General features: G+C 42.5%; 52 protein-coding genes. 16 read left to right on the top strand and 36 right to left on the bottom strand.

The features are described from left to right. On the top strand, nucleotides 1-103 hold a 103-nt coding region (locus FM019_RS02200; RefSeq protein ID WP_143834274.1), incomplete at its 5' end, for an integrase core domain-containing protein. Nucleotides 104-212: 109 nt separating this feature from the next. Here FM019_RS02200 and FM019_RS02205 read toward each other — a convergent pair. The 3 genes from FM019_RS02205 to FM019_RS02215 all read right to left on the bottom strand — a co-directional run bounded on the left by FM019_RS02205 (nucleotide 213) and on the right by FM019_RS02215 (nucleotide 5,974). Next, on the bottom strand, nucleotides 213-3,929 hold the full coding sequence (locus tag FM019_RS02205; RefSeq protein ID WP_143834275.1) for a S8 family serine peptidase: 3,717 nt from the start codon (nucleotides 3,927-3,929) through the stop codon (nucleotides 213-215). A 234-nt stretch (nucleotides 3,930-4,163) separates the two neighbouring features. Continuing rightward, the gene (locus tag FM019_RS02210; RefSeq protein ID WP_143834276.1) at nucleotides 4,164-5,603 is read right to left on the bottom strand and encodes a YfcC family protein; all 1,440 of its coding nucleotides are present in this window, start codon (nucleotides 5,601-5,603) and stop codon (nucleotides 4,164-4,166) included. Between the two features lie 191 nt (nucleotides 5,604-5,794). Next, nucleotides 5,795-5,974, bottom strand: coding sequence for a hypothetical protein (locus FM019_RS02215; protein WP_143834277.1), 180 nt, complete (start codon nucleotides 5,972-5,974; stop codon nucleotides 5,795-5,797). A 298-nt stretch (nucleotides 5,975-6,272) separates the two neighbouring features. Here FM019_RS02215 and FM019_RS02220 point away from each other — a divergent pair, with 298 nt between their 5' ends. Together FM019_RS02220 and FM019_RS02225 are read left to right on the top strand one after the other, a co-directional pair. Then, nucleotides 6,273-7,070, top strand: a complete 798-nt coding sequence (locus FM019_RS02220; RefSeq protein WP_143834278.1) for a DUF2884 family protein — start codon at nucleotides 6,273-6,275, stop codon at nucleotides 7,068-7,070. A gap of 1 nt (nucleotide 7,071) precedes the next feature. After that, nucleotides 7,072-7,884, top strand: coding sequence for an SDR family oxidoreductase (locus FM019_RS02225; protein WP_143834279.1), 813 nt, complete (start codon nucleotides 7,072-7,074; stop codon nucleotides 7,882-7,884). A 66-nt stretch (nucleotides 7,885-7,950) separates the two neighbouring features. Here the strand turns inward: FM019_RS02225 and FM019_RS02230 are convergent, their stop codons facing one another. The 3 genes from FM019_RS02230 to FM019_RS02240 all read right to left on the bottom strand — a co-directional run bounded on the left by FM019_RS02230 (nucleotide 7,951) and on the right by FM019_RS02240 (nucleotide 10,667). After that, the gene (locus FM019_RS02230; protein ID WP_143834280.1) at nucleotides 7,951-9,372 is read right to left on the bottom strand and encodes a sodium-dependent transporter; all 1,422 of its coding nucleotides are present in this window, start codon (nucleotides 9,370-9,372) and stop codon (nucleotides 7,951-7,953) included. A gap of 104 nt (nucleotides 9,373-9,476) precedes the next feature. Beyond that, nucleotides 9,477-10,223 (bottom strand): SDR family NAD(P)-dependent oxidoreductase, encoded by a 747-nt coding sequence (locus tag FM019_RS02235; RefSeq protein WP_143834281.1) that lies wholly within the window; start codon nucleotides 10,221-10,223, stop codon nucleotides 9,477-9,479. After that, nucleotides 10,224-10,667, bottom strand: a complete 444-nt coding sequence (locus tag FM019_RS02240) for a thiol-disulfide oxidoreductase DCC family protein (RefSeq protein WP_143834282.1) — start codon at nucleotides 10,665-10,667, stop codon at nucleotides 10,224-10,226. Nucleotides 10,668-10,864: 197 nt separating this feature from the next. On the opposite strand from FM019_RS02240, the gene msrA reads away from it, so the two are divergent. Further along, nucleotides 10,865-11,404, top strand: coding sequence for a peptide-methionine (S)-S-oxide reductase MsrA (gene msrA, locus FM019_RS02245; RefSeq protein WP_143834283.1), 540 nt, complete (start codon nucleotides 10,865-10,867; stop codon nucleotides 11,402-11,404). 36 nt (nucleotides 11,405-11,440) lie between these two features. Here msrA and FM019_RS02250 read toward each other — a convergent pair whose 3' ends face one another. Next, complete coding sequence (locus FM019_RS02250; protein WP_143834284.1) at nucleotides 11,441-12,556, bottom strand: esterase-like activity of phytase family protein; 1,116 nt, start codon at nucleotides 12,554-12,556, stop codon at nucleotides 11,441-11,443. A 215-nt stretch (nucleotides 12,557-12,771) separates the two neighbouring features. On the opposite strand from FM019_RS02250, the gene FM019_RS02255 reads away from it, so the two are divergent. Continuing rightward, nucleotides 12,772-14,652, top strand: coding sequence for an alkaline phosphatase family protein (locus FM019_RS02255; protein ID WP_143834917.1), 1,881 nt, complete (start codon nucleotides 12,772-12,774; stop codon nucleotides 14,650-14,652). A gap of 92 nt (nucleotides 14,653-14,744) precedes the next feature. Here FM019_RS02255 and FM019_RS02260 read toward each other — a convergent pair whose 3' ends face one another. The 12 genes from FM019_RS02260 to FM019_RS02315 all read right to left on the bottom strand — a co-directional run bounded on the left by FM019_RS02260 (nucleotide 14,745) and on the right by FM019_RS02315 (nucleotide 25,741). Further along, nucleotides 14,745-15,731: an O-antigen ligase family protein gene (locus tag FM019_RS02260; protein WP_185969159.1), complete on the bottom strand. Its 987-nt coding sequence runs from the start codon at nucleotides 15,729-15,731 to the stop codon at nucleotides 14,745-14,747. Between the two features lie 277 nt (nucleotides 15,732-16,008). Further along, on the bottom strand, nucleotides 16,009-16,719 hold the full coding sequence (locus FM019_RS02265) for a WecB/TagA/CpsF family glycosyltransferase (RefSeq protein ID WP_143834286.1): 711 nt from the start codon (nucleotides 16,717-16,719) through the stop codon (nucleotides 16,009-16,011). Further along, a complete protein-coding gene (locus FM019_RS02270) occupies nucleotides 16,716-17,648 on the bottom strand; it encodes a glycosyltransferase family 2 protein (protein WP_143834287.1) in 933 nt (310 codons plus the stop codon). Before FM019_RS02270 ends, FM019_RS02265 begins: the two co-directional genes overlap by 4 nt. Then, nucleotides 17,620-18,357 (bottom strand): GDSL-type esterase/lipase family protein, encoded by a 738-nt coding sequence (locus FM019_RS02275; RefSeq protein WP_143834288.1) that lies wholly within the window; start codon nucleotides 18,355-18,357, stop codon nucleotides 17,620-17,622. The genes FM019_RS02270 and FM019_RS02275 overlap by 29 nt, the downstream gene beginning before the upstream one ends. Continuing rightward, the gene (locus FM019_RS02280; RefSeq protein ID WP_143834289.1) at nucleotides 18,327-19,379 is read right to left on the bottom strand and encodes a glycosyltransferase family 4 protein; all 1,053 of its coding nucleotides are present in this window, start codon (nucleotides 19,377-19,379) and stop codon (nucleotides 18,327-18,329) included. The genes FM019_RS02275 and FM019_RS02280 overlap by 31 nt, the downstream gene beginning before the upstream one ends. After that, complete coding sequence (locus tag FM019_RS02285; RefSeq protein ID WP_143834290.1) at nucleotides 19,376-20,119, bottom strand: sulfotransferase; 744 nt, start codon at nucleotides 20,117-20,119, stop codon at nucleotides 19,376-19,378. Before FM019_RS02285 ends, FM019_RS02280 begins: the two co-directional genes overlap by 4 nt. Next, nucleotides 20,116-20,961 carry a sulfotransferase domain-containing protein gene (locus tag FM019_RS02290; protein WP_185969160.1) on the bottom strand — a complete coding sequence of 282 codons (846 nt, stop codon included), beginning with the start codon at nucleotides 20,959-20,961 and terminating at the stop codon, nucleotides 20,116-20,118. The genes FM019_RS02285 and FM019_RS02290 overlap by 4 nt, the downstream gene beginning before the upstream one ends. Further along, nucleotides 20,958-22,172 carry a hypothetical protein gene (locus FM019_RS02295; RefSeq protein WP_143834292.1) on the bottom strand — a complete coding sequence of 405 codons (1,215 nt, stop codon included), beginning with the start codon at nucleotides 22,170-22,172 and terminating at the stop codon, nucleotides 20,958-20,960. The genes FM019_RS02290 and FM019_RS02295 overlap by 4 nt, the downstream gene beginning before the upstream one ends. Beyond that, nucleotides 22,169-23,254: an endo-1,4-beta-xylanase gene (locus FM019_RS02300; protein ID WP_143834293.1), complete on the bottom strand. Its 1,086-nt coding sequence runs from the start codon at nucleotides 23,252-23,254 to the stop codon at nucleotides 22,169-22,171. The genes FM019_RS02295 and FM019_RS02300 overlap by 4 nt, the downstream gene beginning before the upstream one ends. After that, nucleotides 23,251-23,628 carry an acyltransferase gene (locus FM019_RS20775; RefSeq protein WP_185969161.1) on the bottom strand — a complete coding sequence of 126 codons (378 nt, stop codon included), beginning with the start codon at nucleotides 23,626-23,628 and terminating at the stop codon, nucleotides 23,251-23,253. Before FM019_RS20775 ends, FM019_RS02300 begins: the two co-directional genes overlap by 4 nt. 212 nt (nucleotides 23,629-23,840) lie before the next feature. Next, complete coding sequence (locus FM019_RS02310) at nucleotides 23,841-24,605, bottom strand: sulfotransferase domain-containing protein (RefSeq protein WP_143834295.1); 765 nt, start codon at nucleotides 24,603-24,605, stop codon at nucleotides 23,841-23,843. Between the two features lie 485 nt (nucleotides 24,606-25,090). Further along, nucleotides 25,091-25,741 (bottom strand): PEP-CTERM sorting domain-containing protein, encoded by a 651-nt coding sequence (locus tag FM019_RS02315; protein ID WP_143834296.1) that lies wholly within the window; start codon nucleotides 25,739-25,741, stop codon nucleotides 25,091-25,093. 533 nt (nucleotides 25,742-26,274) lie between these two features. On the opposite strand from FM019_RS02315, the gene FM019_RS02320 reads away from it, so the two are divergent. From FM019_RS02320 to FM019_RS02340, 5 genes are all read left to right on the top strand, one after another. After that, nucleotides 26,275-26,886 carry a transglutaminase-like cysteine peptidase gene (locus FM019_RS02320; protein ID WP_143834297.1) on the top strand — a complete coding sequence of 204 codons (612 nt, stop codon included), beginning with the start codon at nucleotides 26,275-26,277 and terminating at the stop codon, nucleotides 26,884-26,886. Between the two features lie 19 nt (nucleotides 26,887-26,905). Further along, a complete protein-coding gene (locus tag FM019_RS02325) occupies nucleotides 26,906-28,834 on the top strand; it encodes an EAL domain-containing protein (RefSeq protein WP_143834298.1) in 1,929 nt (642 codons plus the stop codon). Between the two features lie 110 nt (nucleotides 28,835-28,944). After that, on the top strand, nucleotides 28,945-30,009 hold the full coding sequence (locus FM019_RS02330) for a hypothetical protein (RefSeq protein ID WP_143834299.1): 1,065 nt from the start codon (nucleotides 28,945-28,947) through the stop codon (nucleotides 30,007-30,009). A 134-nt stretch (nucleotides 30,010-30,143) separates the two neighbouring features. After that, a complete protein-coding gene (locus FM019_RS02335) occupies nucleotides 30,144-30,749 on the top strand; it encodes a hypothetical protein (protein ID WP_143834300.1) in 606 nt (201 codons plus the stop codon). 34 nt (nucleotides 30,750-30,783) lie between these two features. Then, nucleotides 30,784-32,172: an O-antigen ligase family protein gene (locus FM019_RS02340; RefSeq protein WP_260681505.1), complete on the top strand. Its 1,389-nt coding sequence runs from the start codon at nucleotides 30,784-30,786 to the stop codon at nucleotides 32,170-32,172. 67 nt (nucleotides 32,173-32,239) lie between these two features. Here FM019_RS02340 and FM019_RS02345 read toward each other — a convergent pair whose 3' ends face one another. The 5 genes from FM019_RS02345 to FM019_RS02365 are packed head-to-tail and all read right to left on the bottom strand — an operon-like array spanning nucleotide 32,240 to nucleotide 37,707. Next, the gene (locus tag FM019_RS02345; RefSeq protein ID WP_260681506.1) at nucleotides 32,240-32,956 is read right to left on the bottom strand and encodes a VpsP family polysaccharide biosynthesis protein; all 717 of its coding nucleotides are present in this window, start codon (nucleotides 32,954-32,956) and stop codon (nucleotides 32,240-32,242) included. Continuing rightward, complete coding sequence (locus FM019_RS02350) at nucleotides 32,953-33,681, bottom strand: tyrosine-protein phosphatase (protein ID WP_143834302.1); 729 nt, start codon at nucleotides 33,679-33,681, stop codon at nucleotides 32,953-32,955. The genes FM019_RS02345 and FM019_RS02350 overlap by 4 nt, the downstream gene beginning before the upstream one ends. Next, complete coding sequence (locus FM019_RS02355; RefSeq protein WP_143834303.1) at nucleotides 33,678-35,930, bottom strand: polysaccharide biosynthesis tyrosine autokinase; 2,253 nt, start codon at nucleotides 35,928-35,930, stop codon at nucleotides 33,678-33,680. Before FM019_RS02355 ends, FM019_RS02350 begins: the two co-directional genes overlap by 4 nt. Nucleotides 35,931-35,955: 25 nt before the next feature. Further along, nucleotides 35,956-36,489 carry a polysaccharide biosynthesis/export family protein gene (locus FM019_RS02360; protein WP_143834304.1) on the bottom strand — a complete coding sequence of 178 codons (534 nt, stop codon included), beginning with the start codon at nucleotides 36,487-36,489 and terminating at the stop codon, nucleotides 35,956-35,958. 15 nt (nucleotides 36,490-36,504) lie between these two features. Then, nucleotides 36,505-37,707 (bottom strand): outer membrane beta-barrel protein, encoded by a 1,203-nt coding sequence (locus tag FM019_RS02365; protein WP_143834305.1) that lies wholly within the window; start codon nucleotides 37,705-37,707, stop codon nucleotides 36,505-36,507. 689 nt (nucleotides 37,708-38,396) lie between these two features. Between FM019_RS02365 and FM019_RS02370 the strand changes: the two genes are divergently transcribed. After that, on the top strand, nucleotides 38,397-39,821 hold the full coding sequence (locus FM019_RS02370) for an undecaprenyl-phosphate glucose phosphotransferase (RefSeq protein ID WP_143834306.1): 1,425 nt from the start codon (nucleotides 38,397-38,399) through the stop codon (nucleotides 39,819-39,821). 107 nt (nucleotides 39,822-39,928) lie between these two features. On the opposite strand, the gene FM019_RS02375 is transcribed toward FM019_RS02370, so the two are convergent. The 4 genes from FM019_RS02375 to FM019_RS02390 form a co-directional block, all read right to left on the bottom strand. After that, on the bottom strand, nucleotides 39,929-40,657 hold the full coding sequence (locus FM019_RS02375; protein WP_143834307.1) for a sulfite exporter TauE/SafE family protein: 729 nt from the start codon (nucleotides 40,655-40,657) through the stop codon (nucleotides 39,929-39,931). Nucleotides 40,658-40,669: 12 nt separating this feature from the next. After that, entirely contained in the window at nucleotides 40,670-40,951 is a 282-nt protein-coding gene (locus FM019_RS02380) for a DUF1905 domain-containing protein (RefSeq protein ID WP_143834308.1), read from the bottom strand. Between the two features lie 14 nt (nucleotides 40,952-40,965). Next, entirely contained in the window at nucleotides 40,966-42,363 is a 1,398-nt protein-coding gene (locus FM019_RS02385; RefSeq protein ID WP_143834309.1) for a hypothetical protein, read from the bottom strand. A gap of 80 nt (nucleotides 42,364-42,443) precedes the next feature. After that, entirely contained in the window at nucleotides 42,444-45,623 is a 3,180-nt protein-coding gene (locus FM019_RS02390; protein ID WP_143834310.1) for a glycoside hydrolase family 2 TIM barrel-domain containing protein, read from the bottom strand. A 209-nt stretch (nucleotides 45,624-45,832) separates the two neighbouring features. On the opposite strand from FM019_RS02390, the gene fldB reads away from it, so the two are divergent. From fldB to FM019_RS02405, 3 genes are all read left to right on the top strand, one after another. Further along, nucleotides 45,833-46,375, top strand: coding sequence for a flavodoxin FldB (gene fldB, locus FM019_RS02395; RefSeq protein WP_143834311.1), 543 nt, complete (start codon nucleotides 45,833-45,835; stop codon nucleotides 46,373-46,375). 8 nt (nucleotides 46,376-46,383) lie between these two features. Continuing rightward, on the top strand, nucleotides 46,384-47,175 hold the full coding sequence (locus FM019_RS02400) for a CLCA_X family protein (RefSeq protein ID WP_143834312.1): 792 nt from the start codon (nucleotides 46,384-46,386) through the stop codon (nucleotides 47,173-47,175). Between the two features lie 176 nt (nucleotides 47,176-47,351). Then, nucleotides 47,352-47,762 carry an ExbD/TolR family protein gene (locus tag FM019_RS02405; protein ID WP_143834313.1) on the top strand — a complete coding sequence of 137 codons (411 nt, stop codon included), beginning with the start codon at nucleotides 47,352-47,354 and terminating at the stop codon, nucleotides 47,760-47,762. A gap of 80 nt (nucleotides 47,763-47,842) precedes the next feature. Here the strand turns inward: FM019_RS02405 and FM019_RS02410 are convergent, their stop codons facing one another. The 5 genes from FM019_RS02410 to FM019_RS02430 all read right to left on the bottom strand — a co-directional run bounded on the left by FM019_RS02410 (nucleotide 47,843) and on the right by FM019_RS02430 (nucleotide 51,269). Next, nucleotides 47,843-48,220 carry a hypothetical protein gene (locus FM019_RS02410; protein ID WP_143834314.1) on the bottom strand — a complete coding sequence of 126 codons (378 nt, stop codon included), beginning with the start codon at nucleotides 48,218-48,220 and terminating at the stop codon, nucleotides 47,843-47,845. A gap of 134 nt (nucleotides 48,221-48,354) precedes the next feature. Further along, entirely contained in the window at nucleotides 48,355-49,092 is a 738-nt protein-coding gene (locus tag FM019_RS02415; RefSeq protein WP_260681532.1) for a tRNA1(Val) (adenine(37)-N6)-methyltransferase, read from the bottom strand. 5 nt (nucleotides 49,093-49,097) lie between these two features. Further along, entirely contained in the window at nucleotides 49,098-49,724 is a 627-nt protein-coding gene (locus FM019_RS02420; protein ID WP_143834316.1) for an NAD(P)H-binding protein, read from the bottom strand. A gap of 416 nt (nucleotides 49,725-50,140) precedes the next feature. Beyond that, complete coding sequence (locus FM019_RS02425) at nucleotides 50,141-50,587, bottom strand: DUF2383 domain-containing protein (protein WP_143834317.1); 447 nt, start codon at nucleotides 50,585-50,587, stop codon at nucleotides 50,141-50,143. A gap of 310 nt (nucleotides 50,588-50,897) precedes the next feature. After that, on the bottom strand, nucleotides 50,898-51,269 hold the full coding sequence (locus tag FM019_RS02430; protein WP_143834318.1) for a PH domain-containing protein: 372 nt from the start codon (nucleotides 51,267-51,269) through the stop codon (nucleotides 50,898-50,900). Between the two features lie 122 nt (nucleotides 51,270-51,391). Between FM019_RS02430 and FM019_RS02435 the strand changes: the two genes are divergently transcribed. Next, nucleotides 51,392-52,375, top strand: a complete 984-nt coding sequence (locus tag FM019_RS02435) for a serine/threonine dehydratase (protein WP_143834319.1) — start codon at nucleotides 51,392-51,394, stop codon at nucleotides 52,373-52,375. A gap of 64 nt (nucleotides 52,376-52,439) precedes the next feature. Further along, nucleotides 52,440-54,092, top strand: coding sequence for an amidohydrolase (locus FM019_RS02440; RefSeq protein WP_143834320.1), 1,653 nt, complete (start codon nucleotides 52,440-52,442; stop codon nucleotides 54,090-54,092). A gap of 60 nt (nucleotides 54,093-54,152) precedes the next feature. Here the strand turns inward: FM019_RS02440 and FM019_RS02445 are convergent, their stop codons facing one another. The 3 genes from FM019_RS02445 to FM019_RS02455 form a co-directional block, all read right to left on the bottom strand. After that, nucleotides 54,153-55,007 (bottom strand): ABC transporter ATP-binding protein, encoded by an 855-nt coding sequence (locus FM019_RS02445; RefSeq protein WP_143834321.1) that lies wholly within the window; start codon nucleotides 55,005-55,007, stop codon nucleotides 54,153-54,155. 32 nt (nucleotides 55,008-55,039) lie between these two features. Continuing rightward, the gene (locus FM019_RS02450; RefSeq protein ID WP_143834322.1) at nucleotides 55,040-56,032 is read right to left on the bottom strand and encodes an ABC transporter permease; all 993 of its coding nucleotides are present in this window, start codon (nucleotides 56,030-56,032) and stop codon (nucleotides 55,040-55,042) included. A 69-nt stretch (nucleotides 56,033-56,101) separates the two neighbouring features. Continuing rightward, the gene (locus FM019_RS02455) at nucleotides 56,102-57,499 is read right to left on the bottom strand and encodes a CmpA/NrtA family ABC transporter substrate-binding protein (RefSeq protein WP_143834323.1); all 1,398 of its coding nucleotides are present in this window, start codon (nucleotides 57,497-57,499) and stop codon (nucleotides 56,102-56,104) included. Nucleotides 57,500-57,671 lie beyond the last annotated feature (172 nt).

Genomic DNA, 57,671 nt, shown 5'->3' on the forward strand with positions numbered 1-57,671 from the left:
TGCTAAGAAGATGGTGGAAGAATCAATACAGATATATAATCAAAGAAGGCCGCATCTGGCCTTAAAATACAAAACGCCCGATGAAGTTCATCGAGCGCTTTAATGTGAAATAAGTGTCAACCTATTTCAGGACTAGTCACTAACAACTTTAGCTTGAGCCAGCCCATACCAAAATAAATTATAATTGATATTAATCAGCAAAAATTTGCAACTTAATATTTAGCCGACATTTCCTTTTTAATGTAATAAGAACGTCTATATACCAACAAGAAGATAATTAAAATTACATATAAAGGAGCTAATACTCCTCCGCTCTCACTCTGATTTTGAACGGGGGCTTGTGAAGACGCCCTAGAACTATCTAGTGGAAACGCGTCTTGAACGTCTGGAGTTCCATCACCATCGTCATCTTCATCTTTATTATTTCCAATACCATCTCTATCGGTATCTGTTGTTTCAGTTGGATCCAATGGAAAAGCGTCTACTGAATCTTCTGATCCGTCTCCATCATCATCCGTATCCGTGTTATTCCCTGTACCATCCCCATCTGTATCCGTCGTTTCTGTTGGATCTAAAGGAAAAGCGTCGACTGAATCCTCTGCCCCATCACCATCATCGTCTGCATCCGAGTTATTACCTATACCATCACCATCTGTATCCGCTGATTCTCTTGAATCTAATGGATAAGCGTCGACGGAATCCTCAGTACCATCACCATCATCGTCTGCATCCGAATTATTACCAATACCGTCCCCATCCGTATCCGTTGCTTCTGATGGATCATATGGAAAGTCATCTACCAAATCTTCCGTTCCGTCACCATCATCATCAGTATCGTTACGATTATCCATTCCATCATTATCGGTATCTAATGGGAAAAGGTCTTCGGCATCTAAAATGCCATCACTATCGTCGTCAATATCAGCATGGTTGCCTATTCCATCGGCATCAGAATCTAAACTCTCACTAGGGTTAAATGGAAAACTATCTTCTTCGTCTTCAACACCATCGTTATCATCGTCACGGTCAGCATTGTCCCCAACACCATCACCATCAAAGTCGGCGCTTTCCGATGGATCTAGTGGAAACAAATCCGAATCATCGTTAATACCGTCATTATCATCATCATTGTCTGTGTCGTTGTTAAAACCATCGTTGTCAGTATCAAAGGGAAACGCATCTTCTGCATCTAAAACGCCATCGTTGTCGTCGTCAGAATCTGCATTATCGCCTAAACCGTCACGATCAAAGTCTCTACTTTCGTCAGCTAAATAAGGAAAAATATCATTATTGTCATCAACGCCGTCATTGTCGTTGTCATGATCATTGCTATCTAATAAACCATCACCATCTGAATCCAGATCCATAAAATAGGAAGTGTTTGACGTCAAAGTAATGCTACGTTTTTGCCTATATTGAAGACCAACCTCGATACCAATTTCGTAAACTTCACCTTCAAGATCTGCTGGAAGACTACCAAAATTAAATTGAATAGAGCCCTCATTCTCCTGGAGTACAATTTGAATGAAATCGCCAAATGCAACGATGATGTTTCGGTTGGGAGCTTCCCCTTTTATCCATTCGCGTTTCGATGCGTATGAGTCAAGTTTGACTGGAGCAGCATAAATGCGCACCGAATTGAGGTGTTTGTCTACGAATACACTATCGTCATAGTGACTATTTGAATGCTCTACTATCACTGGGTTAGAGTTTGCGAGGTCCTTAGCTGCGTTATTTGTTGCTTCTGGTTGTTTAGTTTGTTGCTTTAACCTAGCGTCTTTCTGTTTTAAAGAATCTACAAGTAAGAAAGGGCTTTCAGATGTCACTAGCCCGTAACGTTGTGTGCCGCTGCTGAAACTGAACGATTTACTGATATCGGTAGTCACCCCACCTAACCTTAATTCAACGGGGCTATTTTCCCACTGACCTAATTGTTCATCTACGTTTCTATCAATAACCACCCATTCAGCTGTTATTTCTGAGACAGGTTGATACTCATTTAAAACAATGAGGTTTAAATCGTAATCAAGAGGATTAGTTAGAGTGATGTCTCTGGGAGTGCTTGAAGAAAAAGTTAGAATTCCCATGCCATCATTCGCGTGTACGTCAAATTCCAAACCGTCGTCGCGCGATTGGAAAGTATCACCAGTTATAGAATCGGTATAGGTGTACTGCTCCCCTGGTTGCTCACAATTTATACTTTTCGTTTTGACTTTAAAAGCCTCGTTCACAACAGCATAGTTAGTATGGTTATTTGATGGCAGTAACCTTCTTTGAATCACTTTATTTTCACAATCAAGGGCGCCCTGATTGTTTCCGGATAGCGTCAAGAGATCCTTCCCGGCTATATTTATTGGATATCTGTAATTTGGGAAAAATTCTTCGTATGATCCACCAGAAGCCAATGCATTGGCAATTTTCCAGGCAGGCCAATCATTGTTGTGTGACTTTATCACCGCAGCCATTGCGGTGAGAATTCCTTCTCCCGGATTACCGGGCGCTACATAATCATAACCATCAACCCAGAGCCCATTGTCCTCTTCCCAAACATGAAATCTATCTACATAGGTCTCGTCGCCTGAAATCACTAATTTTAATTCGATAACTGAGTCACTTAAAATTGGGGGAAAATAATAATTACTTAGATCGAGCTCGGCGGTATATAGGTCCCAAATCCCGCGCGCTTTGGCAAAACCATTAGTAAAAATTTGCCATTCTTCAGTACCAACGACCCGGAATTCCAGATTGACAAAACCTACGCTATCGGTATAAATGGGATGTCTGTTAGGGTTTAGGCTATTCACCCGCTTAATTCGTTTGAGACTGACATCAATGAGTAGCTTAGATGTATTCAGTTCAGCAAGATTAATAGCAGGGAGAACGATTTCAGAGCGCCCTCCGTTATTTGCCAATGGTTCAATGTGCCAAGTCATTGCCTCTGAGTCGTCGGGATGTTCTATTATATTTATCCAATCAGAAACCGTGACATTGGAACTAGCTGGGGTAACTTCTAAAACATAGTCTCCATTAGAAACATACTTTTCAAAAGGTACTGTTGATATCGTGTCTTCAACAACGATGGAAGTCGTAGCAGATCGGCCGTAGTTGCCATATGTAGACAATCCTCTTTTGAGTCTAGATGCTGATACTATGTTAGGGCTATGCAATGAAAAGGGGAAGATAGGCATGAAATCCAAGTGTTCCCCGTCGTAGTCAGGTGTATTTGTCATTCCGCTTATGAATAAAAGGTCATTCGATTCTATTTTGTCCGATAAGCTGAGTAGAAGTTTGACAGCATCTTCTGTTTCTGGCGTGTAAAAGCCTGGCCCAATGGAAAACGAAATTGAGATTGCAAATAAATTGACGCCGTTGTTTTTTAATTGAATGGCATAATCAACGCACTCTTCAATAACAGCGACATTGTCAATTATCGGCTGCGCATTAAAATTATCAGGTACTTTACAGGAAACTATTTTTGTTGCAGGGGAAATACCGCGAATCCCCAAGCCATTATTTGATTGAGCGGCAATAATACCCGCCAAGCTTGTTCCCCAACCATCATTGTCGGTCAAGTCTCCATTTTGATCTGCTATATTAATGCCGCTAACATCATCTATATAGCCATTTGAGTCATTATCAACGCCATCATTTGGTACTTCATTAGCATTGTTCCAAAAGGCTTGCTGTAGGTCTTCGTGACTAGTTTGAGACCCAAAGGATATAATCATTACAACGTTTTCTTCCCCTTGGCCAAGTGCATTCTCTGTTTCCAAAACACCAAACCTGTAACCACCTGGATCTGAGTCAACACTATTTCCTTCGAATTGCCATTGACGAAAATGCAATGGATCGTCCGATGCTACTAGTGAAGCGGAAACAATTGAAAGGGAAAGCACGAATGAGATAAGAGGAAATTTAATACAGCTCAAAATTAAGTCCTTTTAACGATTGTAAACAACAGCTTTAAGCACATCGACTTAAAAGAAGGAAATGGTAACACAAACCGCTTGATTCTGGTAAAAGTAAACAAGCTAAAACAGAGCTAAAATCGACGCTTTGACTGACGTTGTTGCTAAGCTAGCTGCTAAAAAAGCCTAAGTTAACGTTTTAATATTGAAAGGGTGCCCATTGGCACCCTTTTTTGTTGTTATCCCACGAAAACATCAGCTAGTTATCAGTTGCATCGGTAAATCTACAGCGGTAATAACAGGCTGCACATCAGCACCGTAATCGAAGACAACAGCCAGTACTAACACCAAAGACGCGGCCAGCATCAGCTTGATAATTAATGGGAAGCAGAACTTAAACCATAAGTGATAAGGCACCCCTGCCATCCCGATGATCCCCATAAGTACTGCATTGGTCGGAATGATCATGTTTGAGAAGCCGTCACCAAATTGATAGGCAAGTACCGCAATTTGACGATTAACCCCAATCAGATCCCCTACTGGCGCCATCAATGGCATGGTGACATAGGCTTGGCCACTTCCAGATGGAATAAACAGGTTAAGAATGGTTTGCATGATAAACATTCCCACAGCCGCCAATTCTGCACCAAGGTGAGACAGTGGCGCTGACATTCCGTAGACCAGCGTGTGCAGTATTTGTCCATCTTCCATGATTAACGCAATCCCTCGCGCCACACCAATCAAAATCGCGGTAGTAGCGAGATCTTGCACCCCTTCGATAAATTTATTCGCAGCAGTATCTGCTGCAAGTTGACCGACAATGGCAGTAAACATGCCCCACAAAATGAACATCGCTCCCAGCTCATAGAGATACCAACCTTTTTGCGAAATGCCCCAAACCGCAGTAGCAATGGTCGCAACCAGACCAAACAAGATTAATTTATGGCGCGTATTGAGAACAGGATAATCCTCTGTTTCTGCTGTGCCTAACGGACAAGGAAGATTGGCAGTCATTGAATTGGCCGGGTCTTGCTGCACTTTTTTTGCATAACGCCAAACGTGGTGAAAGCCAATCAAGACAAAAGGAACAAATATCGCCAGTCGCAATTCGATGCCTGAATACAAGGGTACGTCAGCGACTTGCTGGGCCACCATCACTGTAAAAGGACTAAATGCCGATACGCCGTATCCAAAGCCATACCCTGTAACAACCATGCCAACGGCTGTCATCGCATCGAGCCGCATGGCTTTGCACAGGCCAACCAAGATCAACACAAAGGGTATGTACTCCCCTGCAGTACCAATCGCACCTGATGCCATTGCAAAGGTAAAAACCACCATAAAGATAAGCAATTGAGGCTTGTGACCAAAACGTTCCAATAAGCTACCAATGAGCGCATCAATGGTTCCGGTTGAACGTGCGATTGCAAGCACGCCGCCTACGATAAATACAAAAAATATCACATCTTGTGCTGCGGCTAATGCTCTTGGTATCGCCACCAAAAAGTCCATGGGTGAGAGGCGGATCTGATCGTCTGAAAGTGCATAGGTACCCGCAACGACCGCCTGGCGGCCATTTTCTAAAGTAACCGTCTCAAAAAAACCTTGTGGAACAAGCCAGGTGGCCAGATAGGCAACTAACATCATCGAAAGTAATAAGATAAGGGTATGGGGAACTTTAAATTTTTCGGTCATTTTTGTGCAGATTCCAAAGAGATTTAAAATATCTTACTCGATAAGACTAAGATATAAAGTGAAATAGAGAGTCGAAAGCTCAGTTGTATAAAGAACATACGAAATTTGCACAAATGCCAGGAAGCCGTAAAAAAGAAAAACGCGGTGCCGTTCAACCGTCCACCGCGTTCGAATATTTGAAGTAAAGGTATTTACCACATGAGCGCTATTAACAATAACAATCCAATCACTAAACCAGTCACACCAAAGAAACTGTATTCAACTTTTTCGCGCATTCCTCCTGCTGGAGAAGGGATAAATCCCATGATGACGCAGCTTACGCCAATAACAAAAGAAAATACGGTCAACCCAAATAAGATCGCTTCTAACATGCTCTTTCCAATACCAATATAATAGACTTGTTATATTATGCACCAAAATCAGTGATTTGGGGAATGATCTAAATCAATCCGTGTAACAATTATCTTTTTCTAATTAGTGGTGAAATTCACTAACTTTTAGTAAAGAGTCGCAATTATGTCACAAGAAGGTTACGTACTTTTTAAAAGTTATTTATATAACTTACTGTTTAATAAATCTTTTTCGATATTGGTCTAAGTATTGCTCAGTTTAACAAGTACATTTAACAAGTGATTAAACCAGACCTTTTAGGTCGTAAAGGAATTCAACATGAAAAAGACTCTGATCGCAGCAAGTATCGCCCTTTGTTCCACCACTGCTTTTGCAGGCAATAACCACGACAGTTGCAATATCAACATTGACGGTCAGGTTTCCTTGATTGATGAAGTACTTACCATAACCACCGAAGATAAAGATGTGATCCGTATCGAAGCTGGCGAAGTGGTTTACGTGAATGGCGATGAGGTTTTGTTAAACGCCGAACAGCAAAACTGGATGTCGAGTTACTATGACGGAATATACAGCGCAGTGCCTGCCGTAGCTGATATTGCATTAGATGGTGTGGCAATTGCCAGCACAGCAGTGACTGAGGTATTTGGTAATTTGTTAGGGACCGATTCAAGTGCAGTGGATAACATCAACGACAAGCTGGACGAAATCAAAGATAAAATTCAATACAACTTTTATGCTGAAGATGGCAGCATCAGACTAGACTCTACACACTTCAGCGATGGCGAAGTATTTGGTCCGCAATGGGAAAACGAATTTGAAGAAGCGATTGAAGAAGTTGTTATGTCTTCAATTGGTCATTTGCTCGTTGCCATTGGCACTAAAATGATGTTTAACGGTGGCGATACAGATAGTTTCGAAGCCAATATGGAAGACTTTGCGGCAGATATCGAACAACGTATCGAATCACAAGCCGAGGAACTTGAAATAAAAGCGGATGCTTTGTGTTCTCAGTTGGCTGGCGTCGATTATGTAGAAAACAACCTTCAGGCCTCAGTAAAAGAACTTTCTGGTTTGAATATTATCTCAATTGATTCTCATGGAAAAAAATTGAAATAAAATGAACATAACGATCATTGGCGGTGGCTGGCTAGGACAGCCACTTGCAAAACGTTTGATAGAAGCTGGCCACGATGTAGTGGCCACAAAGCGTTCAGTCGATGGAGTGAATGCACTGCAAGCGCAAGGCATCGAAAGTCAATGTTATCAATTGGGAGACGATTTAGCTTCTCCAGAGGTAGTTTCGCTATTAAGTAGTGACGTCCTGATCATTAATATTCCCCCAGGCAGAAAATCCTATGAGCCCTTTGTTTTTATTAATAACATGCAGGCGCTAGTTTCTGAGGCACAGATGTGTGGCACGTCTCATGTGATTTTTGTCAGTACCACCGCAGTCTATGGCAACCAATCCCGAACGGTTTATGAGTATTCTGAGACTGACGCTGCAACAACCAGCGCTAAAGCCCACGTTGAAATAGAAAAGCATCTGCGCAAGGTCTTTTCTGATCAAGCTTGCATTTTAAGATTGGCAGGATTGGTTAGTGAAGATAGACACCCTGCGCGCAGTTTATCTGGCAGACAAAACATCGAAAACGGACAACAGGTAGTTAATTTGGTGCATAGGAAAGACGTTATTAACGCAATACAAGCGATTTGTGAAAACGAAATCTATGGACACACATTGCACCTGTGCGCTATTGAACACCCTACTCGGGCCAACTATTACTCTGATGCGGCAGAAAAAATGGGGTTACCCCTTCCTAGCTTCAGACCGACAACCAGTGAAGAAGCAGGTAAGTCAATTAACTGCGAATTTACCTTGAAAACCTTAGGATTGAACCTGGAATTTTCCAGCCCTTACGATATGTTGTAAGCATGAAAATTGCTCACCAATGCACAAGTCATTCGCATTGGCGAGCAGAAATGATTTCGCAGTAAATTAACCTATTATTGCCTCACCAAAATACTTGAGCGCAACCGTGTTAATGAACACCAAAAACAGGATGACTGGGATGAAGGTTCCAACTGAAAAATCTACATATTTTTCAAACAGACTCCCTTCATAACTCGGTGAGCCTTGATCCAGTTCATGATTGAAATTCTGCTTTTTCCAACGGTAAATAACAAACAAACATATCAATAGCCCGTTCAGTGGCAATATGGTGTCGTAGAACACATCTACAATCACATCAAACAGTGATTTCGTTTGACCAGCGTAATTTACGAAGGCAGTTACAGGGTCCCAAATACCAAAAGACATCGAAGCAATTGCTGAGGTAACCACCAACAATAAGCCCATTATACCTAGTGCCTTTTTACGACTGGCCCTTTTAGATTCCATAAAGGCCGAAACCGGTACTTCAAAAATCGAAACCAAAGACGTGATCGCTGCAAAAAACACCAACAAGAAGAATAAGCTCGCCACTACACTCGCACCGATATAACCGATTGATGCTTGCAGTGCTAAAAATATCTTCGGTAAGAAGGTGAAAATCATCCCTACTGATGAATCACTCAAATCAGCAGTATTGGTATTTGGATTAAATGAAAATACGGCAGGAAGTATGAGAAGGCCAGCAATAAAGGCTACCGCAGTGTCAGCCAATGCGACAAATTTAGCAGACCCTGGAACATCAGTTTTACTGTCCAGATAAGAGCCATAAGTGATCATTATGCCCATACCTAGAGACAGTGAGAAGAAGGCCTGAGACAGCGCAGCACTGACCACTGAGGCGTCAATTTTGCTAAAATCTGGCACCAAATAATATTGCACACCAGCAAAGGCGTTATCTAAAGTTAGGACAAAAATTACTAAGCCTATGAGCATAATAAACAATGCTGGCATCATCACTTTAGCGGCTTTTTCAATGCCTTGTTTTACGCCACCTTGCAAAATAAGGTACACCACCGCCAGGACCGCAACCATGTAAATGAACAGTTCAGAGGATTGAATAAAATTGCCAAAGGTTGCTGGATCTGCCAGGGCATCTAGGTTACCGGTAACAGATTGGAATAAGTATCCAAAGATCCACACAGTAATTACCAGGTAAAATACCGCAATCATAAATGGTGTGATGATCGACAACCAGCCGGCCAATCGCCAATGGGGCTCTTTGTCCGTCATCGACACATAGGCGTTTAGCGGATCTTTGCGGCTGTGACGGCCAACTGACATTTCTGCCAACATGACAGGTAAGCAAATCAGTACAACAAACACGGCGTACATTATTAAAAATGCACCGCCACCGTTTTTGGTTGCGGCAACGGGAAATCCCACCATGTTACCAATGCCAACTGCTGAACCTGCAGCGGCAAGAATAAAACCTAAACGAGAACCAAACTGTTCGCGGCTTGCTGCCATAGTATTTTCCTTTTTTTATTATATTTTGATTGCGCAAGATGGTATCAGCGAAAAGTAAAAATGTCTTCGCTTGAGACCATAAAGGTTGTTAATAAGCTGTAAACTTACCACTGTATGGGTTGGTTGTTCCAGTCTATGTAGTGTGGCGATTGCTCTATATTTAGCGTTTGGAGGTGAGTTAATAGCTGCTTGGCAGTAAATTCAGCATTGAATAGTTTTTCTTTGGGTACATTTGCCTGAAATGGCTTGGACAGTTTGGTGTCAACCGTTCCTGGATGGTAGCTGACAAACTCAACGTTTTTTGCCCGTCTTTGGTATTCTACTTGGGCGGTTTTGATCAGCATATTCAATGCTGCTTTGCTGGCACGATAGCCATACCAACCACCCAATTTATTGTCAGAGATACTACCAACCCTTGCGGTAAACAATACGATCTGGCTCTTGCTTGCACCTTTTACTAAAGGCATAAGATGTTTAATCCACAACATGGGGCCAATGGTGTTTGTTAACAAATAACTTTGCAATTGCTCACTAGTGATATCTTCAAGGCGCTTTTCTGGAGACAGTTCGACGCCATTTTGATGGCCTGACAATGCGCCAATACAACAGATCACCAGACCGAAATGGCCAAATGGGAGGACGTGTTGCACTGCCGCTTGAATGCTTTGCTCTGACTGGCTATCGGCGTATAAGTATTCCACGCCAGCCACATCACCTCTATCGGGCGAGCGCGTCACGCCAAAGACCTTTTTATAGCGACCACTGGCGATAAGTTGTTCAAGCAATTGCCTGGCAATCCCTCCTGTTGCACCGATGACTAAAGCATGTGAATGGGTAGTCGATGATTGCATTTAAGCCTCTTTTTTCGCTTGTGATTTTAACGATTCAGTAGTGCAAAGAGAGGGATCTTCCGATAAAGGCTGGCAACTGCTGCAACGCGGTTTGCCAGTCAACCAGAACGATATTCGATACCGGTGCCTGGCAAAGACGTTATAAACCCGATCAGCAAACCATCGAACGAGCGGCCAGCGCAGCGGCGCATAGACCCAACCTTTGCCCACTTGTTTCCACACCTCATGTGTTGCATCCAGGCCAGTTACCATTGTGCCATCTGGCAATTGTGCATGTATTCGGTCGTTTAACCTTTGCCAGTCTAAGTTAGGATAATCCGTGCTAAATTTTGGAGCCTGTATGTCCACAAATTCAATAGTGGAGTGCACATCCAATGACTTTAATTTGCGCATTTCAATCATGCACAAGGGGCAATAGCTGTCATAAAATATTTTGAACTTCAATTCGGTTCTTTCCGTTCTAATTGAAAAGGGTCAATCAAGCGATAAACCATTTGGTAAACACTTTTTTATCTAAGGTTTGCAATGAATACGTAAAAGTTAGCTTGCTGGATGACTTGAACTTTCAACTTTACGCAACCATGTTGTGTAGTAACGATGTGTACGAATCCCTTTGTGGGTAAAAAAGAAAAGGAAAGAAAATGGCTAATATTCAACATGCAACCCTTGCTGGGGGGTGCTTTTGGTGCATTGAGTCTGCGTTTAACAGTGTTGAAGGTGTTGAATCGGCGTTTTCTGGATACGCCGGCGGACACACCAATAACCCGTCCTACGAGCAAGTATGCTCCGGAAACACGGGACATGCGGAAGTAGTACGAGTCAATTTTGACGCAGACAAATTAACTTATCGCGACGTGCTGGAAATCTTTTTTGCGCTGCATAACCCTACGCAGCTCAACAAACAAGGGAATGACGTTGGCACCCAGTACCGAAGCGCAATATTCTACCATGATGATGCTCAAAAGGCGGAAGCTGAGAAAATCATTGCAGAAATTGGAGCAGAAAATATCTGGCCTGAACCTGTCGTAACTGAAGTTGTAGAGATTAACAACTACACCCAAGCGGAAGATTATCATCAGGACTATTTCAGCAACAATCCGCAAAACCAATACTGCAATATGGTTGTGGCACCAAAATTAGCTAAATTTAAAAAGAATTTTGCTAGTCGCTTAAAAAGTTAACCCATTGGCCCGTTAATTATCGGCGGGCATGTTTTCCTAGTTTAACCAGTTTGGTTGAATGGGCATTGAAAACAACAGTGGTGCAAACTTTTCATAACGCGAACGATTCGTTTCACACACCACGTTGTCAAGGTAGTGTCGTTTCCATGGGTCATTCACCATCCAAATCGTATCGCCGTTGATTGCTACACCTTCTAGAGAAGAATTGTCCATAAGCTCATAGTCTGGGCATGTTTTATCTTGGGAATTTGTTGGTGCTAAAAACTGTAATGGAACAACTTTAGTTGAACGTTGTTTTTCTATATCAATGATCCAAAGTTGATTGTCATTGCGTGCAGCGGCAACGAGAAACCCTTTATGATTAGGAACTTGCAAATAGTCCATACCATTAATTGGATGCGTACCTGAATCGAATTGTGGAATATCAAACTTTTCATCTATGACTTGGGCAAAGTCATCCGTCGACCAAAATTGGTCATTGATGGCCAAAGAGAAAATTCTTGCATGATTGGTGATGTCTTTTTCCAGCCCGAGATACAAAGTACCGTCAGGCGAAAAAGCCAATGCTTCCACACCGTCATTAGGGAAGTTACCAATACTATATTCTGAAGCGAACTGAAGCGGCCTTGCGTGAGTCATTAACAGAGTATTGTCATCCTGCAGCTCCAGGCGGATCAATACTGTGGGATAATCCGTTGAGCCGCTGTTGTTAAATCGTAGCTGACATTCTTGTGACATGCCGACACTGCGGGTCGCATCTTCGGTAACGACCAATATCACCCTATCGTCTCTGGGATCCACAGCCAAGGCTTCCAAGTCAGGAGAGTCGTTTAAGTAGGGCCCAAAACAACTTTGCCCCACCCTTGCTGACATCTGCATCGGCAACGATTTTGAGGCCACCCTTGCATCATCTTTAGAAATGACATGCAATTGTAGTTGTTGTGAAACATCGGCACTGGCGTCTGACACACTGAGTAATTTGTCGCGCCAAAGCTTCAATCCAGAAGTTTGAGGGTTAAGCATGACATCGCCGTTGGTCTCCACCAGCCATTGCCCTTTAACACTGATGTAAGTCGACTCAACTTTATTATTTGAACAACCACTAAGGACGGTTAAGGTCAGAACAATCCAACCAAGGTAGTGTTTTTTCATGAGATTCCTATACACATGACAGACAGGATTTATAAAGTGAAGCTCGGGCAAGATCAAGTAATTCAGAAAACTATTTGATCACCTTGCCATGCATAGTGCAGACTTGAACTAAGTTTGAACAAAAACAAATTGATATCTTGGCTGACGAATCTAATAACAAAACTTCTCAATCAACAGAAAAATCCCATGTTCACACCGCCTGTAGTGAAACGCCGATACCTAAAATTATTGCCGGCCCAATTTTACGTGCAGTCAATGAGTCAGGGATCACAGTCTGGATTGTCACCTCTGTCTTATCTCCAATCAAATTGGTATTAAAAGACACCCACGGTGCGTGTTTGTTTGAACAGGAGTTAAACTCAACACAACACCAGTCAGTGCAAGTTGGCGAACGAGCCTTTATTCAAGTTTTACACGTTCAACCTGAATCGAAGTTAATCAACGGAGATCGTTATTTTTATGATGTTATAACCGTCGACCAATCTGGAAAGGAAACCTCTGCCAGTGTTTCTTTGAAAGACATTTTATATGAACAGCATAGTTGTATGAGTTTTGTGTTCAAAAGTGAGATATCGAATTTACTACATGGTTCATGTCGAAAACCACACCATCAAAGTGACGATGGTTTACTCGCGGTTGATGACACACTCAAAAACGCCTTCAATAATCCATCTGACCAACCTGACATGCTGATCTTAAGCGGCGACCAAGTGTATATCGATGACGTCGCTGGGCCGACCCTTTGCGCCATTCATAATGTTATCGACCAGTTAGGTTTGTTCCACGAAGACTTACCGTTAGAAGGGTTGGAAAACAGTGCGAAGCTGACAGAGCACGAGCATGGCTATTATCAACGCCCTATGTTGTTGCCTGATGATGTTGCCAGCGAAACGGTTATGTCATACTTTTTTGCCGCCAAGAAAAAGCCTATTTTCACGTCGGTTAATGCCAACAATCATTTGATTAGTCTGGCAGAAGTGATTGCGATGTACATTCTGGTTTGGTCACCTGAAATGTGGCAAACCGCCATAATGTCTGATAAAAATATTGCCGACGAGTTTAAAGAAAAATTTGCGCAAGAGAAGGCTGACATAGAAGCATTCAGCCAAGGGCTTTATCGCGTTCGACGCGCATTGGCGCACATACCTGTCTACATGATATTCGATGATCATGATGTGACCGACGACTGGAATCTGACTCGTGGCTGGGAAGACGCTGTATACAACCATCCGTTTGCCAAACGAATTGTTGGCAATGCCATACTTGGTTATTGGTTGTGTCAGGGCTGGGGCAATGACGTTGATAAAATCTCTCCTCTGACAGAAAAATTGTCGAGCCATTTCACAGATTCAGGGCTTATTAACCACGATGAAACTATTGATGCCATTCTTCATTGGGATCAATGGCATTACACCCTTGATACAGCGCCAAAGATTGTTGTTCTTGATACACGAACCCAACGCTGGCGTTCAGAGTCCAGTTTAGTTAAACCTTCAGGATTAATGGACTGGGAAGCGTTGTGTGATTTACAACAAGAACTCATCAACCAACCCTCTGTCATCATGGTCTCGGCTGCACCCATTTTTGGCGTAAAACTGATTGAAACTGTGCAACGAATATTTACGTTTTTTGGCAAAGCTCTTGTCGTTGACGCTGAAAATTGGATGGCACATAAAGGCACAGCAAGTGTCATTCTCAACATATTCCGCCATTACAAAACACCACCTAACTTTGTCATTTTATCAGGGGATGTACATTATTCATTCGTATACGACATCACCCTAAAGTTTCGGCGTAATAGTCCACACATTACCCAAATAACCAGTAGCGGGATCAAAAACGAATTCCCTGACACCTTGATACGTTGGTTTGATCGGCTCAATCGCATCCTCTATGGGCCAAGATCGCCGTTAAACTGGTTCACTCAACGCAGAAATATGACAATCAAACACCGTAAACCGGGGAAGCAAAAAATTCGAACGCTCTATAATGGTTCAGCGATTGGTTTACTTAAAGTAGATAAAAATTGTAAAAATGTAGACGCTAGCTTGCTTCGCGCGAACGGTGAAACGGTAAAGTTCCATCAACGTGACTAGGGGAAGCTGTTCAAAAAGGTGACATATGAGCATCAGTCCTTGCGAGATAACGCCTTAAATGACGCATTACAAAATAGGCGCTCACCTTCATTTTACGAATCAACAGACAGTTGACTGTTAGAGGATGTAGAACTCGATTCATTCTCCACTGCATACTTGTAAGCCGTTAGCGACGAAAGCAATATGACAAACAGAAAATGGCTGAATTCCTGGTGACGAAGAATAATATGCTGCATGAGTGTCCAGACAAAATAAACCGTAACGAACAAAAACAGGCATTTAGAGGTTTTTTCCAATCCTGAATAGTTCATCGCGGTAACGACTAGCCTTACCAACTTAAAATAAACAAATAGAGCTATCCCAAAGCCGACCATTCCCAATTGCAGCAGCGTTTCAAACCAACCATTGTGCATGCTCATTGGCCCCCACGTCAGAATGTAGCGAATGTATTCGCCTCCCATACCACCATCGTATTTCCAAAACGAATTGTAACCAAAACCCAATAGCGGTTTCTGCATCACCGAGTCTAAACCCAACGCCCATAGCTCAGTTCTTCCGGTTAAGGTCGGGTCTTTACCTAATAACATCAAGAAGTACTCATAGGTAAACATGATGAACACCGTTACCATCAAAATAATCATGACAACAAAAAAGGAATTAACCATGATTTTATCGCGGTCACCATAAAAAACGGGGGAAAACCGCACGAGTAAGGGCAACAATAAAATGAGCACTAATGCAGTAGCAGACCCATTCCCCAACAATAGAATAGTGGCAATAATCAGAGATAAAATGCTCGTCGCTTTTTTCTCAAAAAACGCAAAGTTTAAACAGAAAAAATAGACCAGAATTTGCCCCAGTCTGTTTTTTTCAGGGAAAACACCTCGAAATGCATTTTCTCCGACGTAAACAGAAATGCCGTATTCTGGCAGTAAAATGACAAACAGAAAGGACAATATAATGATTAGCCGAAAGACATAAAAAATTTGCTTGAGAATAAATTCGATAGAATAGGTGTATCCCACAACGATGGCAAAACAGCTCAACAAAACAAGTTGCAAAGAACTATACAGCGACAAGCTTGGGAGTGCCGACCAGCTGAAAGATATTACAGCTAGCCCTAAGAGCGTCAAAAATGCTAAATTTTGTTCAAAAAAATGTCGGATTTTTCGAAAGTATACAACCGTGATCACCGCGCAAGATAAATATATGGGTAACCACAGTATCATGCGCAGTTGGCTGTTCCCCTCTTCGAGCTGTTCCCTTACAGAGGCTCCAGATATTAAGAAATCCACAACAGCGCCGGTCGACAAAAAAAGCGACACGACAAAGGTTAAATATATCAGTTTCCTAAAACTACTGGATAAATCGAGCATATATTACTTTAATAAAAAATATTGGAATTCCTAACACATACCTCTGAAACAAACGTCTAGGTTCATTTATAAGTCGATAAAACCATTCTAACCCGTTATCACGGAAAAACGCTGGAGCACGATTAAAACGCCCTGCCAAAAAATCGAAAATAGCTCCGCCATTAACGATTAAGAGATCTTGTTGAAAATTGTCTTTTAAATACATAGCAAACAATTCCTGTTTGGGCATGCCCATCCCAAGAATAACAATATCCGGCGCATGTTTCTCAACAAATCTTAACATTGTTGGATTGCTGCCAAACCCATCCATATAACCGATAACGTTGATATTTTGATTCTTACACACCTCTACACTTTCAGAAATGTAAGGCTCTTGGGTACCGATAAATACCACTCGCTTATTTGACAGCCTGGCAAGAATTAGTGGGATTAGGTCTGTGCCATTCAAGTTAGCGCCTGCGGCTCTAGAAAAACACTTGAGTAAAATTTTTGTACCGATCCCATCTCTCAAAAGTAGATCTGAATTCAACAGCGCATGCTCAAAATCCGGAGACTTGGTTGACATATTGCAGGCATGGGCATTGACGAATGACACAATGTTAACGCCGGCGTTTTTAGCCATAGCCTCAATTTCATCAAGTGCCTGAGTCGACGTATCAAATACATGAATATTTTGCGCCAAGTCTTTCATCTCTTCACCGCGCCTCGTATTGCAGTTATAACTTTGTCCCCAATTACACCTTTAAATGTCATCCACAAAATAGCTTTTTTAGACATTTCACTTTGAATCAATGCGCGATAAACGCAGGCAAGCGCATAACGGATGTCTTGGTAAAAGTAATAAGGTATAACATAGCGTAAATAGAAGCAGGCCATATCCTTGCGAGCTAAATCAGATGAAACCAGGTCAATAAAAGTAGTAGCTTGGTTGTATGCTTTATTTTGACTCAATCTTCCCTGACTCGACTCATCATTCCAAACGACTAGCGTCTCATCCACGAACACGATTTGCTCAGCGCTATTAAACCCATGGATAAAATACAGAAAATCTTCGTATTGACTTAATGATTCATCAAATTTAATTGATTTGGCCAAGTCGCTGCTTAGAAAAAACGCACTGACCTGAGCAAAATGCCCATGTACAAACAAATAGTTCTCGCCAGAAGCAAATTGCTCAATATTTGCTTTAGGCACAATTTCTTCATAACCATCTCTCAAAACTCGCGTTTTGCTCATGCAGAAAGTAGATTTTTGCTGAACTAAACACGCGTCAACACAACGTTCCAGCTTAGTGTCATACCACTGATCATCTGAGTCGAGAAAGGCTATGAATTGCCCCTTTGCTGCTCGCACGCCTTGATTTCGTGAATAGGAAACGCCGCTATTTTCTTTGTTGCGTAAAACTTCAAAAGGAAAATTTATAAACAAATCTAATTGGGATAAGGTGTTTGATAAAGGTACGGTAGAATAATCATCGACAAATATCACCTCAAAGTGCCGATAAGTCTGCTGATTAAGGCTTTTAATCGCACCTGTAATTTCTTCTTCTCGGTTGTATACAGGAATAACAACTGATACTAATGGTAGTTGCTCAGCGTCGGCAGTTACGTGAGAATGCATAGTGTTTTTCCATTTCTTTAAACCAAACTGATGCCATTTTATTCTGACCTCGTATGTTAGGATGGACCCAATCAAGGGTGTCAGAATTTTCCAAATTAGGGCGCTCTGTCCATCCAATATTGTGTTGCACTGGAAAGACTCGCATACCTCGCCCTTGTGCCCAGGTGATTGCTTGTTGCAACGCGCTTCTTACACCATCAATGTTCCCATAGTTTTGGTTAAGTAAAGATACAAATATCAGAATGTTAGGGTTAAGTGTTCGCAGTTCTTCCATTATCTGTTTCAACGGCGCCACAACGTCAACCTGAAAAGTATCCGATTTTCGATCATTTGTGCCAATATGCAGTAAAACAATATCTGCAGCTTTCCATTGATTTTGCTTGTGCTTTATTTTGGTTAACAACCCTTTGGTTGTAATCCCGTAATATCCCTCATGATCTCGATCAAATTTCAAACCTTTGTATTTGGGCCATATAAACCCAGCTTTATGTGGGTGATTTCGTGTTCCGACAAAATCGAAACAGATATGCTCATCAACTAACAATTGGAACAAAGAATATCGATAACTGAATTCATTTGGCTTCTTACCTCCTTGAGTGATCGAGTCACCTAGCATCAAGATATTAACGTTATCAGCCCATGCAGGATTGACAAAACACAAACAAATGACGCCTAGACCTACAATTTTTGGTAAATGTTTTCTAAACATGACATGTAGTTTTCAATTGAGAATTGACGCTCATAGGTCTGGGTGGCGTTGTCCACAAGTTGCTGCTGCAACTCGCTATCAGACAACAAACGAAGTATTGCTTCAGCAAGAGAATCGGCACTGCCAACATCGACAAACAGGCATTCTTTTTCATGAGTAAAAACTTCGCCGATAGAGCCAACAGGAGTGCAAATCACTGGCACACCTTGCGCCATTGCCTCGAGAATGACCATTGGCAACCCCTCATCATAAGAGGGAAGGACAAGTGCATGAGACTGGTACATGATTGATAGGGCTTTGTCACGGGCCAACCAGCCGTGAAAATGGCACAAGTGGTCAACACCGAGAGCCTTAGCCTTCAGGGCATACTTCTCGGTGTCACCGCCACCGAGAAAATCAACACGCACATCCAAGGAGTTCTTAACCTTGGCAATGGCTTCAAGCATGATCACAACGCCTTTGCGTTCAGACAGGTTAGCAATCATAGACAGCGACATCGCCGAACTTTTTCCGTCGGCCACAACCTTTCGTGGCACGGCGTTATACAGAATTTCTATAGGCGCATGATTTGGCACCGACTCAATAATAAATCTACGCCATTTTTCTCCCAACACGAGGTTACAATCAGTACGAGTGATGCAATATTCCGTGATGCGGCGCTTTAGAGGACTAGCGCCTTCGTAAAACGGAATTAACTCAGCCCCATGGTGATGCAGAATAGTCTTTACCTTAAAACCTCTCGCTAATGCAATAAAAGCAGCCTTGCGCACAAAACTGAATCGCTCAGACACGTTGATATGCAGTAAAGTGGGCTGTTTAGAAAATAATAACTCACTGAATACACCCACCAGTGCTTTAAAGAAGAATAAAAATGACAAAGCGAAGCCCACTTCTCCTCTGGAATCAAATACTCTTACCTCATCGGAACTGCTGTTTTCAATGTAATCTTTAATGTTTTTGGTGACCGTACCCATGCCACCACCAAATTTGTCGCCACCTGGTGAGACTAATAGAATTTTCACTTTACGTACTCCCTAAACACACTATGACTTAGGCGAGAATTGATTTCGTCAAAATTCTTGATCGCACTGTACTTATTAGACCGACTTGTCTTTTTCCATTTGGTAGATTTTGCATCAAAGATGACTAGCGAACGTGAAAAATACTGAGTCAGTGCATCTTGAATCAAAGAGATATTGCTCACTAATTCCTCATAACTGAAATAGTAATAGTGTTTGGAATACCATTTTACCAACGGTGGGCAAATGATTTGTTTTATCTTCTCTTGCATCATTAAGCGATAGACGGTTTGGTAAGGAAGAGAAAACTCTTTTACCTGACTGTCTCCTGTGGAGTGGTAAACCCCTGTATAGCGGGCAATTGATTTGGAAAGCGCGATTTCAAAAATGTTGATTCGTTCAACATTGACGACCAATACGTTTGGGGCACTCAACAATTTACGTAAACGAGGCGCCCTCCTAACTTGATCATACATAAGTTTCAATACGGTCGTTTTATTTGGTTCAGCTAACACCTCGCTAACATAAGACATGGGCGACTTGTCTTGCTTGGCTTCGCAATACTCTAAATAAAACATATTAGGCCGTAGTGCGGGGTCGCCCTTAAACTGATCTGACCGAATCTCTCTAAACACCTCGCCGTAGACTCGAAAAGTTGGTTCTTGCGACAACACCTGCATTAACCACGTCGTACCGCTGCGCTGAGTTCCGATTATCACGATCGTATCAATGATATCCTTCATTTTAATTCGGTTTCCTTCTCCCAAGGCAGTGCATCGATATTGAGCAAGGCTTTTAGCTCATCCATTTGAGGTGCTAGCGACGCTTGTAAATGTGTTCTAGTTTCCTCTTTCATGGGTGCCACAAGTTCACTGATATGTACTTTATTTTTGTTGTACACTGTGCCGACTAGCTTTGATTCCTTGAGTTGATTAAGTGCTCCTTTTAGTTCCAGTTTTCTCAACACATCACCACCTAATTCAAACGCCTTACCAACCACTTTATTTTTATTCTGTACGCTTGCGTTGACCGCATTAACCTCGACTAAATCAAGTGGTTCGATTTCAAAAAATTGGCACATCTCATCACTTACCTTTTGCGGGTCGCGTTTCACATCTTCCTGGAAGACAATGTGCATTTTTTCTTTCGGAAAATATTGCTGCCATTTTTTAATATGGACTGCGTACTGAGACTGTTGCAAGTACAATGGGTTGTTCTCAAACGCGTTTTCAAACACAGTATTTTTGCCACTTATATTGCCTGCACGTACTTCATGTAAATGATTTGAGTACATTCGCTTAATAGGGTCGCGTAATGACAAGATAATTTTAGTTTCAGGGTTATAGGTGTGGACTCGTTCAGGAACATCAGAATTATAAAAATAAGAAGGAGAGATTTCACCTGTCAACGCTCTACTATGATCACTGAAATTCGATTCGTACCACTGATATCCTCTGTCATAATAGTAAGAGAAGAAATCAAGCTCTTTGGTCTGAGATACGCATACTTGCTCACTGTTTTTTAGTACTTCATAAATCCATGAAGACGCGCACTTTTGAGCGCCTATTCCGATAAAATTAATCATAATGCGTAATCCCATTTCCTACGAAACAATATCATTCCAATTACGGTAGCTAGAGCACTTACAAATGCACTACTCGCCACCATTAAAAAAGCGTTTTGGGTTGCGCCAAAATAACCGTATGCGACGATCAAAAGCACCAACAAGGCTAAACTGATGAACAAAATCAAAGTTTGCTCACCGATGGCACCTACAAACCTAAAAATGGGTTGATAAACAGCCATCATTAGCTGTCCAAGCCCGAGAACATAAATGAAATCAAACACAACAGGATCAAGTTTTTCATCAAACCATCCTAACAACGTAGCTTCGAGCAATCTCAAAGATAACAGAATCATCAGAACCGGAACCGTTCCCAGCAACATACAACGAAACAACAAAGCCTGATTAAGCCTTTGATGTTGGCTAAATTGGGTAATTAATCGAGGTAAATAAAGTGAAATACTCACCTCTTTAAACATAGCCAAATTAGAAACAACTAAGATCGCCATACCTAAATATCCAAGTAATTGTTGCTCGAAATAAAAGCCAAAAATGATCACAAGCCCTTGTAACAAAAAAATCGGCAAAAAGCCTGACAGCCACATTGATGATGAAACAGATAACCAATGCCGCACTGGCCACTTCTGCTTAGATGGCCTGGCATTGCCTGCGTAAGCAATTAGTATCGCCACGGCAGAAGCAAAAGCGATGCCGTTCACCCACATAAACTGAGTCAAAGACGAAGTTAATGTAATCTCGAAAAATAGGTAGGTGACCCCAACGCTGACAGAAAATCCAAAGACAATAAAGAACGCAAACAGGAACCCTAATAAAGGCTTGCCGATGGCTTTACAATAGACGGTAAAAAACACATTCATCAAACCAAAAGCCACCAGATATTGGATAAAGTCCCCTATGGGATGCGTAAACTTTTGTAAGAATGCGGTTCCGAAGAATCCAAACAATGCATAGAAAACTGCACCACCTATAAGAATAAAAACCACACAAAACCTAGTGTAATGGGATTTAAGCGCATAGGATTGATTGGCGAATTTAAACGCAGAGGTTTGTAACCCAAATAACAACAGGGTACTGGCAACCAACACAAAACTTCTAACGAAGGTGTACTCACCAAAATCTGCAACAACTAAAGTGGAGGCCAATAAAATGGACGTAACAAACGCCAACGCCTTAGTGCTCAGTTCAATTAGGTAGGGAGCTGATTTCTTCATAAGCTCGCCGATATACCTTCATAAGCAGGACAATTATTCAACGCTGAAACGATAGCATGACCCAAAATATCGTGCGAATAGTCGCTCGCAAATGGTGCAGATCCAAAATTTACCTGCTCCCACAAATCATCAGACATTGAATAAGAGTACGCGTCAACCAGTCCCCAGCAAACGAGGCTGTTCACATTGGCAAACGACAAGGTATCTTCTAGATACCGCTGCAAGTTTTTCGCAACATAAGAGGCATCATTATTTAGTTGCTTTTTAGCGCCGTGGGAAACATCCAACTCAGTAATCTTGACTTGAAAACCTAAATCTTTGCAGTTTTTACAAAACGCTAACCAATCTTTTTGATCATAGTCTTCTTGACTGAATTTTAAGTGACTTTGGATACCGAGAGTCGGTATTGCGATATCTTTTTCGCGCATGTGCTCCAACATATTAAGCACAGCCTTTCGTTTTTTCCTAAAAAATCTATCTTTGTACGGGCCTACCCATTCGTTGACCACCCACTCTTTACCAGCACCGATACGGTTAGCCATTTCGGTAAAACCTTTAACATAATTGATGCCCATACGTTGACTCAAAGCATCTTTACGCAACCACCCACCTACCCCATCGTCTTCACTAATCTCATTAAACAAATCCCAAGATGTTACGTTTTCATAACGAGCAACGAGAGTTTTAATATGCTTATGAATTTGTTTTTCAACATCGCATCCACAAGAAGCGATCCAGTTAGTCATACTTTTCTCGAATATGAGTGCATGACCTCGCATTTCCAGATGATTAAATCGACAAAAATCGTAAAGTCGATCTGCCGCACGGAAATTGTAAGACTGATTTGCTTGTACAATGGCCTTCCATTTAAGTTGATTTTCGGGAGTCAATACCTTGCAGTGGTGCAATACAAACCGACGAAACTTAGCGTTTCGATACAATTCGTTCCCAACAGATGAGCCAAATGAAATTCCCTTTTTTTCTGCCAGTGCTTTTATCCCTTGAGATTCAAAAAGATCTAGGAACGGCGTGGCCATGAGCCCACCCATCATTTTTAACATCGTTCGGCGATCAATATTCATCTCTGCTTAATCTGCCCTTGAGAACCTACTATAAGCACATCTTGTTCCTCGAATACCTTAGTTATCACAGTACCTGCACCCACTAAGGTTTTGTCAGCAATCTGAGCGCCTGGACAAAAAATTGATGATGTTCCTACGTAGCAATTGTTTCCAATCGCGATGTCATGATCTTGAACACCATTTCCATGGGTCCAAAATTGGCTACTGATTCCCGCGATTACAGAGTCTTTGCCGATTTGAATTTTCCCTGCAACGTCAAAATGATGGCCATTTGTGATCAGCACGCCTTGTTCGACGACCAACTCGCGTTTGTAGCCTTCTCGCTTGGCTACCCATTTGCCACAATTAAATTTATTTCGAAAGCCAATCTTCACTCCTTTGCCTATCTTCACCTTCATTGGGCCGGTAAAGTAATTAAATTTTCCTAGACGACTGTCTGTGATTTCAAATTTGTTAATATTTATAATTGCAAGAAATCCTACATGGGAATTTTTAATCTGATACCCCAGAAGGGTGTTGTAAAAAAAACAACGTAACTTATTAAGTGGTAAAACAGATATTAAACATGCCAAAACCAGTCTCATAATCATCCCAAATACTTTTCAAACGGTGTGTTTTTCAAAGCCAGTACTAACTCTTTATGGTTATCTATCCGGTCAGACAGATCGTTAGATAGGATCTTTTTATGTCGATCTGTAACTTTTATGGTGCCCAAACCTAGAAATTCGAACATACCATCTATCAGCGCTTGCTTTTGATTGGTCATGAACAAGTCCTCATAGGCGATTGAGTAAACGCGTTCAGCATTTAACTGTGATGCTAGCTGAGTTTGATAGGCCATTTCTTCTTCGTATACAGATAATGTTCGCAACAAGTCTATACAATCAATTGATAATTTGTTTTTTTGCGCGCCATCTTTTGACATTACCGTTCCAGATTTTTGCATTGCACACAATGAGATATAGCGATCAAGTTGATTTCGTCTGTACAAATGAATAACGGCGACGTCGGTGTTGTCTTTGAGCCAACTGCCAAGATTCAAGCGTTGAAAATTGATTCCAAAGTCTTTGATACCAATGTGGGTAACGTATCGACGTTTTTTTGGTGAGAATGATGCTCTATCTTTAGTTAGATAAAATAGTTGTGAGATGTAGAAAAAAAAGCGACTTGTGTAAATGAAGTCAAGATAGTTTTCTTCAGTACTGATGTTAAATAGCGTTTTAAATTTGCGTTTTTTACTCCAAGGCCCAAGCACTTCACCAAAATTGTATACACTTTGATGTTGATTGAGGACATCAACCAAATAATTACTGCCACTTCTTCCATTGGTTAGCACAATAAATTTTTTCACAAATTACCCTATTAATGGTTAGATCCAATAGACGAGCAAAGAAACATATTTACCGTCCTCGACCTGCAATCAAGGTATGAATCAGCGAATCCAATTCTCTCCCAATTACTAAGCAAACATCAAACCAAAGTTTTATTTGATTATAGAAAAAAGATTATTTCGTCAAGATTAGGTCAATCCCAACAATTCGTTTTGTTTTTAAGTCGCTAGTTGATGGAATTGGTATAACAGGTTGTTGTTCAAAAAAACTAAATTAAGTAACACAGAAGTCAATTCGAGGGGTTCACAAGTTCTCTGTGCGGCAGTTAGAGATATTATTTTTAATCAGTGAAGTTTCTATCACCAAGTAGCCAAGGCGTTATTTTTATGCACCGTTTTATGCCAAGTGCGCACCAACATTGCTCAAATCTTTGTAGCAGGGTAAAACGTTATAAAAAAGCCCGGTAACTCACCGGGCTTTTGCAAAAAAAGTGACTTACCTAATTTTATCGAGCGCGACGTCTCATCGCTGCGAATAAACCTAACCCCATAAGCATTAATATGCTTGGCTCAGGGATCGCTCTAGCGAATGATCCGCCAGTAATGTCGAATTGGCCACTTAATGGCAACAAATCTGTGTAGCTCTGTGAATCAAACGTGCCGTCTGCGAAATCAACAAAGTATGCGCCTTGAACAGTTTGGCGAGAGCTCATCTGTGCAGAAAGAGAGAAATCAGGAGCAAAACCGCTGAAAATCAAGCCGTCTGTCAAGTTCCCGCCCCAGGCAAAACTGAACGCAGTTCCACCAAAATCCTCTTTAGGATCATCAACAAACAATACTGAACCGCTAGTAGCGTTTAAGGCAATATCTAGTTTCCCATTAGCTCCACCCGAACGGTATTTGTTGGCGATAGTATATAACGCATATTCGCCGTTTAACTCGGCCAGGAACATAACAACCGCGTCAACGACCTCTAGTCCGGTGTGTGCAGATGAGATATTATAATTGTAAAATTCCTCAAAGCTTGCGCTGACCCCGTTTAGGTCAAGTGCATTAACTTCCGTTCCGTTGAACTTGAGCAATGTCGCATTTGCAACAGATGAAAAGACTAGCGCAGCTAGAATGCTCGAAACATATAATGCAAATTTAGATTTCATTTATACTACCTTAAAAAAATGGTTACCTACCCAAAATAAGCAACATCCATGCCAATCACTGGACATTGAATTTCCCCATATATTTCAACAACTTGAGATGTAAATTAGTTGTTAACAGACATTCACAGTTTGCGATCGTAAAAGAATCCGACAGATCTTTTTGCTCAATTATCAGTCAACATCTATAAAACAAGTACACAAAACGAAGCACTAACCGTGCCAGTATATTCATTTGTGACATATCCAGCAAAGCCAAAAACGCTCGATAAATAAGTCACGAAAACTCAAAGCAACTAGAAAAGACGCAGACCAGCAGACACAAAATGAATACTCAATTCTGACGTAAATACAGCTCTGATTCAAACTTGTTTGATTATGCTTATTTTTTTGAGGTTTGGCAAAGAAGATAATGATCTGATAGTCTCACGAGCAATCTGGTTTAGCGTTTCACAGCTTCACACATACCAATTTAGGTTCGAGCACAAGCTTTGATGGTACGACATTTAACTTTTATTAGCGTTTTATTAGTGGTTATGCTGATTTGTTTTGACTTGTTAGCTGATATCCCATTTCAAATAAGTGCAAAACAGTATGCAAGAATCGCCGAAGAATATGGCGATTCAGCCGTAGATAGAGTTAAAAGTTGGCAGGAGATTATTGCAGAATCAAGTAATCTAGATGAAGATGAAAAGCTCTACGAAATCAATAGATTTTTTAACCAATTAGCATTCGTGGACGATATTGAGCACTGGGGAAAAGAGGATTATTGGGCGACCCCTATCGAATTTCTTGCTACCGATGCCGGTGACTGCGAAGATTTCACCATCGCAAAGTACTACAGCTTAAGAGCACTGGGTATACCAGAAGAAAAAATGCGCTTGATGTACGTTAAAGCACTCAGACTTAACCAAGCGCATATGGTCCTAGCTTACTTCTCTTCACCAGATGCCGTGCCTTTAATACTCGATAACTTAAACCCCAGAATTATGCCCGCCCATCGTCGCACAGATTTATTGCCCGTCTATAGTTTCAATGGTGAGGGCTTGTGGCTTGCTAAAGCGCAGGGAAGAGGCAGGCAAGTGCAATCGGGCGGAAACAATAGCTTGTGGGCCGACTTAACAGAACGCATTGAACAAGGCAGATAATATTTTGGAGCGAATCACTATGCCACTCTCTCGACAACTTGGATTAAGTTTATTTTTCGTCTTGTTAGTCGTTTTCATAGGAGTGCTATGGCTAAACGTCAGCAGCACTCGGGATTATACGCAACAACAACTTGCCTCTCATGCTCAAGACACGGCTACTTCACTCGGTCTGTCAATTACTCCATATATTGGAAATAATGAGGACTTGCCAATTATTGAAACTATGGTTAATGCAATTTTCGACCGCGGTTATTATTTGACTATTTCCTTGGTAAATAATGAAGGCAAAGTTCTGTTGGAAAAACATAACCCGAGCAAGCCTCAAAACATTCCCCAGTGGTTTATTGATATTTTCCCCCTTGAACCACCTAAGTCGACTACTGAAATTAACTCCGGCTGGACCATCGCAGGCGTATTGGAAGTGACTAGCCATCCAGGCTTTGGGTACCAGCAATTGTGGCAAAACGCGTTGAGAGCTTTAACCATTATCTCGGCAGTGTTTTTTATCGCATTGTTAGGCGTATTGCTCGCAGTCAGAGTGATAACTCAGCCGCTGCTGCAAGTTGCACAAAATGCCAAGAGTATTAGTGAAAGAAACTTTGTGACGATTACCGACATACCTAAGACACCTGAGCTCAACGTACTCGTTAAGGCCTTCAATAGCATGTCTAGTCGATTAAAACGTTCATTCGACAGTTTAACCGAGCAGGCCGAGCGTTATGGCGTATACGCCTATCAGGATTCATTAACAGGCGTTGGCAATCGACGTTCATTTTTAATGACCCTGGAAAAGTATTTAGCTGACAAAGAAAATCATCCTGATGGTTATCTAATATTGATCAGACTCTCAAGTTTGGGACAAGTTAATAGCGAATTTGGCGCAAGTATCGCAGACCAGTACATCAAAACCACGCTTCAGGAAATCCAACAACACGTAACCCAATCGGACTTCTCTTTTGACATATTTAGAATAAACGGCGCCGATTTTGTGCTCCTGATAGAAGACATGGATGCAGAGTGTTGTAAAACCTTTACAAAACAACTCAGTGAAGGATTTGAGGGACAAACTAAGTCGGAATATCAATCGGGTACAGCACATATAGGTGTGTGTCACTATTTAGCGTCTGACAACATTGGCGAAATACTCGAACGAGCTGACAGCGCACTTGCCAGCGCACAAGGTAATTCTTCGCGATGGGAGATCGCCAGCAATCTTGATTTAATTAAAAGCAACTCTGCATGGCGGGCTCAACTGCAGGACATTGTTCAAAAAGGCGACGTTGACTTCGTTGTGCAACCTTTGATGAATTGGCAGCAAAATGTCGTTTATCAGGAGCTATTTGCCCGATTCAAAGATTCCGATACTCAATCACATATACCCATGGGACAGTTAGTCCCTGCTGCGTTCAGACTAAATTTTGTGACACAAATCGACAAGTTGGTTATTACATCCGCATTGAGCAGATTAGTAGAATTTGAACACTCAATCGGAATCAATATTTCAAGAAATTCACTCAGGGATATTCAGTTTCAAAATTGGTTAGAGTCAGAGCTCCCGAAATCCCCTCAACAATCCGGCAAAATAGTTTTGGAGATCCCGGAGCGCGCCCTAGTCGACGAAGTGTCTCAAATTAGTGACTTTTTACACAGGCTTCAGCAACGTGGCATTCGAATCACCGTGGAACGTTTTGGTGCACAAATTATAGGCTTTCGGCATTTACGAGCAATCAAGCCAAACTTCTTGAAGATTGATGGACAATTTGTGCGCAACATTCATAAGGAGCCTGATAATCAGTTGTTCGTTCGCTCTTTGATTGGTATCGCTGATGGACTGAATATATCTGTGATTGCAGAAATGGTTGAATCAGAAGAAGAGGCGCAATTTTTGCATAATTTAGGAATTACAATCGTACAAGGTTTTCATTTAGCTAAACCAAAAGCGATATAATCAGCAAGTAACCAATACCTGTGTATAATCACCGATACGTTAGTTTATTTGTGTATGCATGCAGACCTTTTTACAATAGGGCATAACTGATTTTTTTGGAGGCGTTTACCATGCGCAATGTAGCATTAATATCCCTACTCGTGGCTAGCGGGGTGGTAGTTGGCTGCAGCAAACAACCGTCCACGGTGCAGAATGGACAATCGACGCCTGAGAAAGAAGAGGTTGAAATCGTTGAAGAAAAGACTGAACAAGACCAAGTGTTGCTTACTGCAAATACGCTAGAGGTTGCTGAAAACCTGCCTGAAGAGGAGGTTGTTAGCGATGTAGTGGCCCCACCGAGCGCAGTCGCTGAAAAAGCAACTCGTACAGCCTCTTTAGGCTCTTTGGCAAATGTGCAAGTAACTGAATCATCTGATAACGCTGAAAACGCAGCTCAGATAAGTCCAGCAAACCAAGCCAAAAGCCAAGCACTCGTTGCAGAACACAGCACTCTAAACGATGTCAATGAACAAGCTGAGCAAAAGCAACCTGTCAAATTATCAGACACTCATATTGCGGCTTCTAACACTAATACCCAGGATCTCAACGATGCGGTGTCTCAACCTACAGACATTGCTAAGCAAACTGACGTTGATTTAAGTGAATACGGATTTTATGGTGACCCAACACAACCTGGCTATCAAATTCAACAGCAGATATTCACTTTGGTAGAGCAAGGTATGTCTATCGTTGACGCGTCTAAAGTTGTAATGAACGAGATTAAAAGTGATGACAACTCCATCATCGGCGGAGAATCCAGACGTTTACTAATAGAAGTAGGTTCACTATCAGACGCATTTATTGAAGACATAGCTTTAGTCACCAACTTATCTGACGCAACCCGTGTCGCCATTGCAGAATTTCCCGACAGCGTAGAAAACATAGTAACGATGGGTGTTACACTTTATCCGGATTATGCTCAAGATGTGATCAATGCGGCGGCGTTGAGTGGTGAAATTTCTGATGCGGATGCGCTATTACTAGCAATCGCTGCTGGCGCTGATCCTACAACGGTTTCAACTGCAACGGCATCAGGAGCTGCAGCAGGGGCGATCGTAGCGACGCCTACACCATTGGGTCCCGGGATAGGAGCAGGTGGTTCAGGTGGCGGAGACACCACTGCATCGACGAATTAATAGTGTAAACGCCGCTCTAAACGAATGAAAAGCCAAGCATCTGCTTGGCTTTATTGTTTTCAACTCTTGAAGCCCTCTAACGAACCATCTATGATTCGTCCATTCAAAACGTGTTATTCCTTTGGCAGTGCATAATGGGTAGAAGGTTTATTATTTGGCTCGCAATGGGCTTGATCAATATGGCAGTGATTGCTAACGCTCAACAGTCAGACTCCGCCGCTGTACGCAAAGATGCAATGGTTCCGTTATTCACTTGGCTTAGCGACAACAATGTACAGGTAAGCGATATTGATATGTTGCTCAAAACGATATCAAACGCTCCTGAGCAAACTGAATTTGTTTTCGATGATAACCGAGTGTTTGTCTCAGCCATGCAACGGGAAATACTTGTGTCTCATCATGAACCATCACACTATGTACTCACTAGCTTGCAGTCAAATGCGATGACTCAAGATGTAATAAAGAACGCAATTGCGAAGTTCCCGCACTACGCAGCACCCATTATTCAATTAACACTTTCTATGGCTCCTTCTGACGCACGTAACTTACTAGTCGCTTCAAGTATGACCGGAGTAGTTAGTTATGAAGAAGCATTAGAACAAGCCATCTTAGCCGGCGTCGACCCTAGCGAAGTTTCTGAGGCAACCGCTTCTGGGAAAAATGATGTAGAGGTATCAGTATTACCCTTAGGTGCTCAGATCACTAGAGAAGAACTTAAAGACACGTTGTTAAGCAATTAATAGCAGGTCAAAACATTTCAGGCTGTCAAATAGAATGTCAAAACCAAGACATATGCATCCCGCATTTTTTTATATATTGCTGTTTATAATCGTTTGGGTACCACTTCCGTTAGGCTCAAATCGCCCCTGGGCCTGGAGCGTGATGGAGTTCTTCATCTTTGGCTTAGGTGCTTCTCTTTTGGTCATCGGACGGGAACAAATCTGGCATTCGCTCGCTGGTTATAAGCAAATTCTGCTGATTTGGCTCGCCTTACTTATTGTTTTGACCGTCCAAGTGTTGCCTGTCCCAGGCTCTATTGTTTCATTGCTTTCACCGCACGCCTACGAATTGCAAAATACAACACAAACTACAACCTATTATTTTTCCATCGATATAGGACAAAGTCGCATCGCACTGCTAAAAAGTACCAGTTACTTTGTATTTTTTATTTGCTTGTTGCTGCTAATACACAACACGCAGCGGTTAAAGGTGTTACTAACCACACTTTTTGCCAGTGCCGTATTCCAAGCATTGTATGGCACATCGGAGCTGCTTTTTGGACTTGACTATAGCCTAATATTCAATCTCAAAGTCGGCGACGCGGTTACAGGTAGTTTTGTATACAAGAATCACTATGCAAATTTCATCATGCTCGGGTTGGCTGCCGGTATTGGTTTAATGGTAGCCAATTTGCAAGAATCAAAACCATATAATTCCCGAGATTTTTTGCGCTCTTTTGTCAATGCATTGCTCGGAAACAAGGCCTTGATTCGCATCTCAATTGCAATTTTGGTCATTGCTCTGGTGATGTCTAAGTCTCGAATGGGCAATGTTGCCTTCTTTGTTGCCATGACCACTTGCGGAATTTTGGCACTAATTCTAATTAAGAATCGCACCAAAGGATTGACAATTTTAATCATAAGTATGTTTGTCATTGATCTGTTCATTGTCAGCGCCTACTTTGGATTGGGGAAAGTGCAAGAAAGATTGACCCAGACTAGCTTGGCACAAGAAAGTCGCGATGAAGTAGTAAGTGATAGCCTGCCAATTATTACCGACTTTCCTGTAATTGGATCAGGCGCGGGTAGCTACTACAGTATTTTTCCCGGTTACAAGCAAGCAGAGGTGCACTCTTTTTATGATCATGCGCATAACGACTATTTGCAAAGTCTGATTGAAAATGGAGTGGTAGCGACTTTATTACTTGCCTCAATTGTCTTGTTAACACTGCGTAAAGCCATCTTCGCCATGCGTGATCGTAAAATGTCGATCATGAAAGGGGGAGCTTTTTCGTCTGCCATGGCAATCGTTGGAATGTTGATCCATATGCTTGTCGACTTCCCCACACAATCACCCGCAAATGCGTTGTATTTTATCAGCTTTTTGGCACTAGGGCTGATAGTCAGCCATATCCGGGCGATACCTATTCCAAAACAGGACTGAACTCAAACAAGCTATCAGAAAACAGGTCGATCAACTTGGCAGAAGAATATAGAGACGATTTTGAGTGTTAACTCTTTTCTGCTGCAGACACTCTGCAACCTTTGATAAAGTTCAGTGTTTCATCAGGTTCATCTTTTAACCAACGACATATCAGGCTGCCTACACCACTTTGTTGAATTTGCTGCAACGTTGCAAAGCGAGTGCTTGGATTTCGCAGGCCTAAGGCGATTCTGTTCATAAATGTTTGTCGGATATCAAGCAGCATGGGGTGGTTATGCTTATATAAAGCAAAGCCTAGGTTGACAAACAAAATGTGGACCTCGGGTTTCATTGGGCCATATTTGTCCGCTTGGGACAAATAAAACTGCATTTCCGTATCAAACTCTTGCAAGCGCCACTTAATCATTGCCATTGAAGCCCAAGTGACGGGCCACGTAGGACGCAAATGTGTTGCTTGCTGGTAAAACCCCTTGGCTTCCATTAAAGAAACGTTCTCGTTGTCTTCGTATCCTGCCAGCGCCCCCCACTCAAGTATTTGTCCCATCGTATCAATATATAGAGGATTGAAAGGATGTTTGTTTACTGCTCTGGTGACGGCACTCTTAGCGGAAGCGTACTGACGCTTAGTTTGTTGATTGCCCTCGTTTTGCCACTCTTCAACAATATTCTTAACGCGGTAATAATCTAAACTAGCAGAACCATATTTAAGGGATATAAAAGCAAGCCAAATAAGTAAAAGACAAGGAGCAACCCACAACCACTTTTTAATAACTTGTGTATTCAATGCCATTCCATCAACTGAGTAATTTCTTTAGGTGTCAATAGAGTCAGCTCATCTGCAACATTTTCACCTTTTAATTCAATAAGTCGCTTTTTACACAACAACATATCATTAGGCCGTCTTTCAATGTCATGAGTATCAGACGCAACAAAACTTATTAATGATTCATCTAACATACGTTCAGCAATTTGTTGAGCCACTTCAGAAAATCGCCCGATGAAAGCTCCTGCTGTAACCTGAAAGATAGCGCCTGCGCGTCGCAGAAACATTATTTTTGAATAGTCTTTCCAAATATCTCGATTCCGTTCAGGGTGCACCACTATCGGTTGAACCTTGTTGGCGATCATCCATTTGATCAAATTATCTGTCCCAGCCGGAATGTGGCTATGTGGAAGCTCGAGCATAACTGCCTGTCGAGATTGATAATGTCCGATATATAGAATTTGCTGCTGCTTTATCCAAACTGGAATGTCAGCACTTAATCTAATTTCAGCTGCAAATGTCACAGATAAAGGAATTTTATTTGTCGCAAGTGCCAGCCGAAATTCGTTGAAAACTGGGTTGATTGTCTCATAACTATTATCAAAATAATTGGGATGTATATGAGGCGTACAGACCATATGGGTGACGCCAGCCACAACAGCTTGCCTAGCCATTTCGAGCGATTGTTGCATAGACCGAGCGCCGTCGTCGATTCCCGGCAGTATGTGGCTGTGTAAATCAATCAAGCTTCTTTGCTTTCCTTACTGTAACTGTTGTAACCATATTGGTCGTAAAACCCAGCATAGTCCCCACTCTTCTTCGCACGTCGCAAATCAACCTGATTAAGCACGATCCCATCAACCCTGTGCCCAATTTCCATGAATCGACTCAGGCCATTATTGATAACTTTATAGCTCGTACTATCTGCTTTGACTACATAAACCAGTGAATCACAGGTACTTGAGACGACAACCGCATCGCTCACCGCTTGAGTAGGTGCACTATCGACAATAATGTGATCGTATTTATCTTCAAAACTTTTCATCAGATCTTTAAATTTATTCGATGCCAGCAATTCCTGCGGGTTGGGCGGAATTGTACCTGCACAAATAACGTCAACGCCAGACTGCTCGTCAGTTACAATACATTCTTCGATAGCGTGTGTACCTGCCAGTACGTTTGATATACCTGGCTGAAAACCAGGTAAATCAAACAATTTCGCAATCGCCGGTCGCCTCAAGTCGGTGTCTATCAGTAACACTTTATTGAGCTGACCAATCGCAAAGGCAAGATTCACGGCTACAGTACTCTTTCCTTCTTTTGGCACACTTGAGGTAACCAGAATCGTTTTACTTGGTTTATCAATGTTCAGTAGCTGTAAACTTGTTCTTAGGGTTCGTACAGCCTCGCTGAACATATGGTGACTGGTATCAAAAAAGTGTCTAACATCTAAATTGTCCTTTTTCTTGTGGGGCTGCCACGGAATAATTCCCAACAGACGCTGCCCCAACTTACGTTCAACATCATCTACTGAACGAATTCCGCTATCCAATGCATCAAGCACTAACGCTAAAAACGTCCCAAACCCTAAACTAAGTACGAATGCCGCAACCACAATGATGGTTTTGTTTGGTTTCGCTGGCACAGTTGGTATCTCAGCAGCGTCCAACAAACGGGCATTAGCCGACTCAAAACCACCTATTTCACTTGTTTCTTTCAAGCGAGTGAAGAACGAGTTATACATTTGTTGGTTAATGTCGACTTCTCGTTGCAACGATTTTCGTTGATTTTCCAAACTCGACAAACGGCGAAAGTCATCCTTAGCTGTATTCATAGAGCGCTCAAGAATCTTTACTTTATTTTGAGCAGAAAGATACTCAGTATTAATGCCAGCTATAAGCGAACGTATTTGATTGTTCAAACTTTCTCGTACGGAGCGCAACTCAGCATTGGCTGCGATCATTCTAGGATGTTTGGGGCCGTACACTTCTCCTAACTCAGATACTTTACTCTCGGCCGTTACTTCTTCGCGTTTCACATTTTGTATCGATGGATGATTAAGCACTTCTGGCAAGCTTGCTAACTCTTCCAGACTGGCATTACCACTGTTGATTTGCTCGTACACAGACTCGCTGCGTTTTAATGCATTCTGTGCATTGAGAAGTTGTCCCGTAAGTTGTTGTAATTCGTCAGAAGCGAGTCCCAATACACCATCAATATTGACTACTTGCTCTCGCTCGTAGAACTCAGTCAAGCGCTGCTCCGCTTGCACCAAATTTGTTCTTAACCCTTGCAATCTATCCGTCAACCAAGTTGTCGCTTTGGCAGTCATATCGAGTTTTGCTTCGAGATAATTTTCTATGTATATCTCACCGACTGTATTGGCGATTAACGCAGCTAGCTCGGGATCTGCAATTTCAACGGAGATGGTCACTACCTGAGTATTCCGAACCGGTGTAATCGTTACAGCGCGTCTCAATTGGGTAACCGCAAATCCAAATAATCGCGCTTCTCGCTCAATTTCAGTTTCTAAGACCTGCTCGTTTTGAGGTAAAAAGGGAAACTGTTCCTTTGCCCACGTTGAAACGTTTTCTTTGATCTGTTGAAGCGGACTTTTTTGTGCTTCTATCATATCCTGATTGAACAATTGATGCTTTTGTAGTGCCATTTTACGCACTACTTTTTCTGCGATTTTACGAGAACGAAGAATTTCATATTGAGTTTCATAGTACTCTTTTTTGCTAGCATCCAACCCGTAAACTTCTTCAATTGATAGTACGTTGGCCTGATCAGATTCAATCAATAGTGAAGCTTTGGCAATGTATTTAGGAGTCATTGATAAAACGATTAATGTCACCAAAATGGTGATCAGGATTGCCAGACTTAAAATTTTCAGTGCATAACGTTTAATGGTGTGTATGTATTGTGAAAAGTCTACAAACTCCGAACTGCTAGCGATCTTCGCGCCTAGTTCGCTATTTAACGAAGTGGACATAGTAATTCCTTGTATTCGAGGCCTGTCAGAAGAAACTCTGTTGAATGGTAATAATGTCGCCAGGTCTTACAGTATCGGTGCTTTTACCCGCGATCGTTACTCGCTCTTCGCCTACCTCACGAACCACAGTAATTTTTGATTTAGACGCTCGCTCGGTATAGCCTCCCGCCAAAGCTGCAGCTTTGTCTATAGACAACCCAGGTTGATAAGGGTACCCACCCGGTTTTTTGACTTCTCCATCGATAAAAAATGGACGATATTCGACGACAGACACGGAAACTGACGGAGATATAAGATAATCCCCTTTCAAACCGTCATAAATAAAAGTTTCAAGTTCAGACACGGTTAAACTGACAACTTGAATATCACCTAAGAACGGATAATTAATTTTACCTGTTTGCGATAAACGGGTTTCAATTGACAAATCGTCTTCGCCAAATACCGAGATTTTGATGACATCTCCTGAGCCCAATCGATATTGAGACTCATCAAGCTCTTGGGCTGACAAGCCAAAGCAGCTTAACCCCAACCAGATCAAAAGCACTACACGGTTAATCATTTCAATCTCCACTCATTACAACGTAAATCTCGCATTCAATCCAAATACGTTGCGGTCGTATTGTAAATCAATAAGTGCGTTCACACTTTCACTTTCGCGCTCATCATATTGATAATAGAGCTCAAACGAAAGCCATCGCCTAAATTCGTATTCAGTAGTAAAGCGCACAATCGTTAAATCATCTTCCCGACTGTTAGCACTGCCTTCGTAAATATCATCAAAAGTCGAATACTGTAGTCTGGTTGAGAGTCTTTCCAACCAATCATGTTGCCAGGTAACACTGTACGACCGACGATTAATAAAATTACCCTCACCATTAGTTTCATCCGTATCGTTGGAAGTTGCAAAGGTTAACGTTGTTCGATCCAATGGCTGCCAAACCACACCTGCCGACCAATCGAAACCACTAAACTTTTCCCTTTCCTGTGCGTCAAAACTTTTTTCTTGGTAACCCACTTTAAAATAGCTAGTTGTGGCGGCGGTTGTTTCCCATTGTATACCCAACAAAGCGCCACGATTCGTGCTGTCAAAGCTAGCTCCGCCGTCGACTGTAAAATCATAGGAAACTTCGGTGTTATAGGCCTCAATCACTAAATCAGTTAATGCACCAAGGCGATAAAAAAAGGATGCGCCGAGCGTAATGAAACTTCTATCTCGAACTAAGAAGATTTCTTCTTCTCCATCATAGTCCAATTCTCTATAACCCAAATTAACGTCAATTCGCCCGTCGGAGGTAAGTGCGCCATAAGAATAGACAACCTCTCCTTGCAACGCTTTGTAAGTATCAACCGTACCAAGTGTTTCACCTAATCCGATTGAAAAAGCTGTACCTCTTGCATCATGTCCATCTTCGTATTCCAAAGATGACTTTGTTCTATGACGACTATTCAATTCATAATCTAACTGAACGGATACAAAATGATCGGTGTAGTTGTCTTCCTCGCTTGACATATAATCGCCACGCTCGATGCGATAGCCAACTTGGAATTGATTTGCACCAAAACTGTTCAATAATATTACCTCTGGAGCGATGGTTCGTTTCCAAGATTCAATTTGATCAGTACTTGAGCGGGTGACGTTGTCGTCTTTTTCCATTCCAATCTCTATTGCTGGGATCAACTGAAATCCACCGAGACGGATACCTCCAGGTTCTTGTGAATACACCCCTGTACTCATAGAAATCGCAACTGTCGCTACTGCAAAACGTTTAATTTGCATTCCGTATTCCTCATTTATTTCCTACGACGAATTTGATAAAACAGTCAATCTAAACCAGCGAGATGACGATAATGCGTGCCATTCTTAGCTTATTTGTACCTCAAGGACCATTTTAAATATTAACGTGATCAAGCAACCTATGCGATATATGTGCCACTCAAAATCTTTCGAAAGTTTATCGTTATTCATGAATTTGTACCAGCATCAATGATGATGCCTGCAACATCGTTTATATTAGAGAAAATCAACACCTGAAATTATCCCAACGAATAAATACTCATACCTTAATTGTCTTATTTCTTTCATGCAGTAGCGGTAAAATCACCGTAGTTTGATAGTGTTCTGATAGTTCGGTTTGCTTCCGATGATGTCATCAATCACCTCAGTTACATGCTTTTTGGGTTCAATTTTCTTGTAATTAGATTAAACACGAACTGGCATGTTTCATGCTTTGTATTATGTGAACACCCTGGTGTTCACCCAATGCAGGCATATTTGCTATCAATCCGTGTGTTAATGGACCTTTTGTGACCATTTGAACAGCTCTTGAAGGCAATTTTGGTGCAACCTTGGGCAGTTCTAAGCAAAACCGTGTTCGTCAGCATCCAGTTGATTGTATGTAATTAGAGATACCTAGTAAGTGAGAAAGTGAAACTTTCTGACCGAGGGTGTAGATGGGGAATCAAAGGATGGCAAAATTCAGAATAAACAACAATCGAAAAGGCGGCATAGTCCAGTCATACACAAGTAGTTTTTCGACCCTGTATCGATTAGTCGATCTTACTTGTATTACTGTAATTTACTTCGCCTTGATGTATGTACAGAGCATTCAAATTGGTCCAGATGCGATAGCTATGCTGTTTCTGGCGATTACTTCGTTTCTACTTTTGGCCGAAGCTGCTGATTTATATCGCTCATGGCGTCTCGAATCGACGACACTTCTAATCCGTCACGCTTTAATATGTTGGGTCATTACCAGCTTTATTGTTGGTACATTTGCATATTTCGCACCTTCTTTTGTTTTGCACAACGAAACTAACTTCTTTATTTGGTTATTTTCAACTGGCCCTGCGCTCGCTATTTGGAGAGTAGCATTTAGAGAGCTACTCTTCTGGCAACGGAAAAAGGGATTCAACACCAGGTCAGCAATTGTAATTGGTGCAACGCAATCTGGTTATAACCTTGCTCATCAAATATTGAATAATGAGCAGCTCGGTATTCGCTTTAAAGGGATCTACGATGACCGAACTGAAGACCGCCTACCTTTTGAGTTTACCAATCAAATAGCAGGGAAAATAAATGACGCCATTGAGCTGGCCAAACGCAATGAAGTTGACTTTATCTATATTGCACTGCCGATGAGTGCAGAAAAACGCATTATGCAAATACTCAACATGTGCTCTGATACGACCTGTACCGTGTCGATTATTCCGAATTTCTTTATTTATAATTTGCTTAATGCTCGCTGGCAAACCTTGGGTTCTATCCAAACACTTAGCGTTTTTGATACGCCATTTCAAGGTGCAAACAATGTGCTTAAACGCTTAGAAGACATTGTTTTCTCAATGGGTATTTTGAGCTTAATCGCTATCCCCATGCTATTTATTGCCCTGGCGGTAAAGTTGACGTCAAAGGGTCCTGCCATATTTAAACAAAAACGTTACGGTTTGGACGGCAAGCAAATTATGGTTTATAAATTTCGCTCAATGAAAACCATGGATAACGGCCCAGACGTTAAACAGGCGACGAAGGATGATGATAGGTTTACGCCAATAGGTTCCTTCTTGCGACGCACCTCTCTTGATGAATTGCCACAATTCATCAACGTTTTACAAGGACGTATGTCGATAGTTGGGCCGAGGCCCCATGCAATTGCGCATAATGAGCAGTATCGACAACTTATAGAGGGCTATATGCTCAGGCACAAAGTCAGACCTGGCATTACCGGGTGGGCACAGGTTAATGGCTTCAGAGGTGAAACCGAAACGGTTAATAAAATGGTAAAGCGTGTTGAATACGACCTAGATTACATTCATCGCTGGTCTGTGTGGTTAGATGTTAAAATCATTCTTGCTACAGTGTTCAAGGGATTTATTAATAAAAACGCATACTAAAAAATCAGGCGTCATATCGACGCCTTTCGGCGCTATTGTTTTTAGCTGAGTTAGTGCCCAATCTAAGTCATTTGCCGCTTGAGCGTTTGTTTTTTACAACTAGGTCGTTAAGGTTCGATTAGAAAGTAAAGGGTCCTTGTTATCATTAACAGGGCCAATGCCGTCAATAACCATTTGAGAATGATCAGGAATCGCTGCGGTGAAATCATGCCTCGCAGCTGCTTGCCGAGATAAGAGCCAGCAATTGCTCCGACCACCAGCGCAATGATCTCGTGCAAAAAGGTGGCAAATGTAAAGCCAGCAAAACCAAATACAACGCACTTGGCAACATGTGATATCAACATAAACAACGCGTTTGTTGCTACGATCTTATCTTTGTCATCACTACGTTTTTTCAATAAAGTCGTCGTCAATGGGCCGGTAGCACCTACAATCAATCCCAACCCGGTTTGTAAAAATCCTATCAAAGCAAAGGACTCAAAACGTCTAAGTAGCCGATTAAAGGTTTCACTCCATTGAGAGGCGATGATGTACAGCCCAATCGCAATCGGAAAGATATCTGCTGGTACCGTAAAAACCATGCTGCCAACCAATACAATGCCAACGACTGAGCCGACGATAAACCAAGGGAAAAATCGCCACAGAATATCACTCAGTGAGAACAACGCGCGCGAACCATTACTGGCAATCTGAGTCACAGCATGAACAGGAATAATTGCTGGTGCGGGTAACATAAAGGGTAAAATAGCAATCAGCAACATGCCTCCGCCAAGCCCAAATACGCCCGCAACCGTTGAGGTAAAAAGACTGACAAGAGCAAGAGAAACAATATCCAATACTCTACCTGTTTAAGAAACCTTGGGGCTAATCCGGATTGACAACAAATCACCAGGGTTAATTTGCACCTTTTGGCAAATGACTTTGGTGATATCGATAAACCAGCAATCTCTGCCCTGCCCCCAGAATTTTAGGTTTCGACTTCCCACGTTAACGCCATTAATTACTAACGTGACAGGTGTTTTACCCGAAATATCCCAGTGCTTGAGCAAGGTAGATGGTACTTCAATAAAACAAGGAAGCGCAGGATCTTTCTGCTTTAATACGGCTTGTAGCGTTGTAACATGAGCCATGATATTTTAACCAGCTAGTAGATCGTAATTTCACTAGAAAACAAACGCATCTGATTGTTGTCTTCATAAAAATAAAGTTGCTGGCTAAATGCGTCACCGCTAAATTCAATGAGATCATCAAAGCCAAACGCATCGTCACCCAAAATTTCGATAACTTCATCGAAACTTTGACCTTGTTTGACACCATTGAATTGCCAACGTAGCGAATTTGACCCGCCTTCGTATACATTTTCGACAAAGGTAAGCTTATTCAATGAGTTCCCTTTTTCTTGCAGCACCAGTTGATGACCATACAAATACAAGTTCGACTTGGAGTCTAACCAACCTTTAGCAATCGGCGTGGCTGGCAGCATTTCTAAGGTTAATTGGTTGCGATCAGAATCCTCTAAATAGTCAGTTATTGCCGTCAACACTTCCGGAGCGCTATCGGTGCGTGGTACTGGCAGTGTTTGATGATGCTGTGATTGTAGGCTGAATCCGGTTATCACCTGATTAGCATACTCTTCACTTTTGCCATAATAACTGTCTGAAAATAGTGTGATTTGATTGTCACCTGATGTCAGGATTAAAACCGATTTAGAGGGCTTTGCATTGGGCAATATTTTTTGTGCCTGTTTGAACGAATCACCATTACCGATCAATCCATTGACTTGCCACTTGGCTTCTTCGAACCTTTCGTCGAACGCCAATAAGTTAGTAAATTCTTTAGTAAACCAAGGGCTGCGCGAGCTAACTTTGGTCAAATTTCCGGCGACAAAAGATAACCAATGTTTTCTGCCATAGGCAATGAGTGCGGTCTCGTTGCTGGGCTGCATAACGAAGGTAGGCGTACCAAATTTCGCGATGACATCCTTATAAGTCATACCTAATGTCACACCATAGATACCATTTTCAAAGGATACGTTGGCATTGGCAAGAGGAGGTGTGTGACGTTTCTCATTTTGTGGCAACGTTAAGATAATTTCTTGCTGCCAGCCGCCAATACTGCCTAACTGCAATTGTTTTTGTGGTCGACCTGACTCATCAAAGGGCGTGGCTTTCTTAGCTATGGATGGATCGGGTTGGCACTGGTTGATGATTTCAGCAGTCAATCTCACAATAGTGTGTTTGTCTCGATTTTTTGTCCAACTTTCTTTATCCCTTCCCTCAATTCTACGATCGACTAACAATATCCCATCAGCGTTCAAGTCTTTTGCTTTGTTCAACAACTTTTTAATGATTCGGGCTGACGTATCTTGCATGCGAGCTTCGGTCAAAATGCCCTTTTCCTGTTCGACTTTTTGCGAAAACCTCACAGTATCGAGTAGCTCATAATCACACTGAGGAAAATACTTATAAACCTTGGGTTGAGCGAGAGTTGTCGCGGAAAACAAACTGATAAAGACAAAAAAACTGCCTGTCTTTGATAGCATACTGACCTTCAAAATGTGTATTGATTGAAGGCACACCTTAACGCAAGGCCTAGGCAGTTTGCAAAACTAGAATTGGTAGGCTAGTTTTGCACCGGCTTAAGGGTTATTTGGTAGCGATAGTCGCGCCAGGGCAAGCGATACTTGGGCAAAGGCGGTGTCCCCCAGGAGTCTGTGCCACCAACACCTCGTTGTTTGTAATCCAGATTGATAAAAATGCGATCTTGCTCGGTGAGATCATGAGGATGTTTACCGGACTTTTCAAATTGATCATAATCGTGAACATCAAATCGTTGTGCACCAAATTCAAACAAGGGTTCACCAATCACTTCAATGCCTAACCCCTGTTTATTGGTAAATCTCGCATGACGCACGTCTGTTCTGAAACCGTTTTCTTGTGGGCGCACATAACCAAAATACATGTCATCCACAGTAGATTGATACTGGCCGACTAACGCTGAGGTTTTTCGGTCCCAATAACTCTCGTGAGGTCCACGACCATACCAGCTCACTTGATCAAACTCAGAAGGTAGTTGCAACAACGAGCCCAAGCGCGGCAGTTCACTTTGAAACTTGTGAGGCGCAGCGTAAAACCAGATATCCATAGTCAATGTGCCTGTTGGCGAAATGGTATATTCAACAAGATATCGACTTTCAACGTCAGTTAAATAATGCTCGGTGGCGATCACCATGTTGCCGTCTTCATTAGTTGTGCTATTGAATTTGGTCAATCGCGTATTTTTCCCAGCATGTTTCCACGCTTTGGCCTTCTCAGAGAATTTTTCACCAAAATCATTGTCTGTTGGTGCGCGCCAAAATTCAGGCCGCAAAGGTGCCTTAAGCAAGTCGATTTCATCAACGGATACTTGCGTTAACCAACCACTTTGACTGTCAAAGGAATAAGTTGCACCAGCTACGCTCACACTTATGCTGTCGGGTGATTCCTCGAATTGAATCGCTGCGCTATTTGGTTTGTCTTGGGTGGCTTTTCCACCAAAATGATTTTTCCAAGAAAGTTGCTGAGCCGCGAAAACATGTCCAACAGCTAGCCCTGGACGCTGAACCTTGTTCACAAATTCTAAATTAACGAAATATTCTTTGTCGGTGTGCGGCGTTATTCCATAACCTAGTGCAACTATCTGACTAGACTGGGGTCCCAGGTTAAGGTCGCTTATTGACCCTGTCTCAACAATTTGCCCATCAGCCAATACAGACCAATTCAGTTGCACGTCACTCAAATCAGTAAAAAATCGTTTATTTTTAATGCGCACTTCACCAGCATCTAAGTCTACAGTAACGGCTTCAATATTCTGATAAACCGCTTTAACTTCATACGCATGGGGATTAGGAGTGCGGTCTGCTGCCAACACACCATTGGCACTAAAATTACCATCGTGGTACATGCCTGGCAGCTCCAAATCGCCACCATAAGCCCAAAACGCTTCGCCATCCTGAGTGTGGCGCAAAAACGTTTGGTCTACCCAATCCCATATAAACCCGCCTTGCAGGATTGGGTACTCTTCGATGACTTGCCAATAATCGGCAAGATTGCCCATAGAATTGCCCATGGCGTGCTCATATTCGCAAAGGATCAGAGGGCGGCTCTCGCCCAGTTCTGCATAATGAATGAGAGTGTCGATGCTGGCATACATTTGACTGTACATATCGGTATGGCGTCGCAATTGTGCCTGCTCTGACATCACAGGAAATGTACTTTTTGACTTCAACCAGTCGTACAGCACCTCCAAATTAGGACCGTCACCACTTTCATTACCGATCGACCAAATCACAACCGACGCATGATTTTTATCTCGTTCATACATGTTTTCGACACGATTCAAGTACGCCGCTTGCCATTGCGGCATATTGACCATGTGTTTGTCCGGGTCATAAGTGTGACCCTGGTTTGCAGCACCTATTCCGTGGGATTCAATATTGGCTTCATCAACTACATACATGCCATATTCGTCAGCCAATTCATACCAGTAGGGGTCATTCGGGTAGTGAGAGGTCCGCACCGCATTAATATTATATTGCTTGAGAAGGGCCATATCTTGGCGCATGGATTCCCTCGACAAAGTTTGTCCACTGATAGGGTCGTGCTCGTGGCGATTGACGCCTTTAAACAAAACGGGTTGGCCATTGATCAATACATTGCCATTTTTCAATTCGCTGGTTCTAAATCCCAGTCTTTGGCGGACTACTTGAATTTCTGCTTGCTGGGCGTCCAACAAAGCCAGTTTTAGTTGGTACAAGTTAGGAGATTCTGCACTCCAAGGTGCTACATCAGGTATTTCTTGTGAAAACGATAATGTTTGAGTGCCAGTTTCTGAGGGCACTGCAGACTCACCTTTTGCGATGGAATTGCCTTGCATATCAAACAACTCATAAGAAATGGCGTATTTGTCAGAAATATGATGATTTTCAATATCAACCTCTAAGGCTAAATGGCCATCTTGATAGTGTTTATCCAATCCAGATTTTGCATGGAAATCCTGAATACGCGATTGGGGAGTTGAATAAAGATACACATCACGGGTGATACCACTTAATCGCCACATGTCTTGTAGCTCTAAAAAGGTGCCGTCAGACCATCGATACACCTCAATCGCAATTTGATTAATGCCAGGTTTTACCAAATCGGTCAGGTCAAACTCCGAGGGACTTTTTGAATCCTGAGCGTAACCGACATATTGCCCATTGACCCAAACATAATAAGCAGACTTGATCGCGCCTAAATATAGATAAACACGCTGTGATTGCCAGTCATCGGGCAGTTCAAACTCGCGCTTGTAAGACCCAACCGGGTTGTTATCCGCAGGAATTTCACCAGCAACGGGTTTATCAGTAAAGTCGACACGCATGTTGATGTAGTTGGGCACACCATAACCATGCAATTGCCAGTTTGCAGGCACGGCGAGATTATCCCAATCACTGACATCATAGTCCTGTTTATAAAAATCAACGGGGCGAGATTGTGGAGACGTGCTGTAGTGAAACTTCCATTGACCATTTAACAACAAATGATTTGGCTGCTGCCAGGGCTCACTAATAAAGTGTCCAGGATCAGAGTTGAGTGTTAAGAAGGAGGCCCGCATGGGCAATTTGTTGACGGCGAAGATCTGCGGATTTTGCCACTCTTTGATCATTGTCTTATCACTCGATTGTTGTTGTTCGATACCAGCTTCTTTTGTCTCGCTGCATGCTGTCAGTGCCAACCCAAACCATAAGATAAGGACTCCCACTGTTAATTTTTGTGTCATCAAACTTTCTCGGTTCACTCACCATGTTTTAAACTTATACTATTTGTAATATTTTTTACAAGGTTGCTTTAAATAATGCGGTACATTTTTCTTTTAAGTCATAGGAAAGCCTTTACAATATGTCCGCTTGGGTGATTAACACAAAAAGATTTTCTGATCTTTGTTAGCACTGAAGCAGTTTAAACTGCAAATTTTATTTGAGGAACTCAATGTCTCAACCCGACTTTTCTATTGGCTTGTTTTACGGATCGACGACCTGCTACACCGAAATGGCCGCAGAAAAGATCCAGGAAGCGCTAAACACTCTATTTGATTTCCCCATTGTTGAACTGTTCAACATAAAAGATGTGAGTTTACACAAGGCTGAAAAATATGACTTGCTCATATTTGGTATCTCCACTTGGGATTTTGGCGAATTGCAAGAAGACTGGGAGTCAAGCTGGGACGATATCAAGCAGCTAAATCTTCAAGGAAAAACCGTCGCATTGTTTGGTCTGGGTGATCAAATGGGTTACGCCGACTGGTTTCAAGATGCGCTAGGTATGCTGCATGACGAATTAGCGACTTTGAAATGTGATTTTATCGGCTATTGGCCAAACCAAGGATATGAATTCACCCACTCCAGAGGCCTTACTGCAGACAAAAGTCACTTTGTGGGTTTGTCCTTAGACGATGAAAATCAATACGATTTGACCGAAGAACGCGTGCAAACCTGGTGTGAACAGCTTTTAGCTGAAATAAGCGATTTGTAGAACCCCAAGTGGATGCAGATAGACTTCCCCGAATTCAGCGCCCCTACTATAGAAATGGGATACAACACAGAGGCGGTGCTGATGTCAGTTTCAACGACATCAATAAGGTGTTTGGTTTTAAGACGGTCCAAATTGGCAAGTGGGTAACTAAGCACGAGCAACAACTAGCCGCCAATCTGTTTTTTGACGCGTTGTGCGATTTGATGGATATCCTTCACGTTCCAGAGCAGGTTATTTCACTCAATGGAAGCCTTTCTTTGGCCTTTGGTGTGGGCGGTCAAAAACATAGCAGTGCCCATTACCATGTGCAAAAACGCCAGTTGGCGTTAGCTAAAAACGCTGGAGGTGGTGCCCTGGCTCACGAATGGTTCCATGCATTTGATCACTATATTTGCAACAAGGTTTTTGTTAACCCTGCCCCGTTGTCATTCGCATCTAACAATTGGTTAGAAAACGATGAAGATGTCGTTCACCCTTTAAATGAGCTGTTGTTTGACTGGTTCAAGTGTCTGTTTTTGGATGAGCGCGGGAGCGAGCCAAGCGATTATGTGCAGCGCTGCGCATTGGCCGACAAATCGATGCAATTTTACTACTATGCGCAACCTCAAGAATTGGCCGCAAGGGCATTTGAAGCTTGTATTCAGGACCATTCGATAAAAAACACCTTTTTGGTACAGGGAACTAAACAGACTGTTGAAGCAAAAGTGGGTATCTATCCCACTGATCAACACAGAGATCAGAGCAGTCAGCGAATATTAGAATATTTTAGGCACTTAGGGCGGGCACTTAGTTCAGCTTAACCAGTACCAGCGCAAGATCGAGAGCAATCTTAACTGATCCGAAGAACGATCACTGCGCCAACCTAGCCGCAAAAAATGCGAATTTTGTTAACGAATTCAACATAACTCATTTACTCAGGCCCCAAAGTAATTCTATACTAGGGTAATTGACGATTAATCACTGTGGTTTACTATCTATGAGAAAAAAGAAACACGGCTCTGCTGACGACGAAGCGCAAATTGACATGACTCCCATGCTCGACATTGTATTCATCATGTTGATCTTCTTCATTGTGACGACGTCTTTCGTAAAAGAGCAAGGCTTAATGGCAAATCGTCCCAAAACACCCGATGCGCCGCCTCCACCAAGCAATGCAAAAACATTGGCCATACGTATTGACCAGAACGGTACTATCGTTATGGACAACCGTGAGGTGGATATTCGCCGTGTTGTTGCCAACATTCAGAGCTTCCTGGCTGAAAACAATACAGATTCAGCTGCGATTCAAGCACATCCCAAAACCAAGCACGGTGTTGTGGTTGAAGTGATGAACCAGGCAAAAGAAGCAGGGATAGACAAAGTTTCGATTCTGGTTAAAGACAGTTAACCACTGCTAACTTTCAGATACTGAAAAGCCCCTTTAAAGGGGCTTTTTTATTTCTGTAACCAGTAACTCGATAAGCTTATTCAAACAAAATCTTTAACGATCCGTTTCACTGACCTGTGATGGATAGGTATATGCACATCATCTGCAACGTGGTCAGCTGGGTAGCCGTATAATCCAAAACGATTGTCTTTGCTGTGAGAAATAATGACGAGATTCTCAGGGGGCTGGTCGATATTGCCGCGGAAGGGATCGATAACAGGCACTTCATATCTTCCCAAACGAACTATCCCAATGCGCCTACCGCTGCGATAAATGTAACGATCAAACACTGGTGACTTTAAAATGCAATACACAGCAAATTTAGGTAACTGCAATGGGATACCTTGCCAAACTAGCTGCACAACCTGTAATTCGTCCACTAAGTGGGTAATAGACTCAGGAAGTTCTATATCACTCATAAGTCACCTTATTTCTTCGTCTTCTGTTTAACTATAGCAACTAAACAGGATATCGGAGAATTTTCAGCAAATCAGCATTTCAGCAATGCAGGCTGACACAACGTTTCCGTACCCCAGTATAGCGTTGTGTATAGTCAAAAATTAAGATAATAATCAGCGCATAAATTGCGATACGCCTCAGTATATTGCCCATTTGCAGTCTGAATAACCAGAGTTTCCCTTTGAATCTCTTTGATCTGCTTGCCTAAGCATAAAAGCTGACGTTTGGCTGGTTTGTGCGCCACAGAATGTATAGTGGTCTGTTTGTGTATGAACAATTTCGCGGCGTCAACCAGGTCATAAGTATGCTGAAGATCAGCTGCCAAGACACAATAGAACAGACCATCGATGGTTAATAAACGATGCACATTGGCTAACAACTCTTCTAAAGTTAACGCGGTGTCATGTCTAGCCAATCGTCGTTGTGGTGTCATCGGATTTGCGTCGAATTCATGGTCTGAAGAAAACGACTTGTTTGAGCTGAAAAAAGGCGGGTTGCTTACAATCACATCAAACAGGCAATTACCCTTTAGTGCTTGCAATGCACAGTGTTGAAAATCGAGCTTTTCTGGCCAAGGACATTGTTTTCCATTTTCAATCGCCTGCTCAACGGCGTTACTTTCTATATCAATACCGAGGATTCGACTGCTACCTAAGGTTTTTTGCGCCATCATAATGGCCAATAAGCCACTACCAGTCCCAATATCTAACACACGTTTGTGAGCGCCTTTTGGCACCCAACTGCCCAACAAAATTCCATCGGTTCCGACTTTCATGGCACATCGACGATGCTCGATTGAGAATTGTTTGAAGCGGAATCCATCGAGCGACACTGGTTTCAAAAGCGCTGCATTCCAATCATTTGTTTGGCGACTCGCGCTGCTTCAATAGGACGATATTTTTCCAAGGGGCCGATCATCAAAGGCGCTACTAATCCCCCTAAAACAATGCCAAGTTTTTCCGTAGGACGACTTTCTTTTCTATCTCCTAAGAGTAACGAAGGTTGTATGGCTGAGGCGTCTAAATCGGGAATTTGCAAAATTGCATCTTCCAGCTGCCCTTTCACCTGCAAATAAAAGTTGCTCGAACGGGCATCTGCACCAACAGAAGAAACCCAAACAAAGCTTTTTGCTCCTTGTTGTTTGGCTAACAATGCCGCTTGATAAACCAGATCGAAGTCAATATGTCGAAAGGCTTTTTGGCTACCGGCTTTTTTAATCGTGGTACCCAAACAAACATAGATATGATCGGCAGCGAAAGCCTCTTCAGCGCCCACATAAGGCTGTTTGAAATCCTTGAACGGCAATACCTCCTCCACCAGTTTTTTCGAATGAGCCAACATAGGTAGGGCCTTTCTGGTTAAACAGGTCACTTTTTCATATCGGGGATCTTCGAGTAACAAGGGCAGAAGCTCACTACCAACCAGTCCTGTTGCGCCAAGCAGTAAAGCGGTTTTTTTTGTCATGATTGTCGCGATTTCCGTAATAATTTAAGCTAATTATACCGTAACTATTCCCGCAAACTTATACGATAAATCGCTTTGACTGGCTTTTATCAACCGATTGATATATTTCAAAAATATGTTTGACCTCGAAGTGGTCAACTGGATAAAGAGCCGCAGATTTAATGGCTTTAGGGCCAGCAGAATGACGAATAAGGTCATACTCTGATAATCCTATACTGAACCATCAGATATCACTTGAGTAGTGTGTGGTCTATCACACTCGCCAAAAGCAGAAGAAAAGGACGGCGCAAAAGATAAAGAATTTGTCGACAATCAGGGTGTGCAGGTTAATGAAGAGTATCTTTTGTGAAGACAAAAAAAGCGCCAGTGCAAAACTAACATTGGCGCTCCTTACAAAAAATATTGACTACGTGGTGCTATGACATTGTCTGCTGTAGAGATTTCATTTGACTATGAGTCTCATTAGCAGTGTTGAGTGTGTACATCAAGGCCATTTTACACTCTTCTGGTTGATCGACTTCGAGTGCTTCTCTGATTACATCGAGCGTCTTATCTTCAACTTCCTCCAACTGTTTGACATACGTCAGATCTGAGTCGGTAGAAATTAGAGCCAGGGCTTTGGTAAAATAGTTGCGCGCGTCGACGACAAAGTCAGAGTCCTTTTCATATTCACCGGATTCGGCAATTGCAAAAGGCTGGAGCTTTTCAACGGTCTGTTGTTTGGCCGAAACCACTCTACCGAACACCGTTTTGGCACCGTGAGAATCAACCTTTTCCATCGCATCTTGATAAAATTCTATACCACCGTTTAGTACTTTAACAATGTCTGTAATGCGTTCTACTTTTCTTACTTTGTTACTCATTACGATCTCCTTTAATGTATTGATTCAAAGTCTATACAGCAACTTGTAGGCCAGAAAAGTTTTGGCCACCACAATTCACTCAAAACCAATGTGAGATAAGGGGTGCAGAGCAAACGAGCATATTCAGAAAATGAGTACAATGAGATTTAGAAGCGGGTCGTTGTGTAAAAACGAAATGATTTATGCATATTTTTCACATTTCGCTAATTGAGTGCGAAGCGTTTTCATTCTTGGCGTACGATAAAGGTCGTGATAGACCCCGCCAGCGCGAGGTCAACAAACCAAACGGAGCAATCTCCTTTTGGGCATTCTAAAACATCGAATCTGCTAACGTCTTTTGAATCCCAACAACGACATCTTTATTTAACTCTTTTTCAATCGGCTCACTTTGTCCCGAGACCCAAATTTTTATTTCTGAGTCCATATCAAAACGGCCAGCACTTTCTATTTTAAATTGCGTGATCGCGCGATAAGGAATGGAATGGTATTCGACTTTTTTCCCAGTTAATCCCTGTTTGTCTATCAGCAAGAGTCTTTTGTTTGTAAATACATACATATCACGTATTTCTTTAAAAACCCGTTCGATCGACTCGTTGGCACCAATAATAGGGTCAAGCTCGTCTTGCACATCGCTGACATCGATTTCAGAGGCGTTGCCCAACATTTTGTCTAAAAATCCCATGAATATTCCTTCTTTGTGTTTGAATTGAGATCGTGTTTGTTAAGAATAGGATAGACAGACAAGATATCCAACAGCTAAAAAATATGATTCACTAAGACCAACTATTCTTAAGACACGGCACTATGGTTAAGTTCTCTGATATTGTTTCTGCAAAAAAGCGCATTGCTTCAATGATCCATCAAACACCGATCTTCGAGTCTAGCTTGCTCAATGAATGGTTGGGGAGTCGGGTACTCTTCAAAGCCGAATGTTTGCAGCGCACCGGGGCGTTTAAGGTGAGAGGCGCGTTAAACACGGTGTCTAAATTAGCTGAACATAAGAGTTTGCCTAAACAAATAGTCGCTAACAGCTCTGGCAACCATGCCCAGGCAGTTGCTTATGCGGCAAACTTATATCAAGTACCTGCCAAAATCTTCAGCACCAAGAATGTGTCCGCTGTCAAAGCCGCCGCTACACGACATTATGGTGCAAAGCTGGCACTATTTGACACCAGAGTGGAAGCAGATGAAGCCGTGGCACGAGCAGCAGAAGAACCCGACACAGTTTGGATCCCGCCATTTAACCACCCAGATATCATAGCGGGTCAAGGCACTTTGATGCTCGATACCGTTGATCAAACCGGCGACGTGGACGCCGTTTTTACCCCTTGTGGAGGAGGTGGTCTGTTGTCTGGCACTTTGATTGCGACGCGGGAAATTTGCCCAAAAGCAAAAGTTATCGGTGCAGAGCCTTTGGCCGCCAATGATGCAGCTGAATCCCTGCGACAAGGAAAGATTGTTCCTCTTTCCGGCCCTCCTGTCACACTAGCCGATGGCGCGGCGACCCCTTCTGTAGGTGAACATACATTTCCTATTTTACAGCAGGTGGATGGATTTTATGAGGTGGATGAAATCCGTATTGCCTATTGGACACAATGGCTACATCACTTGCTCAAATTGCATATGGAGCCCACATGCGCAATGACCATGGAGGCTGTGTTTCAGTGGCTGAAAACTGTGTCCAGAGGCCAGAAGGTCGTGGTGTTATTGTCAGGCGGTAATATTGACCAACACAAGATGAGCCAAATTTGGGCTAAAGACTACCTAACAGAGTTGCCCCGTTTATAGTTGCATTTTGAAGCTATTTGGTTCAGTTTTAGTGGCAGGATAAAACAACAACAACGAGAACGTTATGACACCCTTGGTTAAGTTGCTACAGGCGGGGATATTGGCCTGTTTTAGTGTTACCTGTTTGGCGAAACCTACTATTATCAGTAATGCAAAGGGCTATACGCTCACTAATTCAGGCGCTTTGATTCAGTTTAGCCATATTGCCTTCGACAATGGCAAGATACTCGATATCGGTGATCAATCTCTCATCAATCAATTTCCAAATAGTCGAATCATCGATGCCAATCAAAAAACACTGATTCCAGGATTAATAGATGCTCATGGACATTTGTTAGGTCTTGGCGCAACCCTTCTTCAGGTAGATGTTCGGGAAGACAAATCGGCCATTGAAACGGCAAAGCATGTTAGCGATTATGCTAAACAAAACCCGCAGTTAGCCTGGGTTACGGGCCGTGGTTGGAATCAAGTGTTATGGCCGGGTAAAGCCTTCCCAACAGCACAACAAATTGACGAATACATCAACGAAACCCCTGTGTGGCTAGAACGGGTTGACGGGCACGCAGGTTGGGCGAATAGTAAAGCCTTAGAAATTGCCAACATCACCAAAGACACCATTGATCCTCCTGGCGGAAAAATCCTTCGCGACGAGCAAGGTAATCCAACGGGGGTACTCATCGATACCGCTATGTATATGCTTGAAAAACATTTACCTAAAGCTGACAAAGTTTTCTATCAGGCAAGTTTGGATGCCGCGACCGAGCACTTGTTATCCTTGGGTATCACTAGCATGCATGACGCTGGGATTAGCCAATCTGTTTACGATTTTTATCAACAAAAAGCCTCAGCCAATGAATTGAAGGTGCGCATATATGCAATGTTGGCGGCTACAGACCCTCAATTGTCCAGCATGCTGGAAAAAGGCTATGTTACCGACCCAAGTGATTTTTTGTCCATTCGAAGCGTAAAAGTCTACGGTGATGGGGCGTTGGGGAGCAGAGGAGCGGCATTGTTCGAGGGCTACGCTGATGCACCGGGAAATAAAGGTCTACTGGTCACTCAAGAGTCGCAACTCAAGTCGTTATTTGAGTTGATTTTGGGTCATAAATTTCAATTAAATTATCATGCTATTGGTGATCGCGCTAACCGCCTTGCTCTTGACCAGTTTGCACAAACGTTCAAATCTATTGGCGGTAAAAACCTACGCAACCGTGTCGAACATGCCCAAGTCATTAGTCTGGACGATATTCCTCGTTTTAAGCAATTGAGCATTATCCCTGCGATGCAACCCACCCATGCCACTAGCGACATGAACATGGCCGAGGATCGAGTAGGCAAAGAACGATTACGGGGGGCCTATGCTTGGCGACGTTTTGTTGAACAGGGCACACCGATTGCGCTGGGATCAGATTTTCCCGTTGAATTAGCCAACCCATTTTATGGCATTCATGCGGCCGTGACCCGACAAGATCGCAATAATATGCCACAGAATGGCTGGATTCCCAGTCAAGCATTGACTATCGTCGAAACAATTAAAGGGTTTACCATTGATGCGGCATATGCAGCTCATCAGGAAGATGTTTTAGGTGGATTAACGCCAGGAAAATGGGCGGACTTTATCATTGTGGATCAGGACATTTTCAACGTTTCCCCTCAAGACCTGTGGAAAACGCAAGTACTTGAAACCTGGGTCGCTGGCGAGCCTGTATTTAAGTAGTTCATCAAATAGCCTGGCATAGCTAGGCTATTTTGTATGTCTCCTGTTGCTATTATCGTTTTATGCAGCATCGCTATTCGGTGACGCTTTTCCAGCTACTTTCCTATTTTTGTGTGCACTAACCGGCTCGACTTTACGTTGTTTTTCATACAAGAAACTGAGCACTTCATGACGGTAATGGTTGTATTGATTATCGTCTGCCAGTTCAATACGATTTCTCGGACGGTTTAGCTCTACCTCTAGGATTTCACCAATCGTAGCCGACGGGCCATTGGTCATCATCACAATTCGGTCAGACAATAAAACCGCTTCGTCCACATCGTGAGTGATCATGATCACGGTATTACCCAGCTCAGAATGAATTTCCATCAACGAATCTTGCAAATGAGCACGGGTTAGCGCATCAAGTGCGCCAAAGGGTTCATCCATTAATAGTACTTTAGGCTCCATAGACAAAGCGCGGGCTATTCCTACGCGTTGTTTCATTCCACCGGAAATCTCAGACGGTAATTTGTCTTTAGCATGGGTCATATGTACAAGGGCGAGATTGTGCTCAACCCAGTCTTTTATTTCCTTTTTGTTTCTGCCATTTCGAGTTTGTTTAACAGCTAATTCAACGTTTTTGTAAACACTCAGCCAAGGCAATAAGGAATGATTTTGAAACACCACTGCACGCTCTGGTCCAGGCTCATTGACCTCGGCACCATCGAGTATCACGCCGCCTGTGGTTGCTTGATGCAAACCCGCAACAATATTAAGAACTGTTGATTTACCGCATCCGGAATGCCCGATAAGTGAGATAAACTCGCCTTCACTAATTTTGAGATTGACGTCAGTTAATGCATTAAACGGTCCTTTGGGAGTAGGAAAATCGATACCAACTTGGGTCAACTCTAGGTGATGTTTGCGTGACATAATGTGCACTCCTTAAGAAATAATTGATCGCCCTAGCGAGTGACCGCGTTTTTGTCCCAGCTAACCTGCTTTTGCAAAAGCAACATCAGGCGATCTAAAACAAAACCTATTAAGCCGATAGTCAATACCGCTACCATTATCCGAGCCAATGACTCTGAGCTACCGTTTTGGAATTCATCCCAAACAAATTTCCCTAATCCGGGATTTTGCGCCAGCATTTCTGCTGCGATCAACACCATCCAGCCGATACCAAGAGACAGCCGTAGACCCGTAAAAATCATCGGGATCGAAGATGGCAAAACAATTTTGATAATGTGTGTAACAGCATTGAGTCGCAGCACACGACTAACGTTTACCAAATCTTTGTCAATGGAAGATACACCTACCGCAGTATTGATAAGTGTTGGCCACAAACAGCACAAGGAAACAGTAAAGGCTGAGGTAACAAATGACTTGGAAAACATTGGATCGTCGCTGACATAGGCCGCACTGACTACCATTGTCACCAGGGGCAACCAAGCTAATGGTGAAACAGGTTTAAAAAGTTGAATTAATGGATTGATAGCCGCATAAGCCGATTTACTTAACCCACAAATAATTCCAACAGGAACGGCTATCACCGATGCAATGAGAAAACCCACCATTACCGTGTATAAACTAGTCCAGATCTGTTCGAAGAATGTAGGCGCGCCAGTAAACCCGCGTATTTTGGGAACATAGGTAGGATCTTTTGCTACCCGTGCGGCGTTTCGCTCTTCCTGGCGTTGATAAAAGGCTTCTGCTTTTTGTTGCTGGGCGTAATGTTCATCAACCAAAGTGATTGCCTGTTCCCACACTTGAGTTGGACCAGGAAACTGTCCTAAAGAAGTGTCGATGTTTTTTGCTACCATGCTCCAGATCGACAAGAACAGCATAAAACCCAGAATCGGTAGTACTAGGCTTGCGGCAATATTACCTACGACCGTTTTTTCAACGTTGTTTTTAACATTGTTAAAAACGGTAGGAATTGTGGTTGATTTAAACATAAACTTTTCCATTTAGTGTATATGACGCAAGAACATTTGCAGAACCCGCGTCATACGGCCTTTGTCGCGCTAAATTTTGGTATCGCCTTTGAGACCAATCTTCAATTTTTCTAAATAGGCATTGGGCTTCGTGCCGTCATAGGTAACATTGTCGATAAACTCAGTTTGCGGCGGTTTAAAGCCCGATTCTGTAGCAAAATCCGGGAAATCTGCTGCATTGGCTTTACCCTCTGCAATCAATGATTTAGCCGCAAGCGCATATATATCTGGACGATAAACATTTTTCGCAGTCTGCATAAACCATTCGTCAGATTTTGCTTCAGAGATTTGTCCCCAACGACGCATTTGAGTTAGATACCAAATTGCATCACTGTAATACGGATAGGTTGCGTTGTAGCGGAAGAACACGTTGAAATCTGGGACAGAACGTTTGTCACCTTTTTCGTACTCAAAAGTACCTGTCATACTGTTGGCGATAACTTCTTCATCTGCGCCAACATATTGAGATTTGGCCAGAATTTTCACCGCCTCAGCACGGTTAGCATTGTTGTTCGCATCTAACCACATCGCCGCGCGGATCATTGCTTTCACCACTCGAATATGGGTATTGGGGTTTTTCTTCGCCCACTCACTGCTAACACCAAACACTTTTTCAGGATTGTTTTTCCATATTTCGTAGTCGGTTATTACTGGTACACCAATTCCTTTAAATACGGCTTGTTGATTCCAGGGTTCACCTACGCAATACCCGTAAATGGTGCCAGCTTCCATGGTCGCTGGCATTTGCGGTGGAGGTGTTACAGACAGCAGCGCGTCTGCTTGCAGTTGACCACTGGTATCGCCTTTGTGTGGCGCGTAATAGCCCGGGTGAATGCCGCCCGCGGCCAACCAATAACGCAATTCATAATTGTGGGTCGAAACAGGAAACACCATGCCCATGTTGAACGGCTTGCCTTCGCTACGATATTTTTCAACCACAGGTTTTAATGCATCCGCTTTTATGGGATGAACAGGCTTTCCATTTTCATGAGGAATATTCGCTTTCATCTGTTCCCAGATTTCATTTGATACGGTAATGCCATTGCCGTTTAGGTCCATGCTGAACGCAGTGATGATGTGCGCTTGGGTACCAAACCCAATGGTGGCGCCAAGGGGTTGGCCGGCGAGCATGTGAGCACCATCCAACTGACCATCAATAACGCGGTCAAGTAGCACTTTCCAGTTTGCTTGCGCTTCCAACGTAACGTACAAGCCTTCGTCTTCGAAGTAACCTTTTTCATAGGCTACTGCCAGCGGTGCCATATCTGTTAGTTTGATAAATCCAAACTTTAACTCTTCTTTTTCTGGCCACCCTAGCTCTTGTGCCTGGGCGTTTATAGTGGTGATTGTGAGTGTCGCTGCCATAGCAACTTTTCCGCTTAAAAGTCGGACTGTTTTGATAAGCTTGTTTAAGCCACCCTGTCTCATGATTTATGCTCCTCGTTGCCAAAAAAAAACCCGTACAAACCACAGGACACGAAGGTTTGTACGGGCTACTTTGCCTTTGGGCAACAGATACCGGAGTGTCTGTTACCGTTTTTTAACTTTTAATATTGTTATTATTATAAGTGTTACACATGATAACTTTCTATCGTTGATG

It is taken from the genome of Aliiglaciecola sp. M165 (assembly GCF_007197995.1).
Lineage (GTDB): Bacteria > Pseudomonadota > Gammaproteobacteria > Enterobacterales > Alteromonadaceae > Aliiglaciecola.

Bases quoted from the DNA above. Each gene is read 5' to 3' on its own strand.
- FM019_RS02315 (WP_143834296.1), bottom strand. From the start codon at position 25,741: ATGAAATCTAAATTTGCATTATATGTTTCGAGCATTCTAGCTGCGCTA.
- FM019_RS02440 (WP_143834320.1), top strand. From the start codon at position 52,440: ATGACACCCTTGGTTAAGTTGCTACAGGCGGGGATATTGGCCTGTTTT.
- FM019_RS02455 (WP_143834323.1), bottom strand. From the start codon at position 57,499: ATGAGACAGGGTGGCTTAAACAAGCTTATCAAAACAGTCCGACTTTTA.
- FM019_RS02410 (WP_143834314.1), bottom strand. From the start codon at position 48,220: ATGAGTGATATAGAACTTCCTGAGTCTATTACCCACTTAGTGGACGAA.
- FM019_RS02380 (WP_143834308.1), bottom strand. From the start codon at position 40,951: ATGGCTCATGTTACAACGCTACAAGCCGTATTAAAGCAGAAAGATCCT.
- FM019_RS02335 (WP_143834300.1), top strand. From the start codon at position 30,144: ATGGGTAGAAGGTTTATTATTTGGCTCGCAATGGGCTTGATCAATATG.
- FM019_RS02230 (WP_143834280.1), bottom strand. From the start codon at position 9,372: ATGGCAGCAAGCCGCGAACAGTTTGGTTCTCGTTTAGGTTTTATTCTT.
- FM019_RS02420 (WP_143834316.1), bottom strand. From the start codon at position 49,724: ATGACAAAAAAAACCGCTTTACTGCTTGGCGCAACAGGACTGGTTGGT.
- msrA (WP_143834283.1), top strand. From the start codon at position 10,865: ATGGCTAATATTCAACATGCAACCCTTGCTGGGGGGTGCTTTTGGTGC.
- FM019_RS02450 (WP_143834322.1), bottom strand. From the start codon at position 56,032: ATGTTTAAATCAACCACAATTCCTACCGTTTTTAACAATGTTAAAAAC.
- fldB (WP_143834311.1), top strand. From the start codon at position 45,833: ATGTCTCAACCCGACTTTTCTATTGGCTTGTTTTACGGATCGACGACC.
- FM019_RS02325 (WP_143834298.1), top strand. From the start codon at position 26,906: ATGCCACTCTCTCGACAACTTGGATTAAGTTTATTTTTCGTCTTGTTA.
- FM019_RS02340 (WP_260681505.1), top strand. From the start codon at position 30,784: ATGTCAAAACCAAGACATATGCATCCCGCATTTTTTTATATATTGCTG.
- FM019_RS02385 (WP_143834309.1), bottom strand. From the start codon at position 42,363: ATGCTATCAAAGACAGGCAGTTTTTTTGTCTTTATCAGTTTGTTTTCC.
- FM019_RS02330 (WP_143834299.1), top strand. From the start codon at position 28,945: ATGCGCAATGTAGCATTAATATCCCTACTCGTGGCTAGCGGGGTGGTA.
- FM019_RS02390 (WP_143834310.1), bottom strand. From the start codon at position 45,623: ATGACACAAAAATTAACAGTGGGAGTCCTTATCTTATGGTTTGGGTTG.
- FM019_RS02425 (WP_143834317.1), bottom strand. From the start codon at position 50,587: ATGAGTAACAAAGTAAGAAAAGTAGAACGCATTACAGACATTGTTAAA.
- FM019_RS02220 (WP_143834278.1), top strand. From the start codon at position 6,273: ATGAAAAAGACTCTGATCGCAGCAAGTATCGCCCTTTGTTCCACCACT.
- FM019_RS02270 (WP_143834287.1), bottom strand. From the start codon at position 17,648: ATGCATTCTCACGTAACTGCCGACGCTGAGCAACTACCATTAGTATCA.
- FM019_RS02365 (WP_143834305.1), bottom strand. From the start codon at position 37,707: ATGCAAATTAAACGTTTTGCAGTAGCGACAGTTGCGATTTCTATGAGT.
- FM019_RS02265 (WP_143834286.1), bottom strand. From the start codon at position 16,719: ATGAAAGACTTGGCGCAAAATATTCATGTATTTGATACGTCGACTCAG.
- FM019_RS02360 (WP_143834304.1), bottom strand. From the start codon at position 36,489: ATGATTAACCGTGTAGTGCTTTTGATCTGGTTGGGGTTAAGCTGCTTT.
- FM019_RS02250 (WP_143834284.1), bottom strand. From the start codon at position 12,556: ATGAAAAAACACTACCTTGGTTGGATTGTTCTGACCTTAACCGTCCTT.
- FM019_RS02355 (WP_143834303.1), bottom strand. From the start codon at position 35,930: ATGTCCACTTCGTTAAATAGCGAACTAGGCGCGAAGATCGCTAGCAGT.
- FM019_RS02275 (WP_143834288.1), bottom strand. From the start codon at position 18,357: ATGTTTAGAAAACATTTACCAAAAATTGTAGGTCTAGGCGTCATTTGT.
- FM019_RS02445 (WP_143834321.1), bottom strand. From the start codon at position 55,007: ATGTCACGCAAACATCACCTAGAGTTGACCCAAGTTGGTATCGATTTT.
- FM019_RS02435 (WP_143834319.1), top strand. From the start codon at position 51,392: ATGGTTAAGTTCTCTGATATTGTTTCTGCAAAAAAGCGCATTGCTTCA.
- FM019_RS02285 (WP_143834290.1), bottom strand. From the start codon at position 20,119: ATGAAGGATATCATTGATACGATCGTGATAATCGGAACTCAGCGCAGC.
- FM019_RS02430 (WP_143834318.1), bottom strand. From the start codon at position 51,269: ATGGGATTTTTAGACAAAATGTTGGGCAACGCCTCTGAAATCGATGTC.
- FM019_RS02295 (WP_143834292.1), bottom strand. From the start codon at position 22,172: ATGAAGAAATCAGCTCCCTACCTAATTGAACTGAGCACTAAGGCGTTG.
- FM019_RS02235 (WP_143834281.1), bottom strand. From the start codon at position 10,223: ATGCAATCATCGACTACCCATTCACATGCTTTAGTCATCGGTGCAACA.
- FM019_RS02210 (WP_143834276.1), bottom strand. From the start codon at position 5,603: ATGACCGAAAAATTTAAAGTTCCCCATACCCTTATCTTATTACTTTCG.
- FM019_RS02300 (WP_143834293.1), bottom strand. From the start codon at position 23,254: ATGAATATTGATCGCCGAACGATGTTAAAAATGATGGGTGGGCTCATG.
- FM019_RS02225 (WP_143834279.1), top strand. From the start codon at position 7,072: ATGAACATAACGATCATTGGCGGTGGCTGGCTAGGACAGCCACTTGCA.
- FM019_RS02320 (WP_143834297.1), top strand. From the start codon at position 26,275: ATGCTGATTTGTTTTGACTTGTTAGCTGATATCCCATTTCAAATAAGT.
- FM019_RS02215 (WP_143834277.1), bottom strand. From the start codon at position 5,974: ATGTTAGAAGCGATCTTATTTGGGTTGACCGTATTTTCTTTTGTTATT.
- FM019_RS02370 (WP_143834306.1), top strand. From the start codon at position 38,397: ATGGCAAAATTCAGAATAAACAACAATCGAAAAGGCGGCATAGTCCAG.
- FM019_RS02405 (WP_143834313.1), top strand. From the start codon at position 47,352: ATGAGAAAAAAGAAACACGGCTCTGCTGACGACGAAGCGCAAATTGAC.
- FM019_RS02290 (WP_185969160.1), bottom strand. From the start codon at position 20,961: ATGATTAATTTTATCGGAATAGGCGCTCAAAAGTGCGCGTCTTCATGG.